The 56,632-nt window shown below is 58.7% G+C and carries 52 protein-coding genes and 1 pseudogene (2 of these 53 cut by a window edge); 24 read left to right on the top strand and 29 right to left on the bottom strand.

The annotated features are described in order from the left end of the window. The 3 genes from ACJ8HT_RS01620 to ACJ8HT_RS01610 form a co-directional block, all read right to left on the bottom strand. On the bottom strand, nt 1-642 hold the 5' portion of the coding sequence (locus tag ACJ8HT_RS01620; protein ID WP_197652449.1) for a retropepsin-like aspartic protease. It extends 600 nt beyond the left edge of the window; the window shows 642 of its 1,242 coding nt (coding positions 1-642); it begins with the start codon at nt 640-642; the stop codon falls past the left edge of the window. Between the two features lie 62 nt (nt 643-704). Beyond that, nucleotides 705-860, bottom strand: a complete 156-nt coding sequence (locus tag ACJ8HT_RS01615; protein WP_159108330.1) for a hypothetical protein — start codon at nt 858-860, stop codon at nt 705-707. Between the two features lie 39 nt (nt 861-899). Continuing rightward, nucleotides 900-1,688, bottom strand: coding sequence for a Fic family protein (locus ACJ8HT_RS01610; RefSeq protein ID WP_197652448.1), 789 nt, complete (start codon nt 1,686-1,688; stop codon nt 900-902). A gap of 171 nt (nt 1,689-1,859) precedes the next feature. On the opposite strand from ACJ8HT_RS01610, the gene ACJ8HT_RS01605 reads away from it, so the two are divergent. Then, on the top strand, nt 1,860-3,134 hold the full coding sequence (locus tag ACJ8HT_RS01605) for an HlyD family secretion protein (protein ID WP_197652447.1): 1,275 nt from the start codon (nt 1,860-1,862) through the stop codon (nt 3,132-3,134). Further along, complete coding sequence (locus ACJ8HT_RS01600; RefSeq protein WP_197652446.1) at nt 3,127-5,226, top strand: peptidase domain-containing ABC transporter; 2,100 nt, start codon at nt 3,127-3,129, stop codon at nt 5,224-5,226. The genes ACJ8HT_RS01605 and ACJ8HT_RS01600 overlap by 8 nt, the downstream gene beginning before the upstream one ends. 120 nt (nt 5,227-5,346) lie before the next feature. Here ACJ8HT_RS01600 and ACJ8HT_RS01595 read toward each other — a convergent pair. Further along, nucleotides 5,347-5,619: pseudogene (locus ACJ8HT_RS01595) on the bottom strand (serine hydrolase domain-containing protein); the annotation flags it as partial. 255 nt (nt 5,620-5,874) lie between these two features. On the opposite strand from ACJ8HT_RS01595, the gene ACJ8HT_RS01590 reads away from it, so the two are divergent. The 3 genes from ACJ8HT_RS01590 (at nt 5,875) to ACJ8HT_RS01580 (ending at nt 9,054) form a co-directional block, all read left to right on the top strand. Further along, nucleotides 5,875-7,377, top strand: a complete 1,503-nt coding sequence (locus ACJ8HT_RS01590; protein ID WP_126180605.1) for a phospholipase — start codon at nt 5,875-5,877, stop codon at nt 7,375-7,377. Continuing rightward, on the top strand, nt 7,374-8,132 hold the full coding sequence (locus ACJ8HT_RS01585; RefSeq protein WP_232098352.1) for an ankyrin repeat domain-containing protein: 759 nt from the start codon (nt 7,374-7,376) through the stop codon (nt 8,130-8,132). Before ACJ8HT_RS01590 ends, ACJ8HT_RS01585 begins: the two co-directional genes overlap by 4 nt. A 148-nt stretch (nt 8,133-8,280) precedes the next feature. Beyond that, nucleotides 8,281-9,054, top strand: a complete 774-nt coding sequence (locus ACJ8HT_RS01580) for an ankyrin repeat domain-containing protein (RefSeq protein ID WP_197652445.1) — start codon at nt 8,281-8,283, stop codon at nt 9,052-9,054. An 89-nt stretch (nt 9,055-9,143) separates the two neighbouring features. Here the strand turns inward: ACJ8HT_RS01580 and ACJ8HT_RS01575 are convergent, their stop codons facing one another. Continuing rightward, the gene (locus tag ACJ8HT_RS01575; RefSeq protein ID WP_197652444.1) at nt 9,144-10,451 is read right to left on the bottom strand and encodes a serine hydrolase domain-containing protein; all 1,308 of its coding nucleotides are present in this window, start codon (nt 10,449-10,451) and stop codon (nt 9,144-9,146) included. 107 nt (nt 10,452-10,558) lie between these two features. Here ACJ8HT_RS01575 and ACJ8HT_RS01570 point away from each other — a divergent pair, with 107 nt between their 5' ends. Next, nucleotides 10,559-11,467 (top strand): LysR family transcriptional regulator, encoded by a 909-nt coding sequence (locus ACJ8HT_RS01570; protein WP_197652443.1) that lies wholly within the window; start codon nt 10,559-10,561, stop codon nt 11,465-11,467. A 285-nt stretch (nt 11,468-11,752) separates the two neighbouring features. Here ACJ8HT_RS01570 and ACJ8HT_RS01565 read toward each other — a convergent pair whose 3' ends face one another. After that, nucleotides 11,753-12,790 (bottom strand): hypothetical protein, encoded by a 1,038-nt coding sequence (locus ACJ8HT_RS01565; protein WP_197652442.1) that lies wholly within the window; start codon nt 12,788-12,790, stop codon nt 11,753-11,755. A 548-nt stretch (nt 12,791-13,338) separates the two neighbouring features. On the opposite strand from ACJ8HT_RS01565, the gene ACJ8HT_RS01560 reads away from it, so the two are divergent. Beyond that, the gene (locus ACJ8HT_RS01560; RefSeq protein ID WP_197652441.1) at nt 13,339-14,343 is read left to right on the top strand and encodes a substrate-binding domain-containing protein; all 1,005 of its coding nucleotides are present in this window, start codon (nt 13,339-13,341) and stop codon (nt 14,341-14,343) included. A 6-nt stretch (nt 14,344-14,349) separates the two neighbouring features. Here ACJ8HT_RS01560 and araD read toward each other — a convergent pair whose 3' ends face one another. The 8 genes from araD to ACJ8HT_RS01520 form a co-directional block, all read right to left on the bottom strand. Next, nucleotides 14,350-15,042 carry an L-ribulose-5-phosphate 4-epimerase gene (gene araD, locus ACJ8HT_RS01555; RefSeq protein ID WP_274611597.1) on the bottom strand — a complete coding sequence of 231 codons (693 nt, stop codon included), beginning with the start codon at nt 15,040-15,042 and terminating at the stop codon, nt 14,350-14,352. Then, nucleotides 15,036-15,905, bottom strand: coding sequence for an L-ribulose-5-phosphate 3-epimerase (locus ACJ8HT_RS01550; RefSeq protein WP_197652440.1), 870 nt, complete (start codon nt 15,903-15,905; stop codon nt 15,036-15,038). The genes araD and ACJ8HT_RS01550 overlap by 7 nt, the downstream gene beginning before the upstream one ends. Next, on the bottom strand, nt 15,892-17,379 hold the full coding sequence (locus ACJ8HT_RS01545; RefSeq protein WP_195873532.1) for an FGGY-family carbohydrate kinase: 1,488 nt from the start codon (nt 17,377-17,379) through the stop codon (nt 15,892-15,894). Before ACJ8HT_RS01545 ends, ACJ8HT_RS01550 begins: the two co-directional genes overlap by 14 nt. Before the next feature lie 8 nt (nt 17,380-17,387). After that, the gene (locus tag ACJ8HT_RS01540) at nt 17,388-18,377 is read right to left on the bottom strand and encodes an ABC transporter permease (RefSeq protein ID WP_060419127.1); all 990 of its coding nucleotides are present in this window, start codon (nt 18,375-18,377) and stop codon (nt 17,388-17,390) included. After that, the gene (locus ACJ8HT_RS01535; RefSeq protein WP_197652439.1) at nt 18,374-19,864 is read right to left on the bottom strand and encodes an ATP-binding cassette domain-containing protein; all 1,491 of its coding nucleotides are present in this window, start codon (nt 19,862-19,864) and stop codon (nt 18,374-18,376) included. Before ACJ8HT_RS01535 ends, ACJ8HT_RS01540 begins: the two co-directional genes overlap by 4 nt. Nucleotides 19,865-19,918: 54 nt before the next feature. Continuing rightward, nucleotides 19,919-20,836, bottom strand: a complete 918-nt coding sequence (locus ACJ8HT_RS01530) for an ABC transporter substrate-binding protein (RefSeq protein ID WP_015378502.1) — start codon at nt 20,834-20,836, stop codon at nt 19,919-19,921. Nucleotides 20,837-20,971: 135 nt separating this feature from the next. Next, nucleotides 20,972-22,039, bottom strand: a complete 1,068-nt coding sequence (locus ACJ8HT_RS01525; RefSeq protein ID WP_033643780.1) for a zinc-binding dehydrogenase — start codon at nt 22,037-22,039, stop codon at nt 20,972-20,974. Between the two features lie 285 nt (nt 22,040-22,324). Beyond that, nucleotides 22,325-23,278: a LysR family transcriptional regulator gene (locus ACJ8HT_RS01520; RefSeq protein ID WP_197652438.1), complete on the bottom strand. Its 954-nt coding sequence runs from the start codon at nt 23,276-23,278 to the stop codon at nt 22,325-22,327. A 139-nt stretch (nt 23,279-23,417) separates the two neighbouring features. Between ACJ8HT_RS01520 and ACJ8HT_RS01515 the strand changes: the two genes are divergently transcribed. After that, nucleotides 23,418-24,599, top strand: a complete 1,182-nt coding sequence (locus ACJ8HT_RS01515; RefSeq protein ID WP_194571764.1) for a M20 aminoacylase family protein — start codon at nt 23,418-23,420, stop codon at nt 24,597-24,599. 22 nt (nt 24,600-24,621) lie between these two features. Next, the gene (locus tag ACJ8HT_RS01510) at nt 24,622-25,410 is read left to right on the top strand and encodes an ABC transporter substrate-binding protein (protein ID WP_197652437.1); all 789 of its coding nucleotides are present in this window, start codon (nt 24,622-24,624) and stop codon (nt 25,408-25,410) included. 158 nt (nt 25,411-25,568) lie between these two features. Here the strand turns inward: ACJ8HT_RS01510 and tmaR are convergent, their stop codons facing one another. The 3 genes from tmaR to ACJ8HT_RS01495 form a co-directional block, all read right to left on the bottom strand. Then, the gene (tmaR, locus tag ACJ8HT_RS01505; RefSeq protein WP_004935612.1) at nt 25,569-25,886 is read right to left on the bottom strand and encodes a PTS system regulator TmaR; all 318 of its coding nucleotides are present in this window, start codon (nt 25,884-25,886) and stop codon (nt 25,569-25,571) included. Between the two features lie 160 nt (nt 25,887-26,046). Continuing rightward, nucleotides 26,047-27,114: an FUSC family protein gene (locus ACJ8HT_RS01500; RefSeq protein WP_197652436.1), complete on the bottom strand. Its 1,068-nt coding sequence runs from the start codon at nt 27,112-27,114 to the stop codon at nt 26,047-26,049. Between the two features lie 94 nt (nt 27,115-27,208). Further along, the gene (locus ACJ8HT_RS01495; RefSeq protein WP_038877875.1) at nt 27,209-27,976 is read right to left on the bottom strand and encodes an N-acetylmuramoyl-L-alanine amidase; all 768 of its coding nucleotides are present in this window, start codon (nt 27,974-27,976) and stop codon (nt 27,209-27,211) included. Between the two features lie 176 nt (nt 27,977-28,152). On the opposite strand from ACJ8HT_RS01495, the gene ACJ8HT_RS01490 reads away from it, so the two are divergent. After that, nucleotides 28,153-28,899 carry a S24 family peptidase gene (locus ACJ8HT_RS01490; RefSeq protein WP_019453597.1) on the top strand — a complete coding sequence of 249 codons (747 nt, stop codon included), beginning with the start codon at nt 28,153-28,155 and terminating at the stop codon, nt 28,897-28,899. 34 nt (nt 28,900-28,933) lie between these two features. On the opposite strand, the gene ACJ8HT_RS01485 is transcribed toward ACJ8HT_RS01490, so the two are convergent. Further along, entirely contained in the window at nt 28,934-30,043 is a 1,110-nt protein-coding gene (locus ACJ8HT_RS01485) for an SDR family oxidoreductase (RefSeq protein ID WP_197652435.1), read from the bottom strand. A 258-nt stretch (nt 30,044-30,301) separates the two neighbouring features. On the opposite strand from ACJ8HT_RS01485, the gene ACJ8HT_RS01480 reads away from it, so the two are divergent. From ACJ8HT_RS01480 to sbcB, 3 genes are all read left to right on the top strand, one after another. After that, nucleotides 30,302-30,508, top strand: coding sequence for a hypothetical protein (locus ACJ8HT_RS01480; protein ID WP_038877873.1), 207 nt, complete (start codon nt 30,302-30,304; stop codon nt 30,506-30,508). A 54-nt stretch (nt 30,509-30,562) separates the two neighbouring features. Continuing rightward, entirely contained in the window at nt 30,563-30,751 is a 189-nt protein-coding gene (locus tag ACJ8HT_RS01475) for a DNA polymerase III subunit theta (protein ID WP_049200522.1), read from the top strand. Between the two features lie 90 nt (nt 30,752-30,841). Next, nucleotides 30,842-32,269, top strand: a complete 1,428-nt coding sequence (sbcB, locus tag ACJ8HT_RS01470; RefSeq protein ID WP_197652434.1) for an exodeoxyribonuclease I — start codon at nt 30,842-30,844, stop codon at nt 32,267-32,269. Nucleotides 32,270-32,339: 70 nt separating this feature from the next. Here the strand turns inward: sbcB and ACJ8HT_RS01465 are convergent, their stop codons facing one another. Both ACJ8HT_RS01465 and ACJ8HT_RS01460 read right to left on the bottom strand, forming a co-directional pair. Further along, a complete protein-coding gene (locus ACJ8HT_RS01465) occupies nt 32,340-33,707 on the bottom strand; it encodes an APC family permease (protein ID WP_049200519.1) in 1,368 nt (455 codons plus the stop codon). Between the two features lie 534 nt (nt 33,708-34,241). After that, nucleotides 34,242-35,660, bottom strand: a complete 1,419-nt coding sequence (locus ACJ8HT_RS01460; protein ID WP_197652433.1) for a glutamine synthetase family protein — start codon at nt 35,658-35,660, stop codon at nt 34,242-34,244. Between ACJ8HT_RS01460 and ACJ8HT_RS01455 the strand changes: the two genes are divergently transcribed. The 6 genes from ACJ8HT_RS01455 to ACJ8HT_RS01430 all read left to right on the top strand — a co-directional run bounded on the left by ACJ8HT_RS01455 (nt 35,574) and on the right by ACJ8HT_RS01430 (nt 42,510). Beyond that, a complete protein-coding gene (locus ACJ8HT_RS01455) occupies nt 35,574-35,858 on the top strand; it encodes a hypothetical protein (RefSeq protein ID WP_162215439.1) in 285 nt (94 codons plus the stop codon). The genes ACJ8HT_RS01460 and ACJ8HT_RS01455 overlap by 87 nt on opposite strands. 197 nt (nt 35,859-36,055) lie before the next feature. Continuing rightward, nucleotides 36,056-36,613, top strand: coding sequence for an HTH-type transcriptional regulator PuuR (gene puuR, locus ACJ8HT_RS01450; RefSeq protein ID WP_038877865.1), 558 nt, complete (start codon nt 36,056-36,058; stop codon nt 36,611-36,613). Nucleotides 36,614-36,770: 157 nt separating this feature from the next. Continuing rightward, a complete protein-coding gene (locus ACJ8HT_RS01445; RefSeq protein ID WP_195873535.1) occupies nt 36,771-38,282 on the top strand; it encodes a sugar ABC transporter ATP-binding protein in 1,512 nt (503 codons plus the stop codon). Further along, nucleotides 38,279-39,274: an ABC transporter permease gene (locus tag ACJ8HT_RS01440; RefSeq protein ID WP_033648150.1), complete on the top strand. Its 996-nt coding sequence runs from the start codon at nt 38,279-38,281 to the stop codon at nt 39,272-39,274. Before ACJ8HT_RS01445 ends, ACJ8HT_RS01440 begins: the two co-directional genes overlap by 4 nt. Before the next feature lie 244 nt (nt 39,275-39,518). Beyond that, nucleotides 39,519-41,507, top strand: coding sequence for a ligand-gated channel protein (locus ACJ8HT_RS01435; protein WP_197652432.1), 1,989 nt, complete (start codon nt 39,519-39,521; stop codon nt 41,505-41,507). 55 nt (nt 41,508-41,562) lie between these two features. Next, nucleotides 41,563-42,510 (top strand): siderophore ABC transporter substrate-binding protein, encoded by a 948-nt coding sequence (locus ACJ8HT_RS01430; RefSeq protein ID WP_197652431.1) that lies wholly within the window; start codon nt 41,563-41,565, stop codon nt 42,508-42,510. Nucleotides 42,511-42,543: 33 nt separating this feature from the next. Here the strand turns inward: ACJ8HT_RS01430 and ACJ8HT_RS01425 are convergent, their stop codons facing one another. Both ACJ8HT_RS01425 and ACJ8HT_RS01420 read right to left on the bottom strand, forming a co-directional pair. Next, entirely contained in the window at nt 42,544-43,332 is a 789-nt protein-coding gene (locus ACJ8HT_RS01425) for an ABC transporter ATP-binding protein (protein ID WP_049199780.1), read from the bottom strand. Further along, the gene (locus ACJ8HT_RS01420; RefSeq protein ID WP_194571777.1) at nt 43,329-44,411 is read right to left on the bottom strand and encodes a FecCD family ABC transporter permease; all 1,083 of its coding nucleotides are present in this window, start codon (nt 44,409-44,411) and stop codon (nt 43,329-43,331) included. The genes ACJ8HT_RS01425 and ACJ8HT_RS01420 overlap by 4 nt, the downstream gene beginning before the upstream one ends. A 364-nt stretch (nt 44,412-44,775) precedes the next feature. Between ACJ8HT_RS01420 and ACJ8HT_RS01415 the strand changes: the two genes are divergently transcribed. After that, nucleotides 44,776-45,876 (top strand): GGDEF domain-containing protein, encoded by a 1,101-nt coding sequence (locus ACJ8HT_RS01415; RefSeq protein ID WP_197652430.1) that lies wholly within the window; start codon nt 44,776-44,778, stop codon nt 45,874-45,876. Between the two features lie 45 nt (nt 45,877-45,921). Here ACJ8HT_RS01415 and ACJ8HT_RS01410 read toward each other — a convergent pair whose 3' ends face one another. The 3 genes from ACJ8HT_RS01410 to ACJ8HT_RS01400 form a co-directional block, all read right to left on the bottom strand. Then, on the bottom strand, nt 45,922-47,400 hold the full coding sequence (locus ACJ8HT_RS01410) for an amino acid permease (RefSeq protein WP_025160186.1): 1,479 nt from the start codon (nt 47,398-47,400) through the stop codon (nt 45,922-45,924). 217 nt (nt 47,401-47,617) lie between these two features. After that, nucleotides 47,618-48,484: a DNA-binding transcriptional regulator YeiE gene (gene yieE / locus ACJ8HT_RS01405; RefSeq protein ID WP_197652429.1), complete on the bottom strand. Its 867-nt coding sequence runs from the start codon at nt 48,482-48,484 to the stop codon at nt 47,618-47,620. A 106-nt stretch (nt 48,485-48,590) separates the two neighbouring features. Beyond that, nucleotides 48,591-48,788, bottom strand: a complete 198-nt coding sequence (locus ACJ8HT_RS01400; protein WP_038877849.1) for a hypothetical protein — start codon at nt 48,786-48,788, stop codon at nt 48,591-48,593. A gap of 193 nt (nt 48,789-48,981) precedes the next feature. Between ACJ8HT_RS01400 and ACJ8HT_RS01395 the strand changes: the two genes are divergently transcribed. Both ACJ8HT_RS01395 and nfo read left to right on the top strand, forming a co-directional pair. Then, nucleotides 48,982-50,055 (top strand): YeiH family protein, encoded by a 1,074-nt coding sequence (locus ACJ8HT_RS01395; RefSeq protein WP_195873536.1) that lies wholly within the window; start codon nt 48,982-48,984, stop codon nt 50,053-50,055. Between the two features lie 101 nt (nt 50,056-50,156). Then, nucleotides 50,157-50,996 (top strand): deoxyribonuclease IV, encoded by an 840-nt coding sequence (gene nfo / locus ACJ8HT_RS01390; protein WP_016926988.1) that lies wholly within the window; start codon nt 50,157-50,159, stop codon nt 50,994-50,996. 19 nt (nt 50,997-51,015) lie between these two features. On the opposite strand, the gene ACJ8HT_RS01385 is transcribed toward nfo, so the two are convergent. From ACJ8HT_RS01385 to fruB, 4 genes are all read right to left on the bottom strand, one after another. Continuing rightward, nucleotides 51,016-51,609 carry a DJ-1/PfpI family protein gene (locus ACJ8HT_RS01385; RefSeq protein WP_197652428.1) on the bottom strand — a complete coding sequence of 198 codons (594 nt, stop codon included), beginning with the start codon at nt 51,607-51,609 and terminating at the stop codon, nt 51,016-51,018. 162 nt (nt 51,610-51,771) lie between these two features. Beyond that, nucleotides 51,772-53,457 (bottom strand): PTS fructose transporter subunit IIBC, encoded by a 1,686-nt coding sequence (gene fruA, locus ACJ8HT_RS01380; RefSeq protein ID WP_197652427.1) that lies wholly within the window; start codon nt 53,455-53,457, stop codon nt 51,772-51,774. A gap of 11 nt (nt 53,458-53,468) precedes the next feature. Beyond that, nucleotides 53,469-54,410 (bottom strand): 1-phosphofructokinase, encoded by a 942-nt coding sequence (fruK, locus tag ACJ8HT_RS01375; RefSeq protein ID WP_015378523.1) that lies wholly within the window; start codon nt 54,408-54,410, stop codon nt 53,469-53,471. Next, nucleotides 54,407-55,540, bottom strand: a complete 1,134-nt coding sequence (gene fruB / locus ACJ8HT_RS01370; protein WP_047730248.1) for a fused PTS fructose transporter subunit IIA/HPr protein — start codon at nt 55,538-55,540, stop codon at nt 54,407-54,409. Before fruB ends, fruK begins: the two co-directional genes overlap by 4 nt. A 247-nt stretch (nt 55,541-55,787) precedes the next feature. Here fruB and ACJ8HT_RS01365 point away from each other — a divergent pair, with 247 nt between their 5' ends. Both ACJ8HT_RS01365 and ACJ8HT_RS01360 read left to right on the top strand, forming a co-directional pair. Further along, nucleotides 55,788-56,210, top strand: a complete 423-nt coding sequence (locus ACJ8HT_RS01365) for a nucleotide triphosphate diphosphatase NUDT15 (protein WP_046687518.1) — start codon at nt 55,788-55,790, stop codon at nt 56,208-56,210. Between the two features lie 233 nt (nt 56,211-56,443). Beyond that, nucleotides 56,444-56,632, top strand: partial view of a NapC/NirT family cytochrome c gene (locus ACJ8HT_RS01360; RefSeq protein ID WP_064289798.1) — the start only. The gene runs 972 nt beyond the window's last position; the window shows 189 of its 1,161 coding nt (coding positions 1-189); it begins with the start codon at nt 56,444-56,446; its stop codon lies off the right edge, out of view.

The following is a 56,632-nucleotide window of genomic DNA, read 5'->3' as shown; positions in this document are numbered from 1 at the left end:
GACCATGTTCGCCTTGATAGGCAAGAACCTGGCATGACTGCTTTTTGCCAGCGCCTCAGAAATCAAGGTCATTCCTGCCCCCGTATCAAACCAAGCCTGGCTTTTCACACCATTAATGGCAATAGGCACATCCAGTGCTTCGAAGGGAGTCAGAAAATTGTTATCAACAGCGTGAAATTGGTGTATGTATTCTTTTTTTCCAGCAGTATGCTTGAACGCAGGTAACCGGGTGAGTATCTCAACGTTATCTATTGGCGGGAGAAATGCGTCTACAACATCAGCATGCTGCCGTTGCATTCGTTGGTAAAGCGTACTGTAGGTTGGCCAATCATACAGAGAAAACTTATCACCCAGTACCATCAACTGGCAGGCAACCTTGTACTCTTGCTTGACGAATTTTCGGCATGTCAGAGGATTTATATCAACGCGGTTTAATGACTGACGTTGAATGGCCAACTCATAGAAAGCGCGCTCATCTCTCCCATCCCCCCAAGGTTTGATGCCTTGTCCGTCCAATAATCTGGATTGTAGCTTATCTACCTTTCCTATCAACAATGAGTGAGGCACCTCCGCCATAGCACTTTCAACAAGAAGGAGACAAACTGCCAAAGAACATAGTATGCCGCGAGAGAAAACCGCCATTGCAACCATCCACATTAAACTATAGAGGTGTTTTCACACCTCTATATTATTCAAGCCATTAATCAGAATTCACCTTTTACCGTGCCGGTGATTGTCGTGTTACCATCGCCATCTCTGGTGACAGTAATTTCCCAGCTGGCACGTTCCCGATCATCATCACGATCAGACTGCTGACCACCAGCCACAAGCAACAACTCTTTGTCTGTCAAATCTTTCATATTTAACTTCCTTTAAGTAGTTAAGGTTTCACCATGCCATTATTGGCTGCTATTTGAATAACCTGATGTCAGGAAATCCAAAATGTGACAGTGGAATACGATGATTTCATCCCACTCTAAAAACAGTTGTGCTTGCCTTAACCGGATAAAATACCCACCTTGAGACTGGTGATAAACGTCGTAAAATGGAATGTAGCTTTCTTTATCCCTGCTCAACATGGCATTCATTAACAGGCGGCTAAACCGGCCATTTCCATCAATAAATGGGTGGTAGGCAAGAAGCATCACAGAACTCACTACTGCCGAAAACAAACAGTGGTAGGGAGCGTTCAGCATAATCCCCCACACTTTTCTCATGCCATCAACAAGGTGTTCATGTTCAATGTATTTAACGTAACACCCTTCGCTATCAGGTGATGATTTCATGGGTACATTTCTGATACCTATGTTTCGATTGTTTATCACCCCAGACCAATCTATTAAAAACGCCAAAAATGCATTGAAGTCTCCGCGTGTTATTACTTCCTTATAACTCATGGAGAAACCCGATATTAACTTCACTTCATCGCTTGTTCTTTCCGGAGTTTTCCTATCAATCTGACGCGCCATATAATTTTCGCTTAATCGATGCTTCAGCTTCACCAAGTACCCGCAGGGGATATTTGCCAAAGCATTTTTTACTGCAGATGATTTATCTATATCATCTGCATGATAGGAAAAGAATGAACTCTCGGACGCACGTAATTTTTCACGCGTACTTGGCAGTAAATCATTTAGCTTAGGTGGAGTAAAATGCTCTAACTTGATGTTAAACATATCGGCTTCCATGCTATATCCTAAAAGATCCATAACTTAAAAATAGCAAAATCAGCCAGTGATTCTGTTAATCTTTCATGACAATCAAAGTTCATAATTCCTTAACATCACCATGTTACCATTCCTTATGTAAATAGAATTAAGCTCCGCATTCAAAAGCGATGCGTTAAGGTGAGGTGTAATTTGTTTCGCAGGGAAGCGATAGAAAACCGTGCAAGAAAATGGAGAGGAAGAGCCGTTCTTCTTCCTGGCATCCCACTCTGGTTAGTCGTGGCATTTTGTTCTGTTTTTCTCCTTTCATTTTTAACATTTATTCTCAGTGGAACCTACACACGCAGAGTCAACGTGAGTGGCGAGATCACATCCTATCCTCGCGCCGTCAATATTTCATCAGGGTTCCAAGGGTTTATTATTAAAAAATTCGTCACCGAAGGGCAAATGGTGAAGAAAGGCGACCCTATTTATCAAATAGATATCAGTAAAAGCACGCATAATGGCGTGGTCAGCGATAATCAGAGAAAAGATATTGAGAGCCAGATTGCTAGAATTGATCGCATTATCTCTCGGTTAGAGTCAAACAAAACAGTAACGCTCTCCACGTTAAAAAACCAGAGATTACAGTATGGTAAAGCCTTCGAGCGCTCGACTGAAATCCTAAAACGAGCCGAGGAAGGGATAACAATCATGAAAAGGAACATGGATAATTACCGTAGTTACCAAACAAAAGGACTGATTAGCAACGATCAACTTATCAATCAGGTCGCACGTTACTATCAACAGCAGAATAACCTTCTAAGCTTAAGCGGGCAAAATGAGCAAAACTCACTGCAAATCACTAACCTGGACAATCAGATTCAGACCCAGGCTGCTGAGTTTGATAACCGTATTTATCAAATGGAACTCCAACGATATGACCTGAAAAAAGAGTTGTTAAATACCGATCTCAGCGGCGAAGTCATTATTCGCTCGTTGTCCGACGGGAAGATTGACTCTCTCAGCGTTACCGTCGGGCAGATGGTGAATGTAGGCGATAGTTTACTCCAGGTGATACCTCAATCCATCACCCATTACTACTTGGTCATTTGGGTACCTAACGAAGCTATTCCTTATATCACGATTGGCGATAGGCTCAATGTCCGCTATGAAGCTTTCCCCGCAGAGAAATTCGGGCAATTCTCCGCCACCGTAGAAATTATCTCAAAAACGCCCGCAAGCAAACAAGAAATGCTTACTTATCAGGGAGCGCCAAGAAACACGCAATCCTCTGCTATTCCGTATTACAAAGTCATTGTAAAACCTGAAAAACAGGTCATAGCCTATCACAACAAGACCATGTCTCTTGAAAACGGGATGAAAGCACAAAGCACTTTGTTTTTGGAAGAACGAAAAATTTATCAATGGATGATTTCCCCCTTCTACGACATGAAAAACAGCGCATTGGGCCCCGTCAATGAATAAAGGTAGAATCAAAAAAATCCTGGAAAAACTCGATATTGGGCTTAACCACCGTGTTCCGGTTATACATCAAACAGAGTCTTCCGAATGCGGGTTAGCGTGCCTGGCGATGGTTTGCGGCTACTATGGCAAAAATATCGATTTAATCTCGCTGAGACAGCGATTCAACCTGTCTGCTCGCGGCGCCACTCTCGCAGGCCTCAATAGTATCGCCATGCAACTGGGGATGGCTGCCCGGGCCGTTTCCTTAAACCTTGAAGAAATCGAGGCGCTCAAAACGCCATGTATCCTGCATTGGAATTTTAACCATTTTGTGGTGCTGGTCAGCATAAGGCATAAACGCTTCGTTCTGCACGATCCGGCGCGCGGACGCAGAACCGTTAGCCTCGACGAAATATCGCAATACTTTACCGGCGTGGCTCTGGAAGTATCTCCCAATAGTGAATTTACAGCCGAAACGGTTAAGAATCGCCTTCAACTGAGAACGTTGCTCAACAGTATTCACGGCATTAAAGGTGCGCTAGGTAAAATATTCCTTTTGTCGTTAGTGATCGAGACCATCAATCTTGTCATGCCGATCGGGACTCAACTGGTCATGGATCATGCCATTCCCGCCAGCGATCGCGGGCTACTGACCCTTATCTGTATAGGCCTGTTCTTCTTTATTCTGCTACGAACCGCAGTCAGCATGGTACGTGCCTGGTCATCTTTAATCATGAGCACGTTAATAAATGTCCAGTGGCAATCAGGGTTGTTCAACCACTTGCTGCGCTTGCCCTTAGGCTATTTTGAACGACGCAAACTGGGTGACATTCAGTCGCGATTCAGTTCATTAGACACCCTGCGTACAACGTTTACGACCAGTGTTGTCGGTGCCATCATGGACGGCATCATGGTCGTTGGCGTCCTCGTAATGATGGTCTTGTACGGCGGCTATCTGAGTTGGGTCGTATTAGGATTTACTGCGTTATATATTCTCATCCGCCTGTTAACTTACGGTTATTATCGGCAACTGTCGGAAGAAACTTTGGTGAAAGGAGGCAGGGCCAGCTCATATTTCATGGAAACGCTCTATGGGATAGCCACCGTCAAGATACAGGGAATGGGCGCTCGACGAAGTGCCAACTGGCTGAATCTGCAAATAGACACGATCAACAGTGGGATTAAAGTCACCAAAATGAACTTTTTTTTCAATGGGGTAAATACGTTTATTACCGCTTGCGACCAGGTCGTCATTTTATGGTTAGGCAGCAGCCTGGTTATTGATAATCAAATGACGATAGGTATGTTTGTCGCCTTCGGCGCATTCCGCGGGCAGTTTTCTGAACGGGTGGCCTCATTAACGAGCTTTTTGCTGCAATTGAGAATGATGAGCCTGCATAATGAACGTATAGCAGACATTGCACTGTATGAACGTGATGCTCAAAAACCGGACATCCCATATCAGGCAACAATGCAACCCATATCGCTGGAGAGTCGAGGTTTGAGCTATCGCTATGACAGCCAATCTCCCCCCCTATTTTGCGATCTCAATATCCATATTGCCCCAGGTGAAAGCGTTGCAATCACAGGCCCTTCTGGAGCCGGAAAAACAACGTTAATGAAAGTGTTGTGCGGCCTATTCGAACCCGATGCTGGCATGGTCATCGCTGATGGGATGGATATCCAACAATTGGGATTAAATAATTTCCACAAAATGATTGCTTGTGTGATGCAGGATGACAAACTGTTTTCCGGCTCAATACGCGAAAACATCTGTGGGTTCGCAGAGGATATCGACGAGGAGTGGATGGTCAAATGTACCCGCGCCAGCTATATCCATGATGTCATTGTAAAAATGCCAATGGGTTATGAAACGTTAGTCGGAGAGTTGGGTGAGGGACTTTCAGGGGGACAAAAACAGCGTCTTTTTATCGCCCGTGCGCTCTATAGAAAACCAGGGATTTTATTTATGGACGAGGCCACAAGCTCACTGGACAAAGACAGTGAGTATTATGTTAACGAGGCCATCAAACAGATGAACATCACCCGAGTGATTATCGCCCACAGAGAAACCACTATCGCCACTGCCGACCGCGTGATTTCACTGGCTTAAACAGCGAAAGCTAATCCCCCTCGTAAACATCGCCCGCTGCGCCAGCATCAGAGAACTTAACGCTTTCCTACCTCGTCGAACAGGGGCTAAATGACAACCGCCCCTGCTCGCTCCGTGGAATTAACGCAATTCCTTCGCTATCGCGCTAAACATCAGCGAGGCCTCCAGCGGTTGTGCGCTGAAAGACGGCTCCGCCTGCGGCCAGGTGGACCACTGGACGATCACCAGATTCTCCGCCTGATTGACCATAATCATCTGGCCGAAGATCCCCAGCGCCCACAGGGAATGTTTCAGGGAGGCCTGCGGAGTAGGCTCAACGTTGGCCGCATTCACCGGCACTTCGTTGTTCCACCACTGGAAGCCGTAGATGCCGTTAGGATGCGCCGCCGATACTAAGGCGCGATTGAACTAGGAGATGGATTCAAAACACCCTGTCCCCCTTTTGAGAACAAGAACTTTCCGGTTAACATTTGGCCGGCTTTACAAATTGGCCTGAGCCGTTATTATCCCTTACTTGGTGTCCTATGCGCCGTTAGCTACCGCTGACTGCCGTTCGATAACATGCCCCTCAGGGGGCCATCGAGTGCAAGGAGTGCGAGCGCCCGCCTGAACAGGCCAAGACGCAGCAAGCAAAGGAAGAGACACGCTATGTTTTCCCGTTTGAAACTGCTGTATATCGCCGATGATATTATTTCACCTGATGAATTCCCCCGTATAGTCAGCCCTTCCCGCGCCTGTCACGGTCTTTCATACATGCCGGACAATGACATTCTGTCGCTTTTTTCTGGTTTTCGCGGTGGCGAACGGATCCGCCGTGAAGTCGGCGTTACGCAAAACGGAATAAGCTCTAACCTGCGCGCAAGAGTGCAGAGCGACCTGATGAGTGGCGTTGTCGTAGCGGTCGAAACCCGGCCCGGCGTGTTGGCGACGATGGGGCCATTTTACGCCGACATCGACGGCTACCTGATACCGCAGGGGAGACAAGAGCCCAACTACCCGGTGGACAGGATAGTGAAGCGGTACGAAGAGGCCGTGAAGTCTTATGGCGGCCGCCGGGCGCGCCCGTCCGTCTTCCCCGCACAAGTCACGCGGGCCAAACCGGCCCTTGGCCCGGATATCCCAACGCAAGGTGGAAGAGCCTCACAGTCGGTCGTGTCTGGCCCCTTGACCAAGGCGCAACGCTGGCAGGAGCGAAAATACCTCATTGGCCGCGGGCAACGGAGTATCTACCCGGACGCCCGAATCGCCTCGGAACGCCTGGCGGCAAACAATGTCGCCGTCGAGAAGGCAAAACTGGCGGAGAATATCTACAAGACCACGAATCCGCTAAAGGAGACTCCCGGCGTTCCCGAAGGTTGGAAAGATATCAGTAACGATAATGCTGCCCTGAGTAAAATTGGGCTAAACAGAAATATGCTCTTCGACAGAGATGAATCTCCGGATTTTTTGGCAAGGGTATATCAACCTGATAGCACTGTTTTTGGTAAAGAGATGAACCCAACGGTCGTGTTCAGAGGATCAAGAGCGCCAGAGTTCCCGGAGGGAATCGGCAGCGCCGCCAAAAAGGCCCTTAGGGGCGACTTCTCAGGTGTTAAAAATGTGAATGACTGGATAAATAATGGTGCTCAGGGGATGGGGGCGAACTCAGATTATTATAAGCAGGCGGTTAAAATAGGATTACAAGTAAAGAATTCCTCCGGCGTCGATATTTCTGGTCATTCATTGGGCGGGGGAATGGCCTCCGCCGCATCAATGACCAGTGGAAAACCCGCCTGGACGTTTAATGCAGCCGGACTCCATCATGGAACTGTAGGGAAATACGGAGCTGAAATGATTGGTTCAGCCAAGAACATACAGGCCTATCGAGTTGAGGGAGAGCTGTTAACCACGTTACAGGAGGTTAATAACGAAAGTGACTATGAGCTTATAAGAAATGCCCTGCCCGATGCTTTACAAAAACCCTGGGGCGTAGCATTGCCTTTCACCTTGAAAGAGTGGTCATCACTGGCGGTGCCTGATGCCGCTGGCATACCGCACACGCTTGCCGGAGGGACAGGAACCCTGCTCGATAAACACGGTATAGACCAGACAATAAAGTTGATTGAAGATCAGAAAGACGAGGATGTCGCCACTATCAGGGGGAGAATATGAGCAAGTGGATAATGGCAATGGCGTTACTGTTTACTGTTCTCATGATGCAAGGATGCAAAAAAAACATGGAATATGAACCACAGGATTTTTTTGAAGGCCGTCAATTGGAAGTCGCACAGCTGATTTATGATGGCGACGAAGTGAAACTGAATGAGAAGCTTCCTTCAATAAGCAAGGAAGAACTGAATCGACCGGTGAAAGCAGACATGACCCTGCTGTTTTGGTCGGTGTTGAACTCAATCTATGATAAAAACACGCCGGAAAGGCTGAAAATAATAACCGACCTGGTAAAAGCTGGCGCAGACCCGTTGCAGCCCAGACCGGAGGGCGGGAGCAGCCCGGCGGAATTCGTCATGAAAGCCGACAAGGGGATTTGGGTCAAAGCCATGCTCGACGGCGGTTTACCGCCAAACGCAAAAGATAAGGTATTCAATGAGCCCATTGTATTCCAAACAATCAAAGCCAAAAACCCTGAAACATTAAAGGTGATGCTGGATTATGGCGTGGATATAAACATCAGAGACTCCTTGCAACAAACCTTATTAATGGATGCTTTTTTTAGCTCAGCCTTTGAGCATATGACCTTACTGCTCAATCGGGGTGCGAATCCTAACCCGGTAAATATAAACAATCTTTCGCTGTTAACAGCAGTGAATCGGCAAATAAAAGACAGCCAAGATGGCTCAGAATACAATGTACAGTGTAAGAAAATACTCGAGCTCATGCTTTTGAAAGGAGCAAAGGAAACACAGTAATTTCATCAACACAGATCTGACAGCTGCCGGTTATTATACTGGGGCTGTCAGGTTACATCTGGTTTTCGATAAACACGCTATAGACCACGCAATCAAACGGATTGAAGACCAGAAAGACGAGGATGCCACCATTCTCAGGGGGGAGAATATGAGAAAATTGATAATGGCAATAGTGCTACTGTTTACTGTTCTCATGATGCAAGGATGCAACAAAAGCATGGAATATGAGCCACAGGATTTTTTTGAAGGCCGGCAGCTGGACATCGCACAGCTGATTTATGATGGCGATGAAGTGAAACTGAAAGAGAAGCTTCCCTCTATAAGCAAGGAAGAACTGAATCGACCGGTGAAAGCAGACATGACCCTGCTGTTTTGGTCGGTGCTAAACGCAATCTATGATAAAAATACGCCGGAAAGGCTGAAAATAATAACCGACCTGGTTAAAGCGGGCGCAGACCCGTTGCAGCCCAGACCGGAAGGGGGAAGCAGCCCGGCGGAATTTGTCATGAAAGCCGACAAGGGAATTTGGATCAAGGCCATGCTCGACGGAGGTTTACCGCCAAATGCAAAAGATAAGGTATTCAATCAACCCATTATATTCGAAGCTTTAGAAGCGAAAAACCCTGAAACGTTAAAGATGATGCTGGATTATGGCGCGGATATAAATACAATGGATTCATTGGGGAATACCATATTAATAAGCTCTCTTGATTCTCGTTCGTTTGATCATACTATACTTCTGTTGGAGAGAGGTGCAGATAATAAAATCAAGGGTAAGTTTGGTTGGACTATGGGCAATCAGCTCCAACGCTTTATAGATAGAGGGGTAGGCGATGCCGAGGATAAAGAGAAAATTAACAAGATAAAAGAGTTATTAATTAAAAACGGTGGAGACTGGCCTCCTCTACCTGTAAAGAATTGAGACTCCCTTAAGGTCAGCGTCGAAAACATGGAATATGCCACTCAGAGGCAGAATGGCAACCGCCATCCGCCCCTGCTCGCTACCGAGGGTTAACGCAATTCCTTCGCTATCGCACTAAACATCAGCGATGCCTCCAGCGGTTGCGCGCTGAAGGACGGCTCCGCCTGCGGCCAGGTGGACCACTGGACGATCACCAGATTCTCCGCCTGATTGACCATAATCATCTGGCCGAAGATCCCCAGCGCCCACAAGGAATGTTTCAGGGAGGCCTGCGGAGTAGGCCCAACGTTGGCCGCATTCACCGGCACTTCGTTGTTCCACCATTGGAAGCCGTAAATACCGTTAGGATGCGCCGCTGATACCGAACCCGCCGCCCGCGTCCAGTTGGACGACTGGGCTACCCAATCAGCCGGCAAGATCTGTTTGCCGTTCGGCAGCGTCCCGTTATGCAGAATGAATTCGCCGAAGCGCCCCCAGTCTTCCAGCGTGGCGTTGAACCCGTGCGCGCCCACGTCGTGCTGGCCTTTGGCGTAGGCATGCCACACGCCGTCGCTCGCCATGCCGTACGGCTGCCAGATGCTTTGTTCCAGATAAGCCGCCAGCGGCATGCCGGTGGCACGCTCCAGCACGTCGCCCAGCAGCCACGCGCCGCCGGAGGAGTAAGACCAGTTCTGCCCGGCCGGATGCGCACGCTGCAAACCGGCTACCAGCTTGCGCACGCAGGCGTAGGTGCCGGGCTTGGCTTCACACTCGGTCAGCTGCGCGAAGTCCGATTTCGGGTTGGTGTAATCCTCATTCCACGCCACGCCGGAGGTATGGGTGATCAGCTGCCTGAGGGTCACACCGTCCCACGCGGTGCCTTTCAGATCGGGTTCGTATTGCGTGATGAGATCGTCGAGCGAGCGGATCTTGCCCTGTTTAATCGCCACGCCCACCAGCGTGGCGACCACGGATTTGCCCACGGAGCGCGACGTCCACAGGGTAGCGTCGGTATTACCCTCCCCCAGGTATTTCCAGGCGATTTTGCCGTCCTTCAATACCAGCATGCCGCTGACGTTCTGGCGCTGCAGGTAATCCTGCAGGCTGTAGGTTTTGCCATTCACCCGATAGCTGGCATTCGTTAGCTGTTTAGCGGCAGCCACCAGCGGCGTGGCCTTGCCGTGATGAAACACATCTCCCGCATAGTTACGGTAGTCGTTACGAAAACCGATCACCCGGTCGCTCTGGCTCCAGGTGAGCATCTTGTGCGTATCCGGCAATTGCGCATCGAAAGGCGCGGGACAGGCGCTGAGTTCGGTGCCCGCACAGGCGGCCAGCGCGGCGGGCGCCAACAGGCCGCTGCAGAGACTGATGATAACGCCCGCCAGCAGGCTGCGGTTAAACACTTTGCTTTTCATATTTTTTCTCGCTTAGCTCAGGAAGGCATTCAGCTTAAAAAAACGCGGCCTATAATAAAAAACGCCTGATGGGGGAAAATCCCCCACAAAATCGACGGGAGAACCGCGTGCCGAGCCTGATTTATTCCTTTGCCCAACTGGAAGCCTTCACCGCCGTGGCCGAGCACGGCAGCCTGGCGAAAGCCGCGCTCAAGCTGGGCAAAGACCGCACGACGCTGCGCGATTTGATTGATTTTCTCGAGGATGGCTTGGGCTATGCGCTGTTCCTGCGCGAGGGGCGCAGCCTGCACCTGACGCCAGAAGGCGAACAGCTGCAGCGCCAGGCGCACCTGCTGATGCGCCAGGTGAAAGCGTTTGAGGCGTTTGCCAAAGACGTGCCGAAGAGCGCGGCGCAGGAAATCTCGCTGGTCTACGATCCCTTCACACCCCGCGCGCTACTGCAGGCGCTGATTGCCGCCATGGCCCAACGCAACACGCGCCTGAGCCTGATTAACGCCTCACGCGACGAAGCGGAAAGCCTGCTGGCAAGCGGCCAGGCCGATCTGGGCATCTGCCAGGCGCGCCATCGCAGCGTGGGCGACGCCATGGAGTGGCGCGCCTTAGGGGCGATAGAGATGGACTTTTACGCCGCAAAAGCGCTTTTCCCCGGCGCGGAACAGCCGCTCTCGCTGCTGGAACTCTCCCTGACTCCGCAGGTAATTATGCACCCGGATTCTGACGAACCCGTGGCGCGCCGCCTGCAGATTTCCGGGCATACCATTTTCACCAACGAACTGGAGATGCTGCGCGCCCTGCTCGAACAGGGCTGCGGCTGGGGATTCCTGCCGACGCACATGCATGCCGAACAGTGGGAAAACGTCAACACGCTGCGCACCGAAGTCGGCAGCCAGGGCATCAGCCAAACCATGGTGACCATCTGGAAGCCGGGCAATGACCGGCGGGCGCTGATTGATGAGACGCTGGGGTTGTTGCCGGGGTTGTGGAGGGAGGTTGGGGGGGTGAAAAGTCGCGTCTAGATTAGCGGTGTTGTTACCGGTAGTCGATCGTGGGGATCATCACCTGCGTTGTTTATACGATCATTCTTGAGCGGGGGATTGCTGTTTTCCCCAATGAGCCCCCATCACCTACACTCCAGCGCTGTTGGCGCTAGTTGAGTGCTTTGACTGATGACATTTAGAGCGGCAGCTTTGAGCGAAGAGTGGACGTTTTAGATCTCAGAACCTAACGCCTGTAATTTATCCCGTAGTACGCATACTTTAAAGTGTGAGATTTCATTTGCATAGCTACGTAACTGGTGAATGTCATTGGGCATTCGGGGATATTGCGGTCTTTAGGTCGCTAGCAAGCATCTCTGCTCGCTGATTCAAAGCATCTAACATGAAGTATTTTCTATCTTTTACGGTAACCAGTGAATAGTACGGCTCACTATTTGTACAGGTTAAGCGTGATATTGTATAGTCATCATGATGAGGTATTAATGCACGATAGTTTCCTTCAGAGATAAACATAAATCGAGCTTTAGGATGTTCGTTGAGCCACATATATTTATTCTTGCAAAAGAAAGTATCTCGAGTGTCATACTCCATGGCAATTCCGTAGCCGAATTTGATGATGGAGAATGTCTGAACATTAAATGCAATATATGAAATGTAACCAATAACAAATAATGGAGCAAAAACAGACATTGAATAGTTAATATCACAATAGGGTGCTGCCTTTACCTTTTTCACTTGTGGAATAATAAGAGTTAAATAAATGGTGCACATAAAATAAATAGCATAATAGAAGATAAATATAAAAAGCAAGGCCGTGACTGCTGTCACGAGTTTGTTAAATGTGATGTCAAAAGGAATATCAAATGAGTTAGAGACTAGCGAACGAGCAAGATAATATGAAATCAATGATACTATTACCCATGAATATTTAACGCCTAGTTTTGCTTTTGCAACTATGTTTTTCTCTTTATTATCAAAAGATTTTAAGTGGGATAGGATTGTATATATAACGAACGCACTGGTCATGAAAATTAATACATTCGGAATTATGTAACTGATATGATCAATAATTTTAAATGAAATACATGTTAATAAGAACAGTAACGATGAAAACAATGCCGCACTTTGCGTTTTCCTATGACTTTTCCGAAGTCGAGTGGTCAACTGATTGGACGATTTTTTATTCCAATAATAATGTATAACTAGCCAGCTTAGGATAATCATCCCCAGCCAAATAACAATTGGGTATAAAAGGTCTCTCTGAGGCATGATGACGAGTATTGCCATATAGAATAATAAGAAATGAGTGATACCAAGATTTAATGATTTCAATATTTTTTTCATTGATGTTTTTTATAATTAGCAATCATATTAAAAACATTGTTTTTATACCAGATACCAACGACAATAGGAAGATAATTTTGTGATCGCAGAAACAAGAATAGATAATTGCAACGAATCTTCTAGGTGAATCAGAGAGTTTTACCGAGTATGTTCCTCTATTCCGAGGTTTCTACTTCTGGAACTTAGCTGGCTGTTTTAGGGCTAACAGTCCGCTCTGAGCGATTGTAAGTATCCCGTCCGAGCGGGCCAGCATATTTAGATATCTTTCCGATCATGTTGTAATACCCTCTTCTGGTACAAAACAGTCATTCTTACCTAGCTTCGACCATGAAACACACCTTAGCAAGTGTTCCTTCAACAAAATATAGCCACATAAAATGATTTTATTTGTGATTAATAAATAAATGAAATTATTAATTTCTTTTCCATTTCGTTGTTTTCCCTTTCCCACTTCAAAACACCCAACCATTCCCCCAACTCCCCCTAGCACCGCCCCCGCCCTTTCCCTACAATAAGGGATCTGTTGAGGCATAACGCAAGGAAAGACGGTGTCGAAAGCCAATCCCAATGCCACTATCGTGGATATCGCCCGCCGCGCCAGGGTGACCAATATCACCGTTTCCCGCGCCTTCAATAAACCCGAGCTGGTCAAGCCGGAAACCCGCGAGCGCATTCACGCCATCGCCAAAGAGCTGAACTATGTGCCCAACGCCTTCGCGCAGGGGCTGAAAAGCAGCAGCAGCCAGATTATCGGCATCGTCACCAGCAGCATGTACAACCCGTTCTATTCCGGCCTGATCAAGACCGTGTCGCGCATTGCGCGTCAGCAGGGCTACCAGATCATGCTGTTCGACACCGACGGCAGCGAGGAGGCGGAAATGCGCGCCATTCAGGCGCTGTTCGGCTACAAGGCGCGCGGCATCCTGCTCTCGGCGGTGCGCGACGACAAGCGCTACCGCCCCGCCTATCTCGAGCTGGCCGAGGTGTACGGCGTGCCGCTGATCCTGATCGACCGCGATCTTTACGATCAGCAGCTGAGCGGCGTATTCCTCGATAACCGCGAGATTGGCGTGCTGGCCGGGCGTTATCTGGCGGAGCAGCCGGAGAAGAAACTTTTGATCATCGGCGGCCCGGCGGATTCGGAAATTACCTTAACGCGCACCGCCGGCATCGTCGCGGCGCTGCAGGGCAGCGGCCGTGAGATTCATATCATCAACGGCGACTACGATTTCACCTCGCAAGAGAGCGAGGTGCGCACCTATCTGGCGCAGCCGGAGAACCGCCCGGATTACATCATCGGCCTGAACGGCATCATCACGCTGGGCGCCATCGCCATCTGCCACGAGATGGGGCTCTATCAGCAGGTGAAGTTCTTCTCGATAGACGAACCGCCGCGCGCCGGCGCTTACGGCCTGCATATTCCGGGGGTGTATCACGATACGCAAAAACTGGGGGAGATCGCCGCGGAGCTGCTGTTCAGCGCCATTCACAGCCCGCGCGGCGAGCTGCCGGTGCGCAGAGAGTTCTTCACCGGCTCGCTGTTGAATCGCTGACGGGCGCTATTGCCCGTAGTAGGCGTGTTTGCCGTGCTTGCGCAGGAAATGTTTGTCCAATAGCTCCGGCTGCATCGGGGCGATGGCCGGCGCCAGCTGGCGCGTCGCCATCGCCATGATCGCCACCTCTTCCAGCACCACCGCGTTGTGCACCGCATCCGCCGCGTCCTTGCCCCAGGCGAACGGGCCGTGGGAATAAACCAACACCCCCGGCACCTGCTGCGGATCGCGCCCCGCCTGATTGAAGGTCTCGATGATCACCTTACCGGTTTCCCCCTCGTAATCGCCGGCGATCTCCGCCTCGCTCATCGGCCGGGTGCAGGGAATGTCGCCGTAAAAGTAGTCGGCGTGGGTGGTGCCCAGCGCCGGGATCGGCTGCCCGGCCTGCGCCCAGATGGTGGCGTTGCGGCTGTGGGTGTGCACCACGCCGCCGATATCGGCGAAGGCGCGGTACAGCGCCAGATGGGTGGCGGTGTCGGATGAGGGCTTGCGGTGCCCTTCGCGCACCTTGCCCTCCAGATCCACCACCACCAAATCCTCCAGCGTCATCGCCTCGTAGGCGATGCCCGAAGGCTTGATCACCACCAGCCCGCTTTGGCGATCGATCGCCGAGACGTTGCCCCAGGTAAAGGTCACCAGCCCGTATGCCGGCAGGCTGAGGTTGGCGGCCAGCACCTGCTGTTTGAGTTCGTTCAGCATACGATGCCCCCCTCATTCATCTGTTGTTCGATCCAGGCCTTGGCCTGGGCGATACGTTGCTTGTCCTGCCCGTCTTCGCGCGCCCACATCTCCAGCAGGTAGGGGCCGCGATAGCCGAGCGCATTGAGCACGGAAAAGGCGTGGGCGAAATCCACGCAGCCTTCGCCGAACGGCACGTCGCGGAACTGCCCGGCGCTGCCCGGCCCCACAGCCACGGTGTCTTTGAGGTGCACGGCGGTGATGCTGCCGATGCCCAGCGCCAGCTCGGCGGCGACGTCGTTGCCCCAGGCGCTGAGGTTGCCGAGATCGGGATACACCGTGAACCACGGGCTGTTGACGTGGCGGGCGATGTCGCGCCATTTGCCGATGCTGTTGATGAACGGCGTGTCCATCACCTCCACCGACAGCATCACCTGCGCCCTGGCGGCCTGCGCCGCCGCCCACTGCATGCCCTCGATAAAACGCTCGCGGCTGTGGCGATCGGCCGGTTCGTAATAGACGTCGTAGCCCGCCAGCTGGATGTTGCGGATGCCGAGATCCGTCGCCAGTTCCAGCGCCTTGCTCATCAGCACCCGCGCCCGTTCGCGGGTGGCGGCGTCGGCGCTGCCGAACGGATCGCGCCGGTGCGCCGACAGGCACAGGCTCGGCACCGTCACCCCGCTGTCGAGCCGCGCCTGGATAAACGCCAGCCGCTGGCGGCGATCCCAGTCCAGCCGCTGCTGGCGCGCCGGCTGTTCGTCGATCGACATCTCCACAAATTCAAAGCCCAGCTCGGCGGCGGTGGCCAGCCGCTGCGGCCAGCTCAGATCGGCGGGCAGCGCCTTTTCATACAGCCCCAGACAGGCGGCGTTAGTCGTTTGCATCAGTCACCTCACTCAAAGCCTGGGCGACCGCCAGATAGCGCGCCTGCTGGGCGCGCAGGCGCCGATGGGCGGCGGTCGCGGGATAATAACAGCGCAGCTTGGGCGGCGCGGCAGCGATCGCTTCCGCGAACCCGGCGTACTCCCCGGCGCCGACGGCGGCGCACAGGGCGGCGGCGCGGCAGCCGCTTTGGCGGGTTTCCACCACTTCGAGCGGCAGGTTGCCGGCGTCGGCGTACATCTGCATCCACACCTCGGACTGCGTCGGCCCGCCGGTCATGCGCACCCGCTCGATGCGCGGGTTCAGCTGCACCATGCGCTCCTGATGGATCAGGTGCGAGAACACGATGCCCTGGTAGATCGCCTGCACCACGTCCGCCATCTCGTGGTGGGCGCTCAGGCCGATCAGCCCACCCGGCGTGTTGCCGCCGAGGTTGGAGCCGTACAGATAAGGCAGGAACAGCAGCCCGCTGGGCTGCTCGCGGCGCTCGGCCACCCAGGCATTGAACTGGGCGTAGCGCTGCCGATCGTCGGCGCAGAACTGGCGCAGGAACCAGGCCAAATTGCCTGCCGAGGTCGGGCTGCCTTCGTGCACGAAATAGCGGCCGTCGATGCAGTAGCGCCCCCAGGCGTAGGGGTAATCGGCGGGAATGATGCGCTCGGTCACGCAGGTGGCGATCGACCAGGTGCCCGCCACCGCGCTGAGCGTGCGATCATCGGCCACGCCGGAGCTGAGCGCCGCGCCCACCACGTCGAACAGGCCGCCGTACACTGCGGTGCCAGCGCGCAGGCCGCATTGCGCCGCCGCCGCGGCCGTCACCCGCCCGGCCAGCTGCGCCGAGCCGATCACCGGCGCGGTTTTCTCCTGCACCTCTTCGATGCCGAAGGCCGCCATCAGCGCCGGATCGTAAGCGCCGCTGCGCTGGTTAAACAGATTGCTGCCGGAGATGTTGGTCACCTCGGCCGCCGCCTCGCCGGTGAGGCGAAAGCGCAGGTAGTCGTGCGCCATCAGGATGCGATCGACGGCGGCGTACTGCGCCGGTTGCTGCTGCTTCAGCCAGCGCAGCAGCAGCGCCGGGTGGCTGGGCCACAGCGGCTGCAGGCTGCGCGGGTAGGTCTGCGCGTCCACGCCGGCGCGGCGCAGCTCAGCCTCCATGGCCGCCGCGCGGTTGTCCGAAGAGAGGATGCCGTTGCCGACCGGCTTGCCGTGGCGATCGATGGCGTACAGCCCTTTGCCGTGCGCCGAGAAGCTGACGCCGCGCACCTGGCCGGCCTCCAGCCCCGCCGCGTGCAGCGTCTGGCGGATCGCCGCGCAAACGTCATCCCACAGCGCGTCCATATTGCGTTCGCTGAAGCCCGGCTGGGCGGCAATCGCCGCGCCGTCGCGCTCGGCGATCGCCAGCTCTTCGCCGCTTGCCCGGTACAGCCCGGCCTTGATCACCGTGCCGCCGACGTCTATGCCAAGAAAGACTGACATCGCGCCTCCTATTTGCGCCGCACGGAGCTGAGGTAGATGGCGGCCAGGATGATGCCGCCTTTCACCACGTTCTGGATATACGGCGACACGTTCATCAGATTGAGGCCGTTGTTGAGCACCCCGAGCATCATCGCCCCCACCAGCGTGCCGACGATGGCGCCGCGCCCGCCGGAGATCGCCGCCCCGCCCAGCACTACGGCGGCGATGGCGTCCAACTCGAAGCCTTCGCCGGCGTTGGGCTGCCCGCTCATCAGGCGCGAGGTCAGCACCAGCCCGGCCAGCGCGGCGGTCAGGCCGCTGATCACGTACACCAGCATCTTGTAGCGCGGCACGCGGATGCCGCTCAGGCGCGCCGCCTCTTCGTTACCGCCCATCGCGTAGACGTAGCGGCCGAACGGCAGCTGGTTGAGCATCAGCCAGGCCAGTACGTACACGCCGAGCATGATCAGGATCGGCACCTGGATGCCCAGCACCGTGCCGCGGCCGAAGAACGCGAAGACGTCGGGCAGGCCGGAGATCGGGTAACCGCCGGTATAGAGGAGCGCCAGGCCGCGGGCGATGCCCATCGACGCCAGGGTGACGATGATCGGCGGCATGCGCAGGTAGGCGATGCAGGCGCCGTTGGCCAGGCCGAACAGCGCGCCGACCGCCAGCGCCGCCACCATCGCCAGCGGGATCGGCACCGCCGCCAGCATCAGCCCGGCGGCGACCGAGCCGGCCAGCGCCATCACCGGCCCCACCGAGAGATCGATGCCGCCGGTCAGGATGGCACAGGTCATGCCCACCGCGATGATGGCGTTAATCGACACCTGGCGCGCCACGTTGGTCAGGTTATTGACGCTGAGGAAGCTGTCGTTCAGCAGGCTCATCAATACGAACAGGATCACGAAGCCGATAAACGGCAAGACCGCCGGATGATGCAGCAGTTTTTCCCAGCGCTTGCCGAGGCTGGGGCCGGCGGCGCGGCGCGCCACGGCGGGTTGTTCAATTCCGATCATAAGGCACTCCCGGTCGCGTGAAGCATGATGTGGTTGGATTCGATGTCGCCGCCGGTCAGCTCGGCAACGATGTGGCCGCCGCGAAACACCAGCACGCGGTCGCACACGCCGATGATCTCCGGCAGTTCGGAGGAAATCATGATGATGGAGATGCCCTGCAGGGTCAGTTGCTGCATCAGCTGGTAGATCTCGGCCTTGGCGCCCACGTCGATGCCGCGCGTCGGCTCGTCGAAGATCAGGATGTTGCAGTCGTTGTTGAGCCAGCGGGCGATCACCACCTTCTGCTGGTTGCCGCCGCTCAGGGTGCTGACGGCGGTATCGGCGTCCGGGGTTTTCACCCCCACGGCGCGGATCAGCCGCTGCACCACGTCGCGATCCTTACGGGCGCTGACGAAGATCTTGCCGCGCCGGTGGTGCCGGTTGAGGGTGATGTTCTGCGCCACCGAGAACGGCAACACCAGGCCCTCGGTTTTGCGGCTCTCCGGCAGCAGGCCGATACCCTGCGCCAGCGCCTGCGCCGGGGAGCGCAGCGCCGCCGGTTGGCCGCCGAGGCTAACGCGTTTGCGGTGGCAGCGGCTGGCGCCGATCAGCGCCGAGACGGTCTCGGTGCGCCCGGAGCCCACCAGCCCGGCGAAGCCGAGGATCTCGCCCTTGTGCAGGTGGAAGCGGTCGGTCGCGCCGTGCTTCTCGCGCTGGATCTCCGCCTCCAGCAGCACCGTCGCGGTATCGACCGGGTGCTGTTTCACCGGGAAGGCGTTCTCGATTTTGCGCCCGACCATCAGCCGCACCAGCTCTTCCACGTTGGTGTCGCCGGTGGCCAGCGTTTCGATGTAGGCGCCGTCGCGCAGCACGGTAATGCGATCGCAGATGGTGAAGATCTCGTCCAGGTGGTGCGAGATAAACACCATGCCGACGCCCAGCAGCCGCAGATCGTTCATCACGCTGAACAGGTGCTCGGCCTCGCCCGGCGTCAGCGTGGCGGTCGGTTCATCCAGCACCAGCACCCGCGCCTCCAGCGACAGCGCCTTGGCAATCTCAACGAACTGCTGCTGCGCCACGCTCAGCTGCTCCACCGGGCAATCGAGATCGATAGCCACCGTCAGCCGCTTGAAAATGGCCTCGGCCTTGCGCCGCATCGCGCGCCGATCCAGCAGGCCCCAGCGGTTCCTGATCTCCCGGTTGAGGAAGATGTTGTCGATGGCGCTCATGTAGGGAATCAACGAGAATTCCTGAAAAATAATGCCGACCCCGGCCTCGATCGCCTGGCGATAGTTGTTAAAGCGGCGCTGCTCGCCGTCGATAAAAATATCGCCCTCGTCCGGCTGATGGATGCCGCACATGATTTTCACCAGCGTCGACTTGCCGGCGCCGTTTTCGCCCAGCAGGGCGTGCACTTCGCCGCGTTGAATGGCCAGATCGATGCCGTCCAGCGCCTTCACGCCGGGAAAGCTCTTTTTTATTCGCTTCAGTTCCAGTAAAGGTGTCACCGCATTACCCTCCGCGCCGAACGCCCCGCCGCAGCGGGGCGAACCTGGCCGCTGTTACCAGCTAAAGCCGGCCGCATTGCTGCGGTCGATCAGCTTCACTTTGACCGGCACGGTTTTCGGCACCGTGGCGCCCCAGTAGCGGGCTAGCGCAATGCCGAGCGCGATGCGCAGCTGGTCGCGCGGGAACTGCGCCGAGGTGGCGATGAACGGCGAGTTCGGCTTGAGGATCTCTTTGATGGCTTCCGGCTGGCCGTCGACGCTCACCAGCTTGACCTTGGCGCCGTTGCTTTCGATCGCCGCCAGGGCGCCGAGCGCGCCGACGTCGTTGACGCTGAAGATGCCCGCCAGATCCGGCGCCGACTGCAGCATGTTTTCGGTCACGGTCAGCGCGGTGTCGCGTTCCTGCTTGCCGTTTTGCTTGGTGACGATCTTGATGTCGGGGTATTTCTTCATCGCCGCTTCAAAGCCGCGCACGCGCTCCAAGATCGGCACAACCGGGATGCCGTCGAGGATCGCCACCTTGCCTTTGCCGCCCAGCGCTTTCGCCAGGTACTCGCCCGCCTGGAAGCCGGCGTCGTAGTTTTCCGAGCCGACGAACGAGTCCAGCGGCCCTTCCGCCTGCGCGTCGATCGCCACCACCACCGCGCCGGCCTTATGGGCGGAGATCACCGCCGACTGCACCCCTACCGAATCGGTCGGGTTGATCAGCAGGATATCCACCTTCTTCTGCAGCATGTCTTCCACGTCGCCGATTTGTTTGGCAACGTCATGGCGCGCATCGGCCACGTATACCTTGGCGCCGATATCCGCCGCCGCCTGATCCAGCGCCTGCTTCATGGTGACGAAGTAGTCGTTGTTCATTTCCTGGAACGACATACCGATAGTGATTTGCTTGGCCAGCGCCCCATGGCTGGCCGCCAACATTCCACCGGCGACGATAAAAGGCAGGGTCTTTTTGAATAATGAAAACATAGCCAATTCTCCTGTAGGGAAGCTTCTTGTTGTGGTTATCAGAGCAACAGCATGTCTTTACGTTTGGCCGACCGGCCGGCCCCCCATTGCGAGCGGGCCGGCGGTCGTGACTGCAACAGCGGTACAGCGGGAGGGTCAGGGAACCAGGATCACCTTGATGGAGTCGGTCGAGTCCGCCAGGGCGAAGGCTTCGTCCCAGTCGTTCAATGAATAGCTGTGGGTAACCACGCCATTGGAGGTCACCAGCCCGCGCTCGAACAGATCGATGGCGATTTCGTAGCTGTAGGGCGCCAGGTGCGCGCCGCGAATGTCCAGCTCTTTGCGATCGCCGATGATGGACCAATCGACGGTGGTTTCCTTGCCGAACACGCTGAACTCCACGAAGCGGCCCAGCTTGCGGATCATCTGCAGCCCCTGGGTGACGCCGATCGGCGCGCCGGTGGCCTCGATGTAAACGTCGCAGCCGTAGCCGCCGGTCAGCGATTTGACGATCTGGTCGGCGTCTTCCTTCAGCGGGTTGATCACCACGTCGGCGCCAAATTCTTTCGCCAGCGCCAGCCGCTCGTCGATAGCGTCGATCACGATCAGTTTCTTCGGCGTCTTCAGGCGCGCCACCTGCACCATGCACAGCCCGAGCGGCCCGGCGCCGGCCAGCACCACCACGTCGTCCAGCTGGATGTCGCCGCGCGCCACGGTGTGGATGGCGCAGGCCATCGGTTCAATCAATACCGCGTCTTCATGGCTCAGGCTTTCCGGGATCTTGTGCACGATGGCGTTCTCGGAAAAGCGCATGTACTCCGCCATGCCGCCCTCCGCCACGTCTTTTTGGAAACCGTAAATGTTATGCGTCTCACACATCCAGTAGCTGCCGGATTTGCAGTAGCGGCACTCCCAGCACGGCACGATCTGCTCGGCGATCACCCGCTCGCCGAGCCGGTATTTGCCTTCCGCGCCCTCGCCCAGCGCGGCGATGCGGCCGTAGAACTCGTGGCCCGGCACCACCGGCGGTTTAACCCACGGGTTCTCCCCCCAAAACATCTGTGCGCCATTCTTGCACTTGCAGTCGCCGGCGCAGATGCCGCAGCCTTCCACCTTGATCACCAGTTCGCGCGCCTTCGGCAGCGGCGTGGGCACCTGTTCGAAACGATAGTCCTGCGGGCCGTGGCAAACGACCGCGCGCATTTTTTCCGGCAACTGACTCATCCCTTCCTCCAATATACTCGTTAAACGCTTGAATTTTCTTAATGTTGACGTTGTCATTTTTATCCAATAAAAAACAACAAACGTTATAAATTGATAAATTTCAATTGATTAATCATCAAACACCCAGGAAAACCCAAAATGACAACGTGAACATAGAGCGACATATAACCAAAGCTGCAAAAATAATTATTTGAGCGAAATCACATATTGTTAACATTGCGGCTAAAAATGCTACAAATGCGGATCGCGATCCCATTTACGGGATCGGCGATCCAGGGGGATCCGCTAAATCAGCAGGCGCACGCGATCGTAGATCTGCCGATCTTCCGGCTGCGACGATCGCGCCTGCTGACGCAGGGTGCGCACCAGTGTGTCGATAAACGCATGGGCGGCGGCGCTCAGAATGCTGTTGCGCCGGGTGACGATATTCAGCTGCGCCGGCTGGCAGCTCTCCCGCAGCGCCAGCGGCTGCACGCGGGAGGCGAACTGCGGCAGCGCGACGATCGGCCGCGGGCACCAGGTGCACATCTCGGCGGACTCCACCAGCGCCTGCAGCATGCCGAACGAATGCGCCTGGATAATGCGCTGGCGCGGCAGGCGCGCGCCGTGGCGGTGAAACACCTCGTCGAGCAGCGCATCGAAACTTTCCGGGGTATAGCTCATCACCCAATCCTGCTCCAGCAGCTGATGCAGCGAAGTGCTGTGCGCCAGCGGGTGGCCGCGCCGCACCATGTACGCCGTTTCATACTCCAGCAGCGGCTCGCAGTGGAACTCCTGCGGCGCCGACGACGCCGGCAGCGGCGTGATGGCAAAGTCCATCGTGCCCTCGCGCAGCTGCGACTGGGCATTGGCCATCAGGCTTTCCGACAGTTCCAGCCGCACCGCCGGCACCTTGCTGCGAAACGCCATCACCGCCGGCGGCAGCACCGTCAGCATCAGCCAGGGGGTGATCGCCGCCTTGACCAGATCCGCCGCCCGCCCGCGCAGCGCCGCCATTTCCCCCTGCGCCTGTTCCAGCTGATTCAGCACCAGCCGGGCGTGCGCCAGCAGGGTTTTGCCGTAGGGGGTAAAGCCCAGCCCGGTCGGGGTGCGGATCAGCAGCGGCAGCGCCTGCTCCTGCTCCAGTTCGCGCAGCGCGCGGGTCACCGCCGCCTGCGACAGCCCAAGATGCCGCGCCGCCGCGCGAATGCTGCCGCTGTCGGCGCTGGCCACCAGCGCCTGCAGTTGGTGCAGTTTCATGTTCACCTCCTGACAATCATCGGTTGTCAGCATAACCGAACGGCGGCTACCCGGCAAAAACGGAGTTTGCTAGTCTCGATACCTATCCCTCTGCCCCATTCCCCGCCCGTTGGCCGGGGCCATTTTGCCGGAGACCGTGATGAACCCTTCACTCGTACTGCCTGAGATCGCCGCCGTTCATGATGAGATGGTCGCGCTTCGCCGCCACATTCACGCCCACCCGGAGCTGGGCTTCCAGGAGTTCGCCACCTCGGATCTGGTGGCGCAGCGGCTGGCGGAATGGGGTTACCGCGTCACGCGCGGCGTAGGACAAACCGGCGTTGTCGCCACACTGCAGCGCGGGCCGGGAAAATCGCTCGGCATCCGCGCCGACATGGACGCCCTGCCGATTGCCGAAACGACCGGCTTGCCGCACGCCAGCACCCATGCCGGGGTGATGCACGCCTGCGGCCACGACGGGCACACCGCCATGCTGCTGGCTGCGGCGCGCTATCTGGCGCAGCAGCCGAACTTCAGCGGCACGCTGCACCTGATCTTTCAGCCGGCGGAAGAAGGCGGCGGCGGCGCCAGAGTGATGATTGAAGACGGCCTGTTTGAGCGCTTCCCCTGCGACGCGGTGTTCGCCATGCACAACGTGCCCGGTTTCCCCACCGGCCACCTGGGCTTCGCCAGCGGCCCCTTCATGTGCTCGGCCGATACGGTACACATCACCCTGCACGGCCACGGCGGCCACGGCGCGGTGCCGCAGAGCACCGTCGATCCGGTGGTGGCCTGCGCGGCCATCGTCATGAGCCTGCAAACCATCGTGGCACGCAATATCGATCCGCAGGAAACGGCGATCGTCACCGTGGGGGCGATGCAGGCCGGCCAGGCCGCCAACGTGATCCCGGCGACCGCCACCCTGACGCTCAGCGTGCGCGCGCTGACGGCGGCGGTGCGTGAGCGGCTGGAGCAGCGCATCACCGAGCTAGTCACGGCGCAGGCCGCCAGCTTCGGCGCCCGCGCGGAGATCGACTATCAGCACGGCTACCCGGTGCTGGTGAACCATCAGGCAGAAACCGAGCTGGCGCGCGCGGTGGCGCTGGAATGGGCCGGAGAGAGCCGGGTTATCCCCACGCTGCGGCCGTTCACCGCCAGCGAAGATTTCGCCTTTATGCTGGAGAAGTGCCCGGGCAGCTACATCTCGATCGGCAACGGCCCCGCCACGCCGGGCAATTCTCTGCACAACCCCGGTTATGACTTCAACGACGACAGTCTGTCGCTGGGCGCCACCTACTGGGTCAAATTGGTCGAGCGCTTTTTGGCTCGCCCTGCGGTTTAATCGCCAACGCTGAGGAAATGACATGAAAACCATCAAAGGGCTGTTGTTGTTGCTGCCGCTGGCCGCGAGCTTTCCCGCGCTGAACGGTGAATTCAGCGGCAAAGTGATCAAGCTGGGCATTGATCCCACCTTTCCGCCGCTGGAATATAAAAACCCGCAGGGCAAGCTGACCGGCTTCGGCGTCGATATCGCCCAAGCGCTGTGCGATCAGATGCAGGCCAAATGCGTGTGGGTGGAAAGCAGCTGGGACGGCATGATCCCCGGCCTGCAGGCGAAGAAATTCGACGCCATCGCCTCGTCGATGACCATCACGCCGCAGCGTCAGCAGCAGATCGCCTTCTCCAGCAAAGTCTCGAACGCCCCGGCGCGGCTGGTGGCGCATAAGGGCAGCAACCTGCAGCCTACCGTCGCCTCGCTGAAGGGCAAATCGGTCGGCGTGCAGCAAGGCTCCAGCCAGGAGGCCTACGCCAACGCGCTGTGGCGCCCGGCCGGCGTCAACGTGGTGGCTTACCAAAGCCAACAGGAAGTGAACGAAGATCTGGCCAACGGCCGCCTGGATGCGTCGCTGCTGGCCAGCGTCAGCGCCAGCGAGTTCTTCAAAACGCCCGGCGGCAAAGATTTCGCCTTTATCGGCGCCGAGCTGACCGACAGCAAATACTTCGGCGTCGGCGACGGCATCGGGGTGCGCAAAGACGATACCGCGCTGCTGAACGCCTTCAACGCCGCGCTGCAGGCGATCCGCGCCAACGGCACTTACAAGAAAATCAACGACAGGTATTTCGACTTCGACATGTACGGCGCGGAGCAGTAACCAGCGTTCCCCGGCGGTCACCTGCAGATCCTGCAGGATGGGGAGGCGCCTTCGGCCGCCGGGGAACGCCCCAACGGAAACGGCAGTGTCGGCAAGAACGGAAAATCAGGCGGGATAAGGATGCGGGCCAGGCAGGACGCCCGGCCCGCTAAAGCGGGTTACTTCACTTCGCCCATCGCCTTCAGCTTTTTGGACAGCTCGCGGCGCTCTTTGGACAGATCGGCATTTTTGATGATGTAGTCATCAACGCGATCTTCGTAGTCGCTGCGCATGTTGGCGATGATGCCCTGAATGTCTTCAATGCTCATGCCGGGCTTGATGTACTCACTCAGGTTGTCGAGCAGCAGCACGCGCTTCTGGTTATCACGAATTTTCTTTTCGTTGTCGACGATCTCGCGTTGCAGTTTGTTTTTGCGGCGGAACATACGCACAAACTCCAGCACGTCCTGGAAACTCGGCTTATTTGCATTATCCATCTTTATACCCTTGCTTTAGTAATACACAGATTCATTTGCTTACGGCCACATGGCACCAAGATACAGGTTTGTGGCGGTCCGGCACAACAGTGATTGCCTTATCTTACCCACTTTGCCCCGGCGGCCAAAACCCAAAGCGCCGCCTTCATGATCTGACCCCTTATTCGCGCACGGCGGCGGTGCAGACCTGGAGCAGATCCCCCAGCTCTTCCAGCTGCTGCGCCAGCTCCATGCAGAGCCAGACATAGCCGTAAATCGGCGCTTCGCCGTGCTGGCCGAGGCTCACCTCCTGCATCAGCGTTTTCAGCTCGCCGGCGATCTCCGCCAGCTGCCCCGCCGCCGCCTGCCGCTGCGCCTGGGGCCCTTCGCGCATCAGCACCGCCAACGATTCCAGCGAGCTCAGCGTCAGCAGCTGGGTGCTGCGCAGCGTGCGGGCGTTCAACATGATGAAGTGCGTTTCACGCGAGGCCCAGTAGGCGTCGGCCATCAGCTCCAGCGTGCACACCAGATTGCGGCTGAGGGTTTGCACCGCCTCGAACACCGTTTTGGGGATGCGGGTTTCCTTGCTGGCGGGCACGATCAGGCTGCGCAGCTTCACCACCTGATTCAGCAGGTCCTTGAGCTGCGGCTCCAGCCGCGGCCGCTCAATGACGTTCGGCGAAAAATACGCGCCGTAGAGGCGGGCGGCGGTTTGCAGACAGTCCGCCATCTGCATGCGCCACAGAATATAGGCGCGCTGTGGGTAGATGCTGGTGAACAACAGCGCCAGCAGCGAGCCGAAGATCACGTCGCCGCTGCGCCACAGCGCGGTATGCATGTCGCCGGCGCCCGCGCCGCACACCACCGCCAGCGTGATCCCCACCAGCAGCGCCATATACGGCCGTTTGCCCAGCGTCAGGTAACCGCAGACGAACATCACCACGCCGCACCAGACCAGCATCAGCGGCAGCGAATAGAGTTCCAGATACAGGGCGATCAGGCCGGACGCGGCGCCGAACACCGTGCCGGCAATGCGTTGCAGCGCCCGCTGCAGCACGTTGCCCCAAAACGAGATCGGCCCCATCACCACCACCAGGGTGATCAGCGGCCAGGTGCCTTCGGGCACCGCCAGCAAGCGGATCAGCAGAAAGGTCAGAATAAACGCCAGCCCGATGCGCACGCCGTGGACGATGCGATAGTGGCGGTAGGTTAGCAATTCAAGGGAAGAGATTTTTCGATCGAGGCGCACAATGCCTCCGATAAAGACCAGCCAGGCCGCTATTTTAGCGGAGGAAGCCCGGCAAGGAAAAGGCGAATGAGGCGTCCCCCATTCGCGATCAGGCTCAGGCGGCGTACTTGTCGACCAGCGCGCGCAGAACGGCGGCGGTTTCGACATCCATCACGCCGTCATACTTCTGCTGGCGGAAGTGCAGCTGGAACGCGCGCACCAGCTGGCGATAGCCTTCTGCGGTATTCGCCGCCGAGGTGTCGTAGCCGTATTGGGCGAACAGTTTCAGCAGCTCGGCCTGCGCCGGCAGCCCCTGACGGCAGTATTCCTGCTGGCGCTGCTGCTTGGTCGCCTCGTCATACCAGGCGCCAACGCCGGCCTGATACAGCTGCTGCCACGGGAACTGCGGGCCCGGATCGCTCTTGCGGCCCGGCGCGATGTCGGAGTGTGCCACCACGTTCACCGGCGAGATGTCCGGGTAACGCTGCAGGATATTCTGCGCCAGCTGGGTGACCGCCTCGATCTGCTGCGGGTTGAACGGCGGGAAGGTGATGTTCTCACCGTCGCCGCTCGCCAGGTTGACGATCTCGATGCCGATCGAGGTGTCGTTGATATTGCTGCGGGTGCCCCACTGGCTGGTGCCGGCATGCCAGGCGCGCTCGTTCTCGTCCACCAGGTTGAAAATGCGCACGCCGCTGAAGCCGGCGGCCTGATAGGTGGCCTCGGTCGGATCCGGCACCAGATAGTGCGCGCTGACCGATTTTCCGGTCAACGACTTCACCGAGTCGGCAAAGTTTTGCGCCGTGTAGTGCAGCACCAGAAAGCGCACGCGGTGGCCGAAGCTGGCGACCGATCGGTAGCTATTGTAATCAATCTTGTACATCGTAAAGTCCCTCTCTCGTTTGATTTCACTGAGCGGCCTCTCATCATGACAGGCCGCTCCGCACAGGTGAACCTTTGGCTCACCCTTTTTGTTTTAGCTAATTGCTAAATTATGCGCAAGCGTTTTTTAGCAAAACCGTTATTTACCTTTTTGCTAAAGAGTGCGATCATCGAACAATGGAAACTAAAGAAATCAGGCGCAACAATCTGCGCGAATTGATGGCCCGCTACGCCCGGCAAGGCGTCAACCAGAATGAGTTCGCCACGCTGGTTGAGTCTTCCGCGCCGACGCTGAGCCAAATCATCGGGGAAAAATCCTCCCGCAATCTTGGCGACAATCTAGCCAGGCGGATCGAGGCCAGGCTGAATTTGCCCAAGGGCTGGTTCGACGTGTTTCACGAAAAGCAGCTGGTGCGCCCGTTTGACAACGTGGCGGCGGAGTCGGACTTCCAGCCCGCCCGTTTGAAACCGGTGGTATGGGAAGATACCGAACAGGACAAGGAAGAGTTTGTGGAGATCCCGCTGCTGGATATTGATTTTTCCGCCGGCGACGGCTGCTACGAAATCGTCGATCGCGAGGAGTTTTCGCTGATCTTCCGCCGTTACTACCTGCACAAGATGGGGGTGGCGGTCAACGCCGCGCGTATTATTCGCATCTCCGGCTCCAGCATGGAGCCGCGCCTGCAGGACGGCGACGTGGTCGGCATCAACACCGACGACACGCGCATCCGGGAAGGCAAGACCTACGCCATCCGCCACGGCAATTTGCTGCGGGTGAAAGTGCTGATCGAGCAGCCGGACGGCGGCGTCATCATCCGCTCCCTCAACCGGGAAGAGTACCAGGACGAGCACCTCAGCTATCAGCAGCGCAAAGAGCAACTGGTGGTGCTCGGCCGCGTCTTCTGGTCCTCTTCGTCCTGGTAGCGGAGCAACCTCGGGCGCCCGCTGCGCCCGGCGGTTATTTGAAGTCCACCACCATCTGCTGCTGGATAGACAGCCCGCGGGTCGACTGCACGCAGCCGGCGATGTAGTCGGTGAAGCGCGGCGGCTTTGGCATGCCCAGCTTGAGGATCTTCTCGTTGCTGAAACGCACGTTGAGCATGGCGAACGATCCGTACAGGCGCATCGCCTTCAGCATCAGCCGCTCGTTGCACGGGCCGAAAATGTCTTTCAGCTGGCGGCGCATTTTCACCAGCGCGTCATACGTTACCTGCGCATACTCATCGCCCACCGGCGCTTTTTCCAGCGCGGCCGCCATGGCGTTATCAATTTCGGCAAAGCTGACGCTGCTCTCCACGCCGGCGGAGATGTGATACACGTCGTTCTCCAGCGTTTCGCTGTTCATCAGCATCACCAGCGCATCCGCACAGTAGTCCGCCGGGATCACGTCGATATTGTCCTGCAGTGAGCACATGAACTTGCGCAGCATCAGCGCCATGCCGAACACCCAGAAAATGCTGCTGGAAGGCTGGCAGCCCAGGCGGGTGTGCCCCACCACGATCGACGGACGAGCGATGGTCAGCGGCATTTGCGGGCAGCGTTGGCGCATCAGCTGTTCGATGGTGGATTTGGAACGCGTATATTCCACCAGGTGCTCGGCGTCTTCCTCAAACTCGCCGCTCTCCGCCACCAGCGAACCCGGCTCCGGCGAACAAGACATGGCGGTGCCGACGTGCAGGAAACGTTTTAATCCCGGCACCTGCGCCATTCTTTCGGCAAAGGCCAGAGTGCCTTCTACGTTTACCTTCCAAATGAGCGGGTTATTACCAAATGAAGCAACGGCCGCACAGTTAATAACGTGCGTGACATTGTTAATACGTGCGTCAGTTAAAAAGTCGGCCGGCTCAGAAAGGTCGCCCAACAATATATTTCCTATCGTAATTTTAGACAGCAGGTTCGCATCGATATTAAACTTTTCCATATTCGCGCGAATACGGGCCAGCCCTTGCTGCGCATCATCGGCGCGAACCAGTAAAAGATAATTAATAGACTGATTTTCAATCAATAATTTTTCGAGAACTGCACCACCGAGAAAGCCGGTAGCGCCGGTCAACAGTAGCGTTTTCATAATTGTCACCCACATTGGCATTGAATGTGGAAGATTGTATCTGCGGATAATTAAACAAATATTAAATAGAATTACGGCGCCCCTACTCAATTTTCTTAATATTATCTTAAGGAATCTTTTGAAACATCCATCATGGATTTCGTAACAAAAGAGTCGGGCACGCATTGCGATTAATCCCTACTGTTTAAATACCATTGATGTAGCCCCTGATTTAATTTAACGGTCAATGTTATTTCTCTTCTCGTCCGTGGAGGACTTATGACCTATAACCAAAAAGCCTGGTTGGGGGTTTTGCTGCTGTGCACCCTGTTTTGGGTGGCGGTCATCGGCGGCGCCTGTTCGCTGTATAACCGGGCGGATCGCCTCAATGCACACCAGCCGCAGAGCGAGTTCGCCGCGCGCCACAGCCTGGCCCCCTGCTCGCAGCAAGGCGCTCAGGCGTCCACCGCCCCCCGGAATGGGTAGGGACAAGACCCGCTAACGATCCTATTATGCCCTAAGGTTAACAGGGAGATAACGATGGCTCGAAAGCTGGATAGCTTACCGCAGGCACAACGCGAAAAAATAGAAACCGATTTGCTGGCCATCAGCGTGATCTACAACGAGCGCTACGGCATCGCCTCGACCCAGGCGGAAACGGAACAACAGATCCCCGACCACCTGCTCCCCTACTTTCATCAACGGCTGGATTATTATCGCCGTGCGTAATTGCGCGCATTTCGCTAACCGCCGCTTGGCATCGCTCCCCACGCCGTTACAATAGGGGCATCTTGTATCCGCCACTGAAGAGACGCGATTTTGAGCAGCAAGGCAACGGCCACATTTTATATTCACGATTACGAAACCTTCGGCAAAAGCCCGTCGCTGGATCGCCCGGCGCAGTTCGCCGGCGTGCGCACCGATATGGATTTCAACATTATCGAAGAGCCGCTGGTCATCTACTGCGCCCCGGCCGACGACTACCTGCCGGAACCCGAGGCGGTGATGATCACCGGCATCACGCCGCAGGTGGCGCGCGCCAAAGGCGTTAACGAGGCCGAGTTCACCCGCCAAATCCATCAGGCCTTCAGCGTGGCCGGCACCTGCATTCTCGGTTACAACAACATCCGCTTCGATGACGAAGTGAGCCGCAATATCTTCTATCGCAATTTCTACGATTCCTATGCCTACAGCTGGCAAAACGGCAACTCGCGCTGGGATCTGCTGGATGTGATGCGCGCCTGCTACGCCCTGCGCCCGGACGGCATCGTCTGGCCGGAAAACGAAGACGGCTTCCCCAGCTTCCGCCTCGAACACCTCACGCGCGCCAACGGCGTCGAGCACACGCAGGCTCACGACGCGATGTCGGATGTTTACGCCACCATCGCCATGGCCAAGCTGGTCAAGCAGGCGCAGCCGCGGCTGTTCGATTTCCTGCTGCAGCACCGCAACAAGCACAAGCTGAACGCCCTGATCGACGTCGCCGAAATGACGCCGCTGGTGCATGTCTCCGGCATGTTCGGCGCGGCGCGCGGCAACACCAGTTGGGTGTCGCCATTGGCCTGGCACCCGGACAACAAGAACGCGGTGATCATGTGCGATCTCGCCGGCGATATGACGCCGCTGCTGACGCTGAGCGCCGAGCAGCTGCGTGAACGCCTGTATACCCGCCGCGAAGACCTGGCGCCGGATCAGGCGCCGGTGCCGATCAAGCTGGTGCACATCAACAAATGCCCGGTGCTGGCGCCGGCCAAAACCCTGCTGCCGGAGAACGCCGAGCGGCTGGGCATCGATCGCCAGGCCTGCCTGCAGAACCTGCAGCTGCTGAAACAGCACCCGGAAGTGCGCGAGAAAGTGGTGGCGCTGTTCGCCGAAGCCGAGCCGTTCAAAGGCTCCGACGACGTCGACGCCCGGTTGTACGACGGCTTCTTCAGCGACGCCGACAAGGCGGCGATGAGGATTATTCAGCAGACCAAGCCGCAGAACCTGCCGGCGCTGGATCTGGCCTTCAGCGACGGCCGCATGAAAGAGCTGCTGTTCCGCTTCCGCGCGCGCAACTACCCGAATACGCTGGACGATGCCGAGCAGCGCCGCTGGCTGCAGCACCGCCAGGAAGCATTGAGCGCGGAGCGCGTGCAGAGTTACCTGCTGCAGCTCGAATCGCTGTATAACCTGCACGAAGGCGACAAAGAGAAAACCGCCCTGCTGAAAGCGCTGTTCGATTACGGCAAAGAGTTGGTGGGGTAAAACCCGCAGCAAACAGAAAAGGAAAAGGCCGCGAAAGCGGCCTTTTTTGTGGCTGAAGAGAGGCTCGCGCTTAGGCGGCGTCTTCGCTCGCTTGCGGCACCGGCAGACGGAAGCTGCGGGTGACGACGGCCAGGTAGATCAAACCAATGGTCGCCCAAACCAGGCCCAGCGTCATCGAGCTGGCTTCCAGGTTGATCCACAGCGCGCCGACGGTCAGTGCGCCCATCACCGGCAGGATCAGGTAGTTGAACGTGTCCTTCACGGTGCGGTTCATCTTGTCGCGGATATAGAACTGCGAGATCACCGACAGGTTGACGAAGGTGAATGCCACCAGCGCACCGAAGTTGATCAGCGCGGTCGCGGTCACCAGGTCAAACGACACCGCGGACAGCGCGATGGCGCCAACCAGCAACACGTTCAACGCCGGGGTACGCCACTTCGGATGTACATAGCCGAAGAAGCGAGTCGGGAACACGCCGTCGCGGCCCATCACGTACATCAGACGCGAAACACCCGCATGTGCCGCCATGCCAGACGCCAATACCGTCACGCAGGAGAACACCAGGATCACCGACTGGAAGAACTTGCCCGCCACGTACAGCATGATTTCAGGCTGCGACGCGTCAGGATCCTTGAAGCGCGAGATGTCCGGGAAGTACAGCTGCACGAAGTAAGACACCACGATAAAGATAATGCCGCCGATCAGCGCCGTCAGGAAGATGGCTTTCGGGATCACTTTCTCTGCGTCTTTGGTCTCTTCAGACAGCGAGCTGATGCCGTCGAAGCCCAGGAACGAGAAGCACAGGATGGTCGCACCGGTAATCATCGGCACCACGTGAGCGTTATCGGACCAGAACGGACGGCTGCTGACCAGCGTACCGGCGCCTTCGCCGTGGTAAATGCCGTTGATCACCAGGCCGAGGAACACGATCATGATCGCCACCTGCACCACCACGATGATGGAGTTCAGGTTAGCCACCAGCTTGATGCCGCGCAGGTTGAAAATCGTCATCAAGCCGACCAGCACCGCCACGAAGATCCAGGACGGGACGCCCGGGAAAATCGCTTCCAGGTAAATCTTGGCCAGCAAGATGTTGATCATCGGCATGAACAGGTAGTCCAGCAGCGATGACCAGCCCACCATAAAGCCGACGTGCGGGCTGATGGCTTTCTGGGCGTAAGTGTAGGCAGAACCGGCGGAAGGGAACTTCTTCACCAGCTTGCCGTAGCTCAGGGCGGTAAACAGGATCGCCAGCAGAGCGAAGGCGTACGCAGTCGCGACGTGACCATCGGTCAGGCCGGATACGATGCCGAAGGTATCGAAGATGGTCATTGGCTGCAGATAAGCCAGGCCCATCATCACTACCGGAACCAAAGTCAGGGTTTTGCGCAGCTGGGTGCGCTGAGCCGGAGCGGCGTTGAGGGTATTATCGGACATTGTTCAGCCCCCCCTTACCTTGAGCCTTGCGGATGGCGGACACGCCAAGACTTAAGGTTGCGGGGAAACTTCGCAACGAGCGACTTAATTCTAAAAGAAGGGGATTGTAAGCTGGATAACGGGTCGAGGAAACCTCGGCTGCTCCATAGTCGCTGCGGCCACAGCGGAAACCGGCGGGCACCGGTGCTAAAGTGAAAAATTGCCCCATCTTTCTAATCCTCATGAGTCACGACCATAAAGTTTTGTTTGATCGTGCACGAAACTATTTATCTATCCGGATCGGTGTCCGGCCTCGCTTGGTGTATGAAACGCTACGTTGGTAAAACTTAATGCAAAAAAAATAACCGACGCGTTAAAACGTCGGCTATCTGCATTTGAGATATTTTGCACCAGAATGCCTCCGGATGACAAGATCCGGAAGCCCTCAAATACAAATTCTTTTTGTCGATCGAACGGAAAACCAGCCCGGCAGGCGAATTAATCCGCTACCAGCAGGCCGGTCGCCCGCACATACCTCTTACTTTATACGCCCATTCAGGCATTTTTCAACATCCAGTCGATCTCGGTTTCCGTCACCCGCCGTTCAAACTGCAGCAGTTCGTCCGTCTTGCAGGCGTGATAAACCTGGGTAAAACGCTCGCCCAGATAATGGGTCAGCGCGTGCTGGTGTTCGAACTCGTACAATGCGTCGCTCTGGCGGATCGGCAACGGCAGCCCCTCCTGCTCCAGCCCGTTGCCGGTCACCGGTTCAGGCAGCGGCAGCGCGTTGTCCAGCCCGTACAGCATGCCGGCCAGGATCGCCGCCATCACCAGATAGGGATTGGCGTCGGCACCGGCCACGCGGTACTCCACCCGGTGGTTCTCCGGTTCGCCGCAGGGAATGCGCAGCGCCACGGTGCGGTTGTTGTGGCCCCAGGCGGCCTGGATCGGCACATACATCCCCGGCTGGAAGCGCCGGTAGGCGTTGACGTTCGGTGCCAGCAGCGCCATCGACGCCGGCATCAGGGTGATCATCCCGGCCAGCGCCTGTTTCAATAGCGGTGAATCCTCGCCTTCCGCGTCGGCGAACAGGTTGTTGCCCGCCCCGTCCTGCATACTGACATGCACATGCATGCCGCTGCCGGCGTAATCCTCATAGGGTTTGGCCATAAAGGTGGCGTGCATGTCGTGGTTCTCGGCCACCAGCCGCACCAGCCGCTTCAGCGCCAGCGCGTGGTCGCAGGCCAGCAAGATATCGTCGGTATGACGCAGGTTGACCTCGAACTGCCCCGGCGACGCCTCCGCCACCGCGCCGTCCGCCGGCAGCCCCTGCAGCTTCGCCAGCGCGTCGATGTCGTTCAGCACCTCGGCGAAATGGTTCAGGTTATCGACGGAATACACCTGGCTTTGGGTGTTGCGCTCCAGGGTGCCAGGCGCACACGGCGGCTGCAGATCGCCCTCCGCGTCGCGCTGCCGATCGATGAGATAAAACTCCAGCTCTACCGCTGCCACCGGGAACAAGCCGCGCTGTCGCAGCGCCTGCCACACGCGGTTCAGCACATTGCGGGGTTCAACGTCAAAGGGAGTGCCATCTTCATCCAGCATGGTCAGCAGCACCTGGCCGATATGCTCGGGATCGGCGGCCGACGGCGTCAGCGAGCCGGGCACCGGCAGGCATACGCGGTCCGGTTCGCCGAGTTCCTGCCCAAGACCGGTTTCCTCCACCACGTTGCCGAGGATGTCCATGGCGAACACCGACGCGGGGAAGTAGCTGCCTTTTTCCAGTTTTTTCAACCCTGAGACGGGTATGCGTTTGCCGCGGAAGGAACCATTGAGATCGGTGAGAAGGATATCGACATACTGCGTGGCGGGATGGCGTTCCAAATAATGAGCAACCTCATTTTGGAACGCGCTACTTCGCCTCTCTTCATGATGCTGTGCAAAATGTTCAACTGCTGCGCTATTGGTTTGCATACGTCACCCGCCATTATGCTCTTAAGGCGCGTTGGCGCCCGTCCGCCGTTCGATTCAACACATGATTGGATTTCTCGCCAGGCTGCGCCGCTGCTGGGCGCTCAAAATAACATCCACAACATGAAACATAGCCTTAACAGAATAGGTTTGCAAATGTTACAATCCTGTTTGATTATTCGCCACCGGCTGCTAAATTGATAAAATATTGACCGAAAAGGCCTTGCCGTCCTTTTTACGTCAACTATTTCGTCCAACGCGCCGAGAGTGAACATGGGCAATATATTTTCCAAACCTGCCCTAACTACCGATATCATGCAGCATCGTTATCGCCCAGACAGGCGCCCGATAGCGATATTCATGTCTGCCTGTCGCCCCTACCAGAAGGAAGTACCGCTATGAGCGAAGCCAGCTTGGCACCGGGCAAACGCCTGTCGCAGATCCGTCAGCAATTGGGTTTGTCGCAGCGCCGGGTCGCCGAACTGTCCGGGTTAACCCACAGTGCGATCAGCACCATCGAACAGGACAAGGTCAGCCCGGCCATCAGCACGCTGCAAAAGCTGCTGAAGGTGTATGGCCTGTCGCTGTCCGAATTCTTTGCCGAACCGGAAGCCGCCGACGAACCGCGCGTGGTGATCGACGCCGAGGACCTGATTGAGATCGGCAGCCAGGGGGTGTCGATGAAGCTGGTGCACAACGGCAGCCCGACGCGCAACCTGGCGATGATGCTGGAAACCTATCAGCCCGGCACCACCACCGGCGAAAAGATCAAGCACCAGGGCGAAGAGATCGGTACCCTGCTGGAAGGCGAGATCGTGCTAACCATCAACGGCCAGAGCTACTGCCTGACCGCCGGCCAGAGTTACGCCATCAACACCGGCATCCCGCACAGCTTCAGCAATACCTCGGCGCGCATCTGCCGCATCGTCAGCGCTCACACCCCCACCACCTTCTGACCGCTTATCGCTTCGGCGCAGCCTGACGCGGGTTGCGCCCCTGCCCGCCAACGCGTTTTTCACCGCCGTTATGCCATTTTGTTGGTTGCCAACGGCGCAATCTGTGTTACAACAGAGCAGAACAGCCATCTAAACATCTAAACGGCCTTAATACCCTATGTCGACCGCAACGCCTTCACGCCTCGAGATGCGCAATATCTCGATCGCCTTCGCCGGCTTCAACGCGCTGCAGGACGTGGACTTCACGCTGCAGGGCGGTTCAATCCACGCGCTAGTCGGCGCCAACGGCGCGGGCAAGTCGACGCTGATGGCGATCCTCTCCGGCGCCCACGATCATTATCGCGGCGAGATCCTGATCGACGGCCAGGCGGTGGCGATCCACTCCCCGCTGCAGGCGCGCCGCCACGGTATTCACGTGGTGCAGCAAGAGGTCGACGTCGCGCTGATCCCCACGCTGTCGGTGGCGGAAAACATCATGCTGGACTGGCTGAACGAGCCGGGCCACTGGCTGAACTGGGCGGAGCTGCACCGTCGCGCCGCGCAGTTGCTGCAGCAATGGGCGCTGCCGCTCAACCCGCGCAGGCGGCTGGCGGACTGCACGCTGGCGGAAAAACAGCAGGTGCTGCTGGCGCGCGCGCTGTCGCACCGCTGCCGTTTTCTGGTGCTCGACGAACCGACCGCGCCGCTCGATCGCGCCGAGAGCGAGCGCCTGTTTAACGTGGTGCGCCGCCTGCAATCCGAAGGCATCGGCATCGTGTTTATTTCCCACCGCATCCACGAACTGAGCGACATTTGCGATCGGCTGACGGTGCTGCGCGACGGCCGGCGCGTCAGTGAAGACCCCATGCGCGGGCTGAGCGGCGAACAGATCGTCGAGAAGATGCTCGGCCATCGGCTGGACGACATTTTCCCGCCGCCGCGCCCGCCGCACGCCGAGCGAACGCTGCTGCAGGTGCAAGGCTTGCGCGATCGCCACAAGCTGCGCGACGTTTCGCTGCGGCTGCATGAGGGCGAAATTCTCGGCATCGCCGGGCTGGCCGGGGCCGGCAAAACCGAGCTGTGCAAAGCGCTGTTCGGCGCCAGCGCCGTGCAGCTTGAGCGCGGCGAACTGCGCGGGCAACCCTGGGCGCCGCGCGCGCCGCACCTCTCGGTCGAACAAGGATTGGCGCTGGTGCCGGAAGAGCGCCGCAAAGAAGGCATCTTCATCGATGAGGCGATCCCGATGAACCTGAGCGTCAGCGCCGACGACAGCTTCTCGCGCTGGAGCCTGTTCAGCCGGCGGCAAGAGCTGCGCTGGGCACGCGAGATCATGCAACGCCTGAACATTCGCGCCTCGGGCCCGCAACAGCGGCTGGCGCGCCTGTCCGGCGGCAATCAACAAAAAGTGGCGATCGGCAAATGGCTGCGCGGCGACGCCGAGGTACTGATCTTCGATGAACCGACCAAGGGCGTGGACATCAAGGCCAAGCAGGAGCTGTTTGGCCTGATCGACGGCCTGGCGCGCGCCGGCAAAGGCGTGATTTACGCCTCCGGCGAGTTCGCCGAGCTGGTTGGCCTGTGCGATCGCATCTGCGTGCTGTGGGACGGCCGCATCGTGGCGGAGTTGAACGCCGCCGACATCGACGAAGAAACCTTATTGCTCTATTCCACCGGAGGAACCCCTACGTGAGTAAAGAATTAGCCCTGCGGCCTGCGCTGCCCTGGCGCCAACAGCTGTTCGATTTCCTCTACAAATGGGGCATGTTGCTGACCGTGGCGGCGCTGATCGCCCTGTTCGGCCTGGCGTCGGACAACTTTCTCGATGCCAACAACATCATCAATATCCTGCGTTCGATCGCCATCGTGACGGTGATCGCCATCGGCGTCTCTATCTCGCTGTCGGTCGGCGGTTTCGATCTGTCGGTCGGCTCGACCGCCTCGTTGGCCAACGCGCTGGTGATTTCGCTGTTCGTCTGGCACGGGTTCGGCACCACCGGCGCTATCGTGGTAACGCTGCTGCTGTGCACGCTGGTCGGCCTGTTCAACGCCCTGCTGATCGTGGTGTTCAGAATTCCCGATATGCTGGCGACGCTGGCCAGCCTGTTCGTGATCCAGGGCGTGGCGATGACCTACAGCTACGGCGGATCCATCACCCAAAACATGGTGCTGCCGAATGGCGACATGGCGGAAGGCCTGATCCCGGAGGTGTTTTCCGCCCTCGGCCAGGTGCCGGTAATCGTGTTGATCATGCTGGCGGTCACCGTGGCGGTGCAGCTGTTCCTGTCGTTGACCAAGCATGGCCGCCGCATGTATGCCATCGGCGGCAACCCCGAAGCGGCGCGTCTGTCGGGCATCCGCACCGTGCGTTACAGGGTTGCCGCTTACGTTATTTCCTCTTGGCTGGCGGCGCTTGGCGGCATTTTGCTGGCGTCACGTATCGGCTCTTCGCAGGTCAACGCCGGCGGCGGTTATCTGATGGACGCGGTGGCGGCGGCCTATATCGGCTTCTCGCTGGCCGGGGCCGGTAAACCCAATGCGCTCGGCACCCTGATCGGCGCGGTGATCCTCGGCGTGCTGCAAAATGGCCTGGTGATGCTGTCGGTGCCCTACTACGCCATGGACATTATCAAAGGCCTGGTGCTGGCGCTGGCGCTGGCCATCACCTACATCCAGAAACGCTGATCCTCCCCGGCGCACGCCCGCTGCGCCGCTTTTCCCTTTAATTCATCCGGTTACCCTTTCCCGTCAGTAGGACAAGCATACAAATGATATGAATTATCATTAGCGTTTACATTCAGTAAAAAATCCTTACAATACCCTCACGCAACGCTGACGAAGCGAAGTATTTCTCAGCGAACGATGAATAATTTCATTAGAAATTCAATTGGTTAATTACTTTCATTTCAATCCAGGAAAGGTTTACCTCATGGAAATGCCACGTTACAGCAAGCTCGCCGCTCTGGTCGTCGCCTCACTCAGCGCCACCGCCGCGCTGGCCGCGCCGCAGAACGACACCCAGGACACCATGGTCGTCACCGCCTCCGGCTTCCAGCAAAAAATTCAGGACTCCGCCGCTTCCATCTCGGTGATCCCGCGCCAGCAGATCGAAGACAAAGCCTATCGCGACGTGACCGACGCACTGAAAGACGTGCCGGGCGTGGTGGTCACCGGCGGCGCCAGCAGCAGTGACATCAGCATCCGCGGCATGTCTTCCAAGTACACGCTGATCCTGGTGGACGGCAAGCGCGTTGACACCCGCAGCACCCGCCCGAACAGCGACAACGCCGGCATCGAACAGGGCTGGCTGCCGCCGCTGGAAGCCATCGAGCGCATCGAAGTGGTGCGCGGGCCAATGTCTTCGCTGTACGGTTCCGACGCCATGGGCGGTGTGATCAACGTCATCACTCGCAAAACCTCACGCACCGAGTGGAAAGGCTCGCTGCACGGTGACGCCACTCTTCAGGAAAACCGCGATTCCGGCGATCTGTTCCAGACCAACGCCTACGCCTCCGGCCCGCTGGTTGAAGGCCTGCTCGGCCTGCGGGTCAACGGCCTGCTGTCGCGCCGCGCGGAAGATAAAATCGTCAACGGTTACAACGAACAGCGCATGCGCAGCGGCACCGCGGTGTTCATCCTGACGCCGGACGAGAAAAACGAATTCGACTTCGAAATCGGCCGCTCGCTGCAGGATCGCAACAGCACGCCGGGCAAATCGGTGGTGGCGGAGCGATGCAGCAAAGGCAAGTGCACCCCAACCGAGGTCAGCGAAAGCCTATACACCCGCACCAACTACGCTCTGACCCACAACGGCTATTACGACTTCGGCAACTCCACCAGCTACGTGCAGCGCGAAGAAACCGGTAACCCGGGCCGTAACATGAAGGCCTACAACACCATCTTCAACACCCAGAACCAGTTCGAGCTGGGTTCCCACATGCTGAACCTCGGCGGCCAATACCGCTATGAAAAACTGGGCGACGGCGGCAACCAGCTTGAATCGGCTCAAGGTCTCAGCAAGCTGACGCGCTGGAGCTGGGCATTGTTCGCTGAAGACGAATGGGCGCTGACCAACGACTTCAGCCTGACCAGCGGCATCCGTATGGACCGTGATGAAAACTTCGGCAGCCACTGGACCCCGCGCATGTACGGTGTCTGGCACCTGACCGAACAGTGGACGCTGAAAGGCGGCGTCTCCGCCGGTTACAAATCGCCGGATCTGCGCCAATCCTCCCCTAACTGGGGGCAGGTCACCGGCGGCGGCGTGCGTAAAGGCATCATCGTCGGCAACCCGGATCTGCAGCCTGAGAAGAGCCTGAGCGAAGAAATCGGCCTGATGTGGGATAGCCTGAAAGGCGTTAACGCCGGCGTGACGGTCTTCAACACCGACTTTAAAGACAAAATCACCGAAGTGCGCCGCTGCGAAGACACGCCGGATTGCACCATCGGCGGCACGTCCTACGACTTTATCAGCGATCGCGTCAACGTCGACAAAGCCAATATGCGCGGCGTAGAGGCCACCTTCGGCTGGCAGATCAACAAAGACTGGAAGTGGAACACCAACTACACTTACACCTCTTCCGAGCAGAAGAGCGGCGAGTTCCAGGGCAAGGCGCTCAACCAAATGCCGAAGCACATGCTGAATACCGTTCTGGACTGGCGTGCCACGCAGGACCTCAGCCTGTGGTCGCGCGTTAACTTCCGCAGCAAAACCTCACAGTATCTGAGCCGCACCTCGATGGCGACCAGCACGCCGTCCTACACCTTCGTCGATGCGGGCCTGAGCTACCAGGCGGCGAAAAACCTGCAGCTGACCGGCGGGGTTTACAACATCCTCGACAAAACCGTGGATTACGATCACTTCCGCACCACGCTGGACGGCCGCCGTTATACCGTCGGCATGACCTACAACTTCTGATGCCCCCGGGCGCGCGCTGCGCGCCCTTTTCATTCCATCACCGTGAGGAAGCTCCATGAGATTACGCCGCTCCCCCCTGATGATCGCCCTGCTGGCCGCGATGGCGCTGGCGGGTTGCCACAGCAAAACCAACGCGCCGGTGGCTCCGGCCACCGTCAACGTTCAGCACCTGAACGGCACCACCGAGGTGAAAAAGCACCCGCAGCGCATCGTGGTGCTGGATTACGCCTCGCTGGAAACGCTGCAGCTGCTGGGCGTCGAGCCGCTGGCGCTGCCCGGCAATCGCAAGAACTTGCCGGATAGCCTGAAGCGCTATCAGGATGACAAATACCTCAATGCCGGCACCCTGTTCGAGCCGGATATGGCCGTGCTGCGCGCCGCCAAGCCGGATCTGATCCTGATCGCCGGCCGGGCGTCCAAAGCCTATGACGAGCTGAACGCGCTGGCGCCGACGCTGAACATGTCCGTCGATCCGCAGGATCAGCTGGGCAGCCTGAAACAGCGCACGCTGCAGCTGGGCGAGCTGTTCGATAAGCAGCAGCAGGCGCAGGCAGCGGTCGATAAGCTGGATGCGCAGATCGCGGCGGTCAAACCACAGGCCGCCCAGGCCGGGCGCGGGCTGGTGGTGCTGTTCTCCGGCGGCAAGATCAGCGCCTACGCCCCCAAGAGCCGTTTCAGCTTCGTCTATGACGCCCTCGGCTTCTCGTCTGCGCTGCAGTCAGACGAAAAAGACGTGCGCGGCAACAAGCTGACGCCTGAGCAGGTGGCCAAACTGAATCCGGACTGGCTGTTCGTCATCGACAGAGATGCCGCGACCGGACGGCCGAACGCGGTGGCACCGCAGAAAATCCTCACCGGCACCGCGCTGAAGAAAACCACGGCGGTGAAAAAAGGCCAGGTGGTTTACCTGCCGGCGGCCGAGGTGTATCTGTCCGGCGGCATCGTCACCGCCCAGCACGTCGTCGAACGCGTGAGCGAGGCGCTGAACCATACTGCACGATAAAGAAAGCCCGGCGATGCCGGGCTTTTTCTTGGGTTAAATCGTCGGCTGGTTTACCAAGCCGTCTATCAGCACCTGCGGCGTGCCCTGCGAGCAGCGTTCGATGCGCCCGCGCACGCCGTAGACCCGCGCCAGGCTCTGCGGCGTAATCACCTGCTCCGGCGCGCCGTCGGCGATCAGATCGCCATCCTGCAGCATCAGCACGTGGTCGCCGTGACGCAGCGCGATATTGATGTCATGCACTACCACCACCGTCACGATATTGCGCTTGCGGGTTTCGCGGCGCACCAAATCCATCACGTGGAACTGATAGTTGAGATCGAGCGCGCTCAGCGGCTCATCCAGCAGCAGCAGCGAGGGCTGACGGATCAGCGACTGCGCCAATCCCACCAGCTGTTTCTGGCCGCCGGACAGTTGATCGAGGTAGCTCAGCGCAAGGTGCGCGATGCCCAACTGCTCCAGCAGGGCCATCACTTCCGCTTCGCTGCCGGCGTTGCTGCGGCCGCCCGAGGCGCGCTGCGCCACGATGATCGACTCCAGCACGTGCAGATGCACCCCGGCGGGCAGCGACTGCGGCAGATAGACCACTTTCTCCGCCCGACGGGCGAACGGCATCTGCATCAGATCGCCGTCGTCCAGCCACAGCTTGCCCTGCGCCGGGTTCAGCCCGGCCAGCGAGCGCAGCAGCGTCGATTTGCCGCTGCCGTTCGGCCCCAACAGCACGGTGATTTGCCCGCGTGGCAGCATCGGCACCGAGAGATCGTCGATCACCTGGCGTTTCGGGTAGCCCGCCGAGAAGTTTTCTATTCGTAAGCCCTGGATCATACGTTCCCCCGATGGCGCAGAATAATGCTCAGGAAGAACGGCACCCCGACCAGCGACGTGACGATGCCCACCGGAATGATCACCCCGGGCACCAGATTTTTCGAAGCCACCGAGGCCATCGACAGCACCAGCGCGCCAATCAGCGCGCTGGCCGGCAGATAGAAGCGGTGATCTTCGCCGAAGATCATGCGGGCGATGTGCGGCGCCACCAGGCCGATAAAGCCGATCGGCCCGACGAAGGCCACCGCCAGCGCCGAGAGAATGCTGATGCGCAGCAGCGTGGCCAGCCGCAGACGGCGCACGTCGATGCCGAAGCTCACCGCCCGGTCTTCACCCAGACGCAGCGCGGTCAGTTTCCACGAGCTCATCATCGACAGCGGCAGCAGCACGGCGAATACGCCGAACAGAATGCCCAGTTTGTCCCACGAGGCGCGCGCCAGGCTGCCCATGGTCCAGAACACCAGCCCCTGCAGCGTGTCCTCGCTGGCGATGAACTGCATCATCGATACCAGCGCGTTGAAGGTAAACACCAGCGCGATGCCGAACAGCACCACGCCGGAGGTGGCGACCCGCGTCCAACGCGTGATGCCGTCGAGCATCAGCGCGGCGAACAGCGCAAAGATAAAGGCGTTGGCGGAGATGAACCACTGATCGGGAATGCCCGGAATGCCGATGCCGAGCACGATCGCCAGCGCGGCGCCAAAGGCCGCGGCGGAAGACACGCCGAGGGTAAAGGGGCTGGCCAACGGGTTATTCAGGATAGTCTGCATTTCCGCCCCGGCCAGGCCGAGCGCAAAGCCCACCACCACCGCCATCAGCGCATAAGGCAAGCGGATGTCCCAGACGATCACCCGCGTGCCGGCATCGGCCGCGGCGGGATCGAGCAGCGTTTGCCATAAGGACGACAGCGACAGCCCGGACGGCCCCATGGTGAAATCCAGCAGCAGCGAGCCCAAGATTGCCAGTGCCAACGCGCCCATCATCAACAGGCGATGGCGAAGAATATGCTGATAACGCCCCATCACGCCGGCGCCGGGTTGCCCCTTGGCTTCAGTCATGGAATCGGTGGATACGCTCATTAGTTAGGATACCTGTTACAACCATCATGACAGCGGCGCGAAAGCGTCCGCCGTAAACCGGAAAGCGCGCGGCGACAGCCTGCGCGCAGCCGTTAACAATAAAGCAAACGATAATACTTATCAATCATAGCAATAGGTGAAAACGGCGTTATGAAAATGTAATAAATTGTTTTATATCGCCATTTTTCAGCCCCTCGCCTTTATCCCGCCAACGGCTATTAGGTTCATTATTCTGAAAGTTATTCCTGATCCGACCAGACTCTGACAAATAACGAAAAAACCACTTAGAATCCAAAACCACAGCACCGCGCGTGCAAAAAACCTTCAGGCCGCCGCAAGAGCGGCCTTTATTGACGAGGCTGTAATGAGAAGTCCATCTCCGGCGGTAACGCCCAAACGCCCGGCGCTGCTGAGCTGGCTGTTGTACAGCCCGCTGCACGCCGACGACGAGCCGTTTCAACGCCAGCTGCGGCTCACGCTGACGCCCTCTCCCCTTACCCCCTGGCTGAATGCCGTGGGGCCGGCGGCGCTGTTGGTGGGGTACGCCTGGCTGAACCAGCGGCTGGTCGGCATCGGCTTGCTGCTGCTGCTGTTGCTGTTAACCGTCGGACGCGCCGGGTTGGCGCGGCGGCGCCAACCCGCCTGGCCGGACGCCATGCTGGTGACGGTGCTGCTGTGGATGCTGCTGGTCGGCGCCAGCGCCGCGCTGGCGATGCTGTCAGGCCGCTTCGTTTTAATCCTGTTCGCCGGGCTGACGATCACCGCCCTGGCCTGCTGGCTGATGCAGCGCCACGCCGCCGCGCCGCGCTTCGCGCTGCTTGAGGTGATCGCGCTGACGCTGCCCTACCTGCTGGCGGCACCGCTGTCGCGCGTGCAAAACCTGTTTGTCCTGGCGGACCTCGCGCCGCTGTGGCTGGTGCTGGCCCATGGCATGATCGCTCGCTACCACCGCCAGCGGGTACAGCACGTCACGCTGGCTTGGGAGAAACAGCAGGCGTCGCACCGCGATCGCCTGACCGGCTTCCTCAACCGAGCGGGCGGCGAGGTGGTGATGCGCAGCATCTGCCGCCCCGCAGCGGCGCAGACGATCTCCCACCTGTTCATTCTTGAGTTCGGTCCGCTGGCTGCGCTCTACCAAAGCCACGGCGTTCAGATTGGCGATGACGTGCTGCGCACCGTCGGCGAGCGCCTCAAGACGCTGATCCGCCCCAGCGACTACGTCTGCCGCTATACCGGCGGCCTGTTTTTGATACTGGTGCACGATCTGCCCTACGGCGCGGAAAGCGAGTTCCTCGCGCGTATCGTGCCGCCGCTGGAGGCGCCCTACGATTTTGGCGCGTTCGGCGAGGTGAACATGCAGCTCAACGCCGGCATTTTGGCACTGACGCAGGATTATGCGACGGTGGAAGATTTGATGAGCTCGGCGCAGCAGGCGCTGGCGGAAGCCAAAGGCGGGAAAAAGTAAAACTACACGCGGCGGGAACCCCCGCCGCGTCTCACTCTCCGAAAATTACTTCACGTCCATCTTCGGGAATTCCATTTCGCTGTACTTCACGACGCGGGTGCCGCGCGACAGCTTGTAACCAAACCAGATCAGCAGGAACAGCGGAATGCCGATGTAGGTCGCGGTCACGCCGTACCAGTCGATCTTGTCTTGCAGGAAGGCCTGATAGTTCTGGCCCAGGGTAATGATCAGGCACAGCACGAAGGCGAAGATCGGCCCCAGCGGGAAGAACCCGGAACGGTACGGCAAGTCGTTCAGATCGCGCCCCTGCAGCATGTAACCGCGACGGAAGCGATAGTGGCTGATAGCGATGCCCAACCAGGCGATGAAACCGGTCATGCCCGAGGTATTCAGCAGCCACAGGTAAACCGACTGGTTGCCGAACATCGACGTCAGGAAGCACAGCCCGGCCACCACGCAGGTCGCGTACAGCGCGTTGCGCGGCACGCCGCCTTTCGACAGCTTGGCGAAGATGCGCGGTGCCTTGCCTTCCGACGCCAGGGTGAACAGCATGCGGGTAGAGGCGTACATGCCCGAGTTACCGGCCGACAGCACCGCCGTCAGGATCACCGCGTTCATCACCGCCGCCGCCGACAGCAGGCCGGCATGCTGGAACACCAGGGTGAACGGGCTGACGCTGATGTCCTTCACGTCGTTGCGCAGCAGGCTCGGATCGGTATACGGAATAATCAGGCTGATGATCAGAATGGCGAAGATATAGAACAGCAGGATACGCCAGAACACCTGACGCACCGCGCGCGGGATGTTTTTACCCGGGTTTTCCGATTCGCCGGCCGCGATACCGATGAGCTCGGTGCCCTGGAACGAGAAGCCGACGATCATGGCCACGCCGATCATCGCCGAGAAGCCACCGGCGAACGGCGCGTCCCCTATCGTCCAGTTCTGCCAGCCGGCGTGCTCGCCGCCCTTCAGAATGCCGACGATCATCAGCACGCCGACGGCGATGAAGATAATCACGGTGCTGACCTTGATCAGCGCGAACCAGTATTCCGCCTCGCCGAACCCTTTCACCGAAATGTAGTTCAGAAGGAACATCAGGCCGAGGAACAGCGCGCTCCAGATCCAGCCGGGGGTGTCCGGGAACCAGTAGCTCATCACCAACTGCGAGGCCACCAGGTCAACGGCGATGGTCACCGCCCAGTTGTACCAGTAGTTCCAGCCCAGCGCAAAGCCGAAGCCTTCTTCCACGTATTTGGCGCCGTAGGTGGAGAATGAACCGGAGACCGGCATAAAGGCCGCCAGTTCGCCCAGGCTGGTCATCAGGAAGTACACCATCAAACCGATCAGCGCGTAAGACAGCAGCGCTCCGCCGGGGCCTGCCTGAGAAACCGTGGCGCCCGAGGCGACGAACAGGCCGGTGCCGATGGAGCCGCCGATGGCGATCATGGTCAAATGCCGGGCTTTCAGCTCGCGGCGCAATCCGGGTGCTTGCTGCCCCGATGTTTTTATATCCTGCTGAGCCATTCGTACCCTATCTGCTCTTTGAAAAATGAGGGCGGATTGTAACAAATACCCGCCGGTGAACTAGCAACATTGCACTGATATAAGATAGCTTCATAATTCAGAGGCAATTATTAGCCGCGGCCCTTATGGCCTTACTTACTCTCATTAATGTGAGCGCGCGCAGGTTTTTATGCTTTTTCCAGCCTGCGCGGCAGCAGAGGGCGTGACGCGCTGCCGATTACAGCGCGCAATAGCTGAGAAAACGCTGTAATGCGTTGGAAATGTGCTTTTGCCGATGGCGGATCAGGTACAGGGTGCGCCGCAGCGGCGGCAGCGGTACCGACAGTTCTACCAGCGCGCCGCTGGCCAGCTGTTCCGCCACCACCCGCCGTGACAGGCAGCTAATGCCGATGCCGTGCCGCACCGCGTGCTTGATCGCCTCCGAGTTGCCGAGCTCCATCACCAGCTGGAAGTGCGGCAGGTGCGCCAACAGCAGATGATCCAGCACCTCGCGGGTGCCCGAACCGCGCTCGCGCAAGATCCACGGCGCATTGGCCAACGCCTCCAGCGTCGGCGGTTGACGGGTCAGCGGGTTGTCCGGCGCGGCGAACACCACCAGCTCGTCCTCCAGCCACGGCTGCGTCACCAGCTCCGGCATATGGCAAGGCCCTTCGATCAGCCCCAGATCGACGCGAAAATCCGCCACCGCCACGATCACGTCCTGGCTGTTGCCGACGTTCAGCTCCAGCGGCGTGGCCGGAAAGTCCCGGCGGTAACGGGCGATCATCTCCGGCAGCATGTAGTTGCCGATGGTGCTGCTGGCGGCGATGCGCAGCGCCCCGCCGTCATGACGAAACAGCTGCTCGATCTCCCCCGCCTGCTCCAGCAGCGCCAGCGCCTTGGGATACAACAACCGGCCGTGCTCGTTGATCACCAGCCGTTTGCCGACGCGATCGAACAGCTGCACGCCCAGTTGCCCCTCCAGATCCGCCAGCGCCGCGCTGACCGCCGACTGCGACAGCGCCAGCACCACCGAGGCCTGAGTGGTCGAACCGCTTTTCAGCACTTCGGTGAAGACTTCCAGTTGACGCAACGTGATATGCATAGCCGTCCCGGTAGTGAAAAAGGGTTCTGCCAGAGAACCACAAAATGATGTCAACATGATGTGGGTAGCCCGGCGAGGCTACCCGGTTTACGGCCAATTCGGCGCGTTACTTGCCCAAGGCGACCAGCTGCGCCGCCGCGGCCAGCACCGCCTCGCGCGGCGTGCCGGCTTCGTCCCGCTGTATTAATTGCAGCATCGCCACCAGGCGATCGCGATCGACCACCTTGTTTTCTTCAATCAAACGCCGCACCGCGCGCCCCACTTCCTGGTCTATCTGCTCTCTGCGTTGATCGTCGGTATCCATCGCCTGCTCCTGTTCAGTTAGAAAGTTGACGGCGGCTCGCCGCTCTTCCTCACCCTAGCCGCAATGCGGCTTTATGCCAATGCCTGACTCAATACCACTTATTCAGATAGGTTATAAATATATAATCAATTTCTCTTTTATTCAGCCCAAACGTACTCTTAGCAGCAAGAAACAGACTGAAGGACTGACTTTTATGGCGACTGATACCACTCACACTTATCCCGAGCGACGCTTTCCGCTGTTCGGCCTGCCGCGCCTGGTGCCGGGGCTGGCGCTGACCGGCGCGCTCACCGCGCTGGCCGTCTGGGCCGGCGACATTCCCTGGGTGGCGGAGCTGGGCCTGGGCGCGCTGACGCTGGCGATCCTGCTCGGCATTCTGGTGGGCAACACGCTGTATCCCCGCTGGCAAACCGTTTGTCACGGCGGCGTACAGCTGGCCAAACAACGCCTGCTGCGTCTGGGCATTATCCTTTACGGCTTCCGCCTGACCTTTCAACAAATCGCCGACGTGGGCGCCAGCGGCATCATCATCGATGCGCTGACCCTGACCACCACCTTCCTGCTGGCCTGCTGGCTCGGCAAGAAAGTGTTTGGCATCGACAGCCAGACCGCGATGCTGATCGGCGCCGGCAGCAGCATTTGCGGCGCGGCGGCGGTGATGGCCACCGAGCCGGTGCTGAAGGCCGACTCCAGCAAAGTGGCGGTGGCGGTCTCGACCGTGGTGGTGTTCGGCACCCTGGCGATCTTCGCCTACCCATGGCTGTATCAGCTGAACGAACACTTCCAGTGGCTGCCGTTCAGCCAGGAAACCTTCGGCATCTACGCCGGTTCCACCATCCACGAAGTGGCTCAGGTGGTCGCTGCCGGGCACGCCATCGGGCCGGACGCCGAAAATGCGGCGGTGATCGCCAAGATGATCCGCGTGATGATGCTGGCGCCGTTCCTGCTGCTGCTGTCGGGCTACATCAGCCGCGGCAGCGCAGGCAAGGCGGAAAAATCCGCCATCACCATTCCGTGGTTTGCCGTGCTGTTTATCGCCGTCGCCGGGCTGAACTCCTTTAACCTGTTGCCGACCACGCTGGTGCACCATCTGATCACCGCCGACACCTGGATGCTGGCGATGGCGATGGCGGCGCTGGGCTTGACCACCCACATCAGCGCCGTGCGCCAGGCCGGGATGAAACCGATTCTGTTGGCCACGCTGCTGTTCGTCTGGCTGCTGGTCGGCGGCGGCGCGATAAACCAGCTGGTGCAACACTGGCTCTAATCATCCCCTTCAGCGGCCCGCTTCGGCGGGCCGCCGCTTTTCATCATTCAATCTGCCCGCCATCAATGCCATAATGTCACCGATAACACAGGAGAATGAAGATGAAGTTTGTCGGTGCACATGTCAGCGCGTCAGGCGGCGTGGATCAGGCGGTTATCCGCGCGCACGAATTGGAGGCGACCGCGTTCGCCCTGTTCACCAAAAATCAGCGTCAATGGAAGGCCGCGCCGCTGGCCGCCGACGTGATCGATAAGTTCAAGAGCGCCTGCGCGCAGTACGGTTTCGGGCCGGGGCAAATCCTGCCGCACGACAGCTACCTGATCAACCTGGGCCACCCGGTGGCCGAAGCATTGGAAAAATCGCGCGAGGCGTTTATCGACGAGTTGCAGCGCTGTGAACAGCTGGGGCTGACGCTGCTGAACTTCCACCCCGGCAGCCACCTGCTGCAAATCGATGAAGACAAGTGCCTGGCGCGCATCGCCGAATCGATCAACATCGCGCTGGACAAAACCGCCGGCGTGACGGCGGTGATCGAAAACACCGCCGGCCAGGGCAGCAACCTGGGCTTCAAATTCGAACATCTGGCGGCGATCATCGACGGCGTGGAAGACAAGAGCCGCGTCGGCGTTTGCATCGACACCTGCCACGCCTTCGCCGCCGGATACGATCTGCGTACCGAAGAAGAGTGCGAGCGCACTTTTAAGCAGCTTGGCGACATCGTCGGTTTCAACTACCTGCGCGGCATGCACCTGAACGACGCCAAGAGCGAGTTCAACAGCCGCGTCGACCGCCACCACAGCCTGGGAGAGGGCAACATCGGCAAAACGGTGTTCAGCTACATCATGCGCGATCCGCGTTTCGACAATATCCCGCTGATTCTGGAAACGGTAAATCCGGATATCTGGGCGGAAGAGATCGCCTGGCTGAAGGCGCAGCAGTAACCCTCCTCTGGCCGCTCGCTTAGGCGCGAGCGGTTTCCCCCACCGCGTGCTCCGCCGCCAACATGGCGCTGAACTGACGCAGCGTCTCTTCATCCAGGCCCACAGCCCTGAACACGGCGGCGGTAAAGCTGACCGGCGCCGATCCCGGTGCCGTAATGACACGGTCATCCACGACGGCGGCGGCGCTCGCAACGAAATGGCGCTGCCCGGTGTAGCCCTCAGCATGGCGCGTCAAAAACCCGGCATCGTTGGAAGTATGCCCCCTGCTGTTCAACAGGCCGGCCCGCGCCAGCGCTAACGTTCCACCGCAAATGCCCGCCAGAGTCGCGCCGCGTTGAAACTGCTCGTTGAGCAACGCGCTGATATCCGGCGCTCGTTCGGTTTCCCACAGGGTGCCGCCGGCCACCACCAGCACCTCGGGGCGCCAATCCGCCAATTCGGCCACGCTTTTTTCAACCTCTACCGTCAGCCCGCCCTGCGAGCGAAATTTTCCGACCTGCGGCGCAAAAAACGCCACCTCCAGCCCATAAAACGGGCCGCCAACGCCGGCAATCAGCGCGTATTCCCAATCGGCGAAACCGGATGCCAGTACGATCGCCACTTTTTTAGCCACGGATGAATCTCCTTGGGTCATTCCTTGTTCGCATGAACAAAGTCGCGCTGTCAGCTTAGAAAGCGGTGTGGCTTTTGGCCAGGGGTAAATCGTGCTAACTGCCTCAACCACAAACAAAAACGCGCAACCCAGGGCTGCGCGTTTTGGCGATACCGACGTCAGTTACGCCGCGGCGGCGACCGACGTTTCAGCGCGCTTCAGCAGGGCATAAGCCACGCCCGCCAGCAGGGTACCGGCGGCGATCGCCACCAGATACAGCAGCACCGGCGTGATTGCGCCCGGGATCAGCAGCACGAACAGCCCGCCGTGCGGCGCCATCAGTTTGGCACCGAACGCCATCGACAGCGCACCGGTCAGCGCCCCGCCGGCGATGCAGCAAGGCAGCACGCGCATCGGATCGCGGGCGGCGAACGGGATCGCCCCTTCAGAGATAAAGCACAGACCCAGCACCAGCGCCGCTTTGCCGCCTTCCCGTTCGGATTTCTCGAACTTGTGGCGCGCCAGCAGCGTCGCCAGCCCCATCGCCAGCGGAGGCACCATGCCGGCGGCCATGATCGCCGCCATTGGCGCATACACCGAGGAACTGAGCAGCGCCACGCCAAAGGCGTAGGCCGCTTTGTTCACCGGGCCGCCCATGTCGGTACACATCATCGCGCCGAGAATCGCCCCCAGCAGCACCGCGTTGGCGGTGCCCAGGGACTGCAGCCAATGGGTCAGGCCTTCCATGATTTTCGCGACCGGCGTGCCGACCACGTAAATCATGATAAGACCGGTGATCAGGCTGGCCACCAGCGGAATGATCAAGATTGGCTTCAGCGCTTCCATGCTCTGCGGCAGGCGCAGCTTGCTGCTGATCGCCTTGGCGACGTAACCCGCCAGGAAACCGGCGATGATGCCGCCGAGGAACCCGGCGCCGGTGCTCACGGCCAGCATGCCGCCGATCAGGCCCGGCGTCAGGCCCGGGCGATCCGCGATGGAGAAGGCGATGAAACCGGCCAATACCGGCACCATCAGCGCAAAGGCGGAGCCGCCGCCGATCTGCATCAGCGCCGCCGCCAACGTGCCTTTGACTTCAAACGCCTTGATGCCGAACACGAACGACAGCGCGATACACAGACCGCCGGCCACCACCATCGGCAGCATGTAGGACACGCCGGTCAGCAGGTGGCGATACGGGCCGTTGCCCTCTTTCTTTTTACCCGCCGGCGCCGCGCTACCGCGCTGCTGCGGCTGGAACACCTCGGCCTCGGCCAGCGCCTTGTCCAGTTCCTGGGCAGTTTTCTTCAGCGCCAGGCCGGTGGAAGTGCGGTACATCGGCTTACCGGCAAACTTATCCAGATCCACCTCGATATCCGCCGCGACGATCACCAGATCCGCCGCCGCCACTTCTTCCGGGGTGATGGCGTTGCCTGCGCCGACGGAGCCACGCGTTTCCACCTTCACCCACCAGCCGCGTTTTTTGGCTTCGCTTTCAATGGCTTCGGCCGCCATAAAGGTGTGCGCCACGCCGGTTGGGCAAGCGGTGATCGCCACGATGCGTTTTTGCCCATCGGCTTTCACCGGCGCCGCTGCCTGCGGTGCCTGATAGGTTTCAGCTTCGGCTTTGGCGCGCGCCAGAAAAGCGTCCGGTTCACGCACCGCCTGCTCTACGTCGCCCACATACACCAATTTGCCGTTCAGCCCGGCGTCAGCAGGGGCAGACAGCCCCGCCACCGCCACCAGTTCGGCGTCCTGCAGCGACTCGACCAGCGTCAGGCCGGTTTTGGCCGCGGCAGCCTCCAGCATGCGTTTCGCCAGGTGGCCACGGGCCTGCCCCAGCGAACTGTCTACCATCAGCAGCGTTTTCATTCTGCCTCCTGCTATTGATTGAAAGGTTTCAGATCGACGCGCGCCATCATCGCGGCCAACTGGGGACGATCGGTCACGCCGACGTTGCTCTGGCTGACCGCCAGCGCCGCTACCGCCGTGGCCAGACGCAGGGTGTGTTCACTGGATTCGCGCATCAGCAGGCCGTAAATCAGGCCGCCGACCATCGAATCGCCGGCGCCCACGGTGCTGACCACCTCACAGGACGGCGGTTTGGCGATCCAGGCGCCGGACGCGTTAACCCACAGCGCACCTTCCGCGCCGAGGGAGATCACCACGTGGGCGATGCCCTGTTCGCGCAGCGCATGCGCGGCCTCGACCACGTCCGCCAGCGTCGGCAGCGGGCGACCGGCCCAGATTTCCAGCTCGCGGCGGTTCGGCTTCACCAGCCACGGCGAGGCCTTCAGCCCGGCGACCAGCGCTTCGCGGCTGCTGTCGAAAATGATGCACGGGCACTTGGCGCGCAGCTGGGTCATCCAGTCGGTAAAGGCATCGGGATCGACGCCGGCCGGCAGGCTGCCGCTCACCGCCACCATGTCGAACTGGCCCAGCCAGCTCAGCGAGTCGCTGACGAAGCGATCCCAGTCCTGCGGCGTGACTTCAAAACCGGAGAAGTTGAAGTCGGTCACTTCACCGTCTTTTTCCGTCAGCTTGACGTTGATGCGGGTGCGGCCCGGCACCACCTGGAAGCGGTTGGCGATCCCCAGATCGCTGAACAGCAGTTGGAAACCGTCCTGATTGTCTTTGCCCAGGAAACCGCCGACGGTGACGTCGATGCCCAAATCCTTCAACACTTTGGCGACGTTGATACCCTTACCGGCGGCGTGCAGGCCGGCGGTTTTTACCCGGTTGACTTCCCCGCGCTCGATCTGCGGGCAGAAGCCCACCAGATCGTACGCCGGGTTCAAGGTGATCGTTGCTACTCTTCTGCTCATGCTGCGCCCTCGCCCAGTCCTTCATTAATCGCTTCGCCGATCGCCTTCAGCGCGGCTTCAGCATCTTCTCCATTGGCGGTAAAGCGCAGGTGATGCCCTTTCTTCACGCCCAGCGCCACCACCTTCATCAGGCTGCGCCCGTTGGCCGGCTTACCGCTGCCGTCCAGGTTGGTGACGGTGATGTCACTGTTAAAACTTTTGATCACGTTGACCAGCGCCGTGCCCGGCCGTGCGTGCAGGCCGTGCTCGTTGCGGATCACAAACTCGGCGCTCAGCACGCTGCTTTCCTCGGCCACTTCGCTGGTCAGCAGCGCCAGCACCCCGGCGGCATCCGCCTTCAGCAGGCGTTCAGCTTTGTTGGCCAGCAGCAGGTCGCTGAGGTAGTTGAGCACCGCCAGCGGCTGCGCGTCGGCAACCGACACCGTCAGCAGCAGCGCCACCGGCTCGCCGTCTTCCACGAAAGCCTGCGCCGGGCGGCTGACGGTGGCCGCGCTGGCCAGGTTGCCTTCGACGCTGTCGCTCAGCCAGATGCCCTGCCCCAGGTTCAGCGGCTTGCGGGTGATGGCATCGCTGACGAACTGCGCGTTGACCGCGCCGGCCTTTTGCAGCCGGCCGGCGTTCAGCGCCTGCAGCGTCATCAGGCTGTCGGCCGCGACGTCGAGCGCAATCAGCGAAACGTCGAACTGGAATTCGGCGCTCTGCTGTTCGCCCATTAGCAGGCTGCGCAGCTCTTCCGCGGAGGTAGTTTTCGCCAGCCGCTCCGCCACGCCGTCATCGCTCAATACGTGAGTGAGCTGGCGCAGCAGCGCCAAATGCTCGTCGGAGCGGGCGGCGATGCCGATCGCCACATAGGCGGTCTGGCCTTCGCCCCAGGCGATGCCCTGCGGGAACTGGAATACCTGCACGCCGGTTTTCAGCACCAGATCGCGGGTATCGGTGGTGCCGTGCGGAATGGCGATGCCGTTGCCCAGATAGGTGGACGTCTGCAGTTCGCGCTGCAGCATGCCGTCCACGTAACCGGCGCTGACGCAGCCGGCTTCGGTCAGGGCGGCGGCCACCTGGCGGATGGCCTCCTGCTTACCGTCGGCAGCGGCGCCCAGATGAATGTCTTGCGGTGACAACTGGAACATGATTCTCCTCTCCTGCTGAATTGAATCGTTTCAGCTTCATTGAGAAAAAGGAGCGTTACCCGCTCGCCACAAGCGGCCGGATAACGCTGAAACGTTTCAAGGAGTGTGTAAGCAGCGCAAGGTGAAAGCAAGCTTTCTCCCTTTCGCCATTGCAGATTTTTGAGCTTACGCACACTTTCGCCGGCGCATTGGTCAGCGCCGGGGCAAAATGACATACTGTGCTGAAACTTTGCTGACGGAGAAAAGCATGAACGTAGTGACGGGCGTCGGGGTGATCATCGTCAACCCGCAGGGCGAGATTTTGTTGGGCAAACGCTGCGGCCCGCACGCGCCCTTTTGGTCGATCCCCGGCGGGCATCTGGAGGCCGGTGAAACCTTCGAGCAGTGCGCCCAGCGCGAAATCGCCGAAGAAACCGGGTTGCTCATCGACCCGCCGCGCTTCGTGGGCGTCAGCAACAATCTGCAAACCTGGCGCGCCGAAGGCAAACACACGGTGTCTGTTTGCCTGCAGGTGGATCATCCCGGCGGCAGCGCCGAGTTGAAAGAACCTGAAAAGTGCGCCGAGTGGCGCTGGTGCGCGCCGGACGCCCTGCCGGAGCCGCATTTCGAAGCCAGCCGCACCGCCATCCGCCTGTGGCTGAGCGGCCAGGCCTATGTGCCCACGGCCTGACCCATCGCGAGCGCATGTTGCGCTCGCTTTCCCTGCCGCACCGCCTCACCGCTATATAAATTAGAATATAACGCTATTTTTTGCGATATATGCCCTTTTTTTGACTACGGATAACCCTATGGGGTTAACCCTCTTCTATTATTACCCCTGCAATCGACGTGGCATTCTGACCTCCGGTCGGCGGCCTTTTGGCAAGATTTTATTTTAAATTCATAATTATAAGCGGGTTTACCATGAGCAAAAAACTGACTGGCTTTGAAAAAAAGCGCCGGTGGGGATGGCTATGGCTTTTGCTGCTGGGGATTATCCTCGGCGCGGCGCTGTTGGCCGGGACCGCCACCGTCTTCCATAAAACCAGCGATACCGCCTTCTGCGTTTCCTGCCACACCATGCAACAACCGCTGGCCGAATATCAGGGCAGC

Origin of the sequence: Serratia sp. CY44782, from assembly GCF_052168715.1 — a bacterium.
Classification (GTDB): Bacteria; Pseudomonadota; Gammaproteobacteria; order Enterobacterales; family Enterobacteriaceae; genus Serratia; species Serratia nevei.
This window is presented reverse-complemented; position numbering and strand designations above follow the sequence as displayed.

What these genes read in the sequence shown, in the direction of transcription:
- ACJ8HT_RS01615 (WP_159108330.1), bottom strand. Translation starts at nt 860, where the DNA reads ATGAAAGATTTGACAGACAAAGAGTTGTTGCTTGTGGCTGGTGGTCAG.
- ACJ8HT_RS01610 (WP_197652448.1), bottom strand. Translation starts at nt 1,688, where the DNA reads ATGGAAGCCGATATGTTTAACATCAAGTTAGAGCATTTTACTCCACCT.
- ACJ8HT_RS01600 (WP_197652446.1), top strand. Translation starts at nt 3,127, where the DNA reads ATGAATAAAGGTAGAATCAAAAAAATCCTGGAAAAACTCGATATTGGG.
- ACJ8HT_RS01590 (WP_126180605.1), top strand. Translation starts at nt 5,875, where the DNA reads ATGTTTTCCCGTTTGAAACTGCTGTATATCGCCGATGATATTATTTCA.
- ACJ8HT_RS01585 (WP_232098352.1), top strand. Translation starts at nt 7,374, where the DNA reads ATGAGCAAGTGGATAATGGCAATGGCGTTACTGTTTACTGTTCTCATG.
- ACJ8HT_RS01580 (WP_197652445.1), top strand. Translation starts at nt 8,281, where the DNA reads ATGAGAAAATTGATAATGGCAATAGTGCTACTGTTTACTGTTCTCATG.
- ACJ8HT_RS01575 (WP_197652444.1), bottom strand. Translation starts at nt 10,451, where the DNA reads ATGAAAAGCAAAGTGTTTAACCGCAGCCTGCTGGCGGGCGTTATCATC.
- ACJ8HT_RS01565 (WP_197652442.1), bottom strand. Translation starts at nt 12,790, where the DNA reads ATGAAAAAAATATTGAAATCATTAAATCTTGGTATCACTCATTTCTTA.
- araD (WP_274611597.1), bottom strand. Translation starts at nt 15,042, where the DNA reads ATGCTGAACGAACTCAAACAGCAGGTGCTGGCCGCCAACCTCAGCCTG.
- ACJ8HT_RS01550 (WP_197652440.1), bottom strand. Translation starts at nt 15,905, where the DNA reads ATGCAAACGACTAACGCCGCCTGTCTGGGGCTGTATGAAAAGGCGCTG.
- ACJ8HT_RS01545 (WP_195873532.1), bottom strand. Translation starts at nt 17,379, where the DNA reads ATGTCAGTCTTTCTTGGCATAGACGTCGGCGGCACGGTGATCAAGGCC.
- ACJ8HT_RS01540 (WP_060419127.1), bottom strand. Translation starts at nt 18,377, where the DNA reads ATGATCGGAATTGAACAACCCGCCGTGGCGCGCCGCGCCGCCGGCCCC.
- ACJ8HT_RS01530 (WP_015378502.1), bottom strand. Translation starts at nt 20,836, where the DNA reads ATGTTTTCATTATTCAAAAAGACCCTGCCTTTTATCGTCGCCGGTGGA.
- ACJ8HT_RS01525 (WP_033643780.1), bottom strand. Translation starts at nt 22,039, where the DNA reads ATGAGTCAGTTGCCGGAAAAAATGCGCGCGGTCGTTTGCCACGGCCCG.
- ACJ8HT_RS01520 (WP_197652438.1), bottom strand. Translation starts at nt 23,278, where the DNA reads ATGAAACTGCACCAACTGCAGGCGCTGGTGGCCAGCGCCGACAGCGGC.
- ACJ8HT_RS01515 (WP_194571764.1), top strand. Translation starts at nt 23,418, where the DNA reads ATGAACCCTTCACTCGTACTGCCTGAGATCGCCGCCGTTCATGATGAG.
- ACJ8HT_RS01510 (WP_197652437.1), top strand. Translation starts at nt 24,622, where the DNA reads ATGAAAACCATCAAAGGGCTGTTGTTGTTGCTGCCGCTGGCCGCGAGC.
- tmaR (WP_004935612.1), bottom strand. Translation starts at nt 25,886, where the DNA reads ATGGATAATGCAAATAAGCCGAGTTTCCAGGACGTGCTGGAGTTTGTG.
- ACJ8HT_RS01495 (WP_038877875.1), bottom strand. Translation starts at nt 27,976, where the DNA reads ATGTACAAGATTGATTACAATAGCTACCGATCGGTCGCCAGCTTCGGC.
- ACJ8HT_RS01490 (WP_019453597.1), top strand. Translation starts at nt 28,153, where the DNA reads ATGGAAACTAAAGAAATCAGGCGCAACAATCTGCGCGAATTGATGGCC.
- ACJ8HT_RS01485 (WP_197652435.1), bottom strand. Translation starts at nt 30,043, where the DNA reads ATGAAAACGCTACTGTTGACCGGCGCTACCGGCTTTCTCGGTGGTGCA.
- ACJ8HT_RS01480 (WP_038877873.1), top strand. Translation starts at nt 30,302, where the DNA reads ATGACCTATAACCAAAAAGCCTGGTTGGGGGTTTTGCTGCTGTGCACC.
- ACJ8HT_RS01475 (WP_049200522.1), top strand. Translation starts at nt 30,563, where the DNA reads ATGGCTCGAAAGCTGGATAGCTTACCGCAGGCACAACGCGAAAAAATA.
- ACJ8HT_RS01465 (WP_049200519.1), bottom strand. Translation starts at nt 33,707, where the DNA reads ATGTCCGATAATACCCTCAACGCCGCTCCGGCTCAGCGCACCCAGCTG.
- ACJ8HT_RS01455 (WP_162215439.1), top strand. Translation starts at nt 35,574, where the DNA reads ATGAGCAACCTCATTTTGGAACGCGCTACTTCGCCTCTCTTCATGATG.
- ACJ8HT_RS01460 (WP_197652433.1), bottom strand. Translation starts at nt 35,660, where the DNA reads ATGCAAACCAATAGCGCAGCAGTTGAACATTTTGCACAGCATCATGAA.
- puuR (WP_038877865.1), top strand. Translation starts at nt 36,056, where the DNA reads ATGAGCGAAGCCAGCTTGGCACCGGGCAAACGCCTGTCGCAGATCCGT.
- ACJ8HT_RS01445 (WP_195873535.1), top strand. Translation starts at nt 36,771, where the DNA reads ATGTCGACCGCAACGCCTTCACGCCTCGAGATGCGCAATATCTCGATC.
- ACJ8HT_RS01435 (WP_197652432.1), top strand. Translation starts at nt 39,519, where the DNA reads ATGGAAATGCCACGTTACAGCAAGCTCGCCGCTCTGGTCGTCGCCTCA.
- ACJ8HT_RS01430 (WP_197652431.1), top strand. Translation starts at nt 41,563, where the DNA reads ATGAGATTACGCCGCTCCCCCCTGATGATCGCCCTGCTGGCCGCGATG.
- ACJ8HT_RS01425 (WP_049199780.1), bottom strand. Translation starts at nt 43,332, where the DNA reads ATGATCCAGGGCTTACGAATAGAAAACTTCTCGGCGGGCTACCCGAAA.
- ACJ8HT_RS01420 (WP_194571777.1), bottom strand. Translation starts at nt 44,411, where the DNA reads ATGAGCGTATCCACCGATTCCATGACTGAAGCCAAGGGGCAACCCGGC.
- ACJ8HT_RS01415 (WP_197652430.1), top strand. Translation starts at nt 44,776, where the DNA reads ATGAGAAGTCCATCTCCGGCGGTAACGCCCAAACGCCCGGCGCTGCTG.
- ACJ8HT_RS01410 (WP_025160186.1), bottom strand. Translation starts at nt 47,400, where the DNA reads ATGGCTCAGCAGGATATAAAAACATCGGGGCAGCAAGCACCCGGATTG.
- yieE (WP_197652429.1), bottom strand. Translation starts at nt 48,484, where the DNA reads ATGCATATCACGTTGCGTCAACTGGAAGTCTTCACCGAAGTGCTGAAA.
- ACJ8HT_RS01400 (WP_038877849.1), bottom strand. Translation starts at nt 48,788, where the DNA reads ATGGATACCGACGATCAACGCAGAGAGCAGATAGACCAGGAAGTGGGG.
- ACJ8HT_RS01395 (WP_195873536.1), top strand. Translation starts at nt 48,982, where the DNA reads ATGGCGACTGATACCACTCACACTTATCCCGAGCGACGCTTTCCGCTG.
- nfo (WP_016926988.1), top strand. Translation starts at nt 50,157, where the DNA reads ATGAAGTTTGTCGGTGCACATGTCAGCGCGTCAGGCGGCGTGGATCAG.
- fruA (WP_197652427.1), bottom strand. Translation starts at nt 53,457, where the DNA reads ATGAAAACGCTGCTGATGGTAGACAGTTCGCTGGGGCAGGCCCGTGGC.
- fruK (WP_015378523.1), bottom strand. Translation starts at nt 54,410, where the DNA reads ATGAGCAGAAGAGTAGCAACGATCACCTTGAACCCGGCGTACGATCTG.
- fruB (WP_047730248.1), bottom strand. Translation starts at nt 55,540, where the DNA reads ATGTTCCAGTTGTCACCGCAAGACATTCATCTGGGCGCCGCTGCCGAC.
- ACJ8HT_RS01365 (WP_046687518.1), top strand. Translation starts at nt 55,788, where the DNA reads ATGAACGTAGTGACGGGCGTCGGGGTGATCATCGTCAACCCGCAGGGC.